Source organism: Sporolactobacillus sp. PKPK-6 (assembly GCF_056678885.1).
The window spans coordinates 1-57671 of sequence record NZ_JBWXPA010000003.1; the positions used below are offsets into that span (position 1 = coordinate 1).

Genomic DNA, 57671 nt, shown 5'->3' on the forward strand with positions numbered 1-57671 from the left:
CTTCTATAATTAGAGTAAAGCAATTGACAATGAGGAGGAAACAAGATGGTCAGTGACTGGATAAATCATTTGCCGCTGGAGGATGTAAGACAGGTAACGCGTGTTGGCGGAGGCGATGTCAATCAAGCCTACCGAATCGATACCGGCAAGGAAAGCTATTTTCTTCTCATCCAGCCGAATCAACCGCAAAGCTTCTACGCAGGTGAAATTGCCGGTTTAAGTGCCTTTAAAGAAGCCGGCATTCAGGCTCCTCGAGTAATTGCCAACAAGCTTAGTATAAAAATTTTTTATTCTATACCTGATTTTATAATTGTATTCTACTAAAATCTAATCGAAATTCAAACGGCTTTTATTGAATATAGCTCACTGGATTAACTGCCCCTTTATGTGGTGGTGGAGTCCAAGGGCCTATATACAATTCAAAATGCAGATGAGACCCAAATGATTCGCCTGTATTACCCATTCCGCCAATCACTTGTCCCTGAGTCACTCGTTCACCTGTAGATACATTATAAGCGTTTAGGTGAGCATAGACCGTCGTATACAATTTTCCATCAATTTGATGGGAAACCATTACCGTATTTCCATAACTTGAAGATTGATACGCTCTGAAAACTACTCCGTCAGCTGCAGCCTTAACTGGTGTTCCCTCACTGTTAGCTATATCAATTCCTGGATGAAAGCTGTTATCAAATGACCGATTACCAAACCCAGATGAGATATAACCCTGAGTAGGATTAATAAAATCTGATTTGTTTAACGATAACTTTTTTAATGATAAAGTCGATGCTCTATTTTCTGCTGAACTCGTTTGAGCCTTTACAATGTCCTTTTCTTCCTTCTTATCCATTGACTTTTCTTTAATTTTGGATGCTTCTTTTCTTAATAACGCTAACTCATTTTTTTGATCTTTCTGTTTCTGAAGTAGATCATTTTCTAATTTTTTTAGATCTGCCAATCCATTTTTCAGATTTATCAGTTCTTGTTTTAGTATCTTTTGTTTTGATACTTGATCCTTCTTATCTTTCTCTTGAGCAGTCAGTATTTTGTTATCTGTTTCAGTAATCAATTTCAAGGCGAATAATCGATCCAGAAAATTTCCAAAACTATCTGCACCAAGAAGAACATCAAGATAACTGATTGCCCCTCCATTTATGTAAATGGAACGTATCCGTTCTTTTAATAATTTATCCCTAATACTGATCTGTTTGGTAAGCCGATCAATCTGATCTTTCATCGATTCGGATATTGCTTCACTTTCAACCAGTTTAGATTGTTTATCTGCTACACTTCTTTTTATCTTCTCAATCTGCTTTTCGGATGATTTAATTCTATTTATCGCTACATCTTGTTGTCTATCATTCTTCGACAACTGTTGCTCAGAAGATAAGCTTTGTTTCGTATTGAATTGACGTTCTGAAGTGGCGTGTGCGTAGCTCTCCGTATAACTCGTTATCAACAAAAACGCTGTACCCAAGATCATTGTTGTGCGTAAATATTTTCTTTTCACTACTATCTTTCCCCTTTAGCTTCTTTTCTTTTCTTTGGAGTTTTAAGGTGAAAGACCCCCGCTAGAGCCATTAATCATATCGTAACAGTTCAATATGACAAATTTCGACATGTTTCGATCTCAATATTATTTCGTTTAATTAATTAATCGCGATTTATTTTTTTATCTGAAACCTCCTCAATTTCTCTATAATGTGGTTTAGTTATTAAAATAATGATAATCAATAAATGTGTGGATTTTGTGTGGAAACTATGTAGAAACAAATTATGTTGTAAGATTTAGAACATGTTGATGAACATCACTAAATACGATGATTGATAGAAATAAATTGAGGAATAAATATGAAGGAAAGAGCTGTTCATGAATATTCGGAAATGGCAAAAAGTCATGGAAACAGATCAGGTGCTCACCCTGTCGGTGGGTGCTTCTCAGTTGATTTCCGTGATTTGTGAGAAAACCAATTTAATGAAACGATCAATCATCTGCCGGATTGGGATGAGATCCGTTCGAAAGCCTCTCTCGGCGTTCGGTCGAGCGTTGGATCACCTGCACGAGGCCGGCCCCTGGCGTGTGTATTCCACCCCTGTCTCTTTCCGCCTATCAGAAACCGGGTCTCCCGGTGTCCGGTGTCCGCAGCGATACCACATCCTATTTGTTTTAGGGCAGCTACACTTCGCCAGATGGGGCGGACGGGACACCTGCCATTACGTATGGCTACAGTAAACAGCATCATCCTGATTTGAAGCAGATCGTCATCGGGGTTATACTTTTTTAAATTATGAGAAAAAGCCGATTTCCCATTTTTAAGGAAAAATGGGAAATCGGCTTTAATTTGTTTCTTTATTATTAACATTGTTATCCTGCACAACAAGAAAGTGTAGATATATCTTTGTCAAATGTGAGTGCTGCTAACCTTAAGCCTTCGGCCATAGTGAGATAAGGCGTGAGGGTATCTTGAAGATCTTCCACAGTCATCCCAAACTTTACGGCTAATGTCGCAGCATAGATCACGTCTCCCGCATTTTCAGCAACAATATGGACGCCCAAGACCTTGAGTGTCTTTGCTTCTGCCACTAATTTAAAGACACCAGTCGTCTCTCGATTAACGATTGCTCTGGGCACGGTACTTAAAGGCAGAACAGACGTTTTTACCTTAAGGCCTTTTTTTATTGCCTGCTCTTCCGTTAATCCAACCATGGCAGTTGATGGAGTTGTAAACATAACGCTCGGTACAAAGTCTAAGTCGGTTTTTTGACCAAGTCCTCCGACGGCATTGTCTGCAGCAAGACCGCCTTGATAAGCAGCGACATAGACGAATTGCGGGCCGAGCGTGACATCCCCAGCTGCATAAATACGTGGATTGGTCGTTCTGGAAAATTCATCAATGAGGACTTCACCCCGGGTACCGACCTTAACGTTTGCTGAATACAGATTTAAGTTTGCTGTGTTCGGTTTGCGTCCTGTTGCGACAAGCAACTGCTCTGCTTCAATAACTTGTTCCTTACCCTCAGTCTTTATATGGACTTTCTTTATCTGCCCGTCTTGTTCGATACGCTTGAATTTTATTCCGGTAATAAAATGAATACCTTGTTGTGTTAAAGCTCGTGTTATGGTTTCCGATATTTCCGGATCATATTTTTTTAATAATTGATTGCTCTGCTGCATCAATGTTACTTCCGTACCTAAATGATGAAAAAGCTGACCTAATTCAAAACCTACATAACCGGAACCGATGACCGCAAGACGTTTCGGGATCTTTTTCAGTTCAAGTAAAGTTGTGCTGGTTAAGAAATCCACATGATTTAGTCCGGGAATATCGGGTATGAGCGGTGAAGCACCGGTGGCGATTAAAAAACGCTTTCCCGTCAGTTGTCTGCCATTCACTTCGATCGTTTTTTCATTGACAAACTTTGCCTCTCCTTTAATAAGTTCAAAACCATAAGTTCCAATTAAATTTTCATACTTTTGGATCCGTAATGTTTCAACCAATTCATTTTTTTGCTCAACCAGTTGCGCTAAATCAGCTTCAGCTGCTGAAGTGTGCAATCCCTTGAATGGATGATTTTTTGCCTGGTTATTAATTTCCCCGGCTCTGAGCAAGGTCTTAGAAGGAACACAGCCGATATTAACACAGGTACCGCCAACTATACCTCGTTCAATCATTGCCACTCTGGCGCCATACTCTCTGGCTTTAATGGCTGAAGCAAAAGCCGCACCGCCAGAGCCAATAATAATGTAATCGTAGTCGTCTTCTTTATCAGAATCTCCTTCTGATTGGATCTGCATAAAATTTACAGGTTGATAGTGTGCTTCAACTATTGCCCGTTCCACAGTCTCCTTTTTAATACTAACCGGGAGCCCAAAAAGAGCTTCCCCACGTTGATAATTAACCTTAATGTTTCTTGCACCAATATGTTCCAGAGTACTTGCCACATGGTCTTCACACCCGGCACAAGTCATCCCCTGAACAGTCATTCGATACGTTATCATATGATTTCCTCCTCGTATTCTCACATTAAGGATTCAATAATGGGGCACTCATAAATCTCTTTATTCTCAGGACATCTTTTTTTCAGATCGACAAGCATCTTTTCAAGTTTGTTTAATTCCTCGATTTTATGCTGTATCTCACCAATCTTGTTAACGGTAAAATCATATATATCTCTGCACTTCACTTCATTGCGGTCAACAACGCCTAACAACTTGTCAATTTCATTCAATGTAAATCCTAATCTCTTCAACTTTTTAATAAAATTCACTCGGTCCACTGTTTGAGCCTTATAGATACGGTATCCTTTCGCTGTACGAGAGGGAATTGGAATTAGCCCCAGCCGTTCATAGTACCGGATCGTTTCTTTGTTGACGTAAGTTCGGCTGGCCAGCTGTCCGATTCGTAACCCCATTTGTTTCACCTCATATACAATATAAACCCTGTACCAAAGTACAGGGTCAACCTTTATTCCTAAACATAACTCCGTATCATGACGGTAATATCATTAATTGGTCTTTTAGAATGGACTCAAGTGAAAATAGAGCTTTTCAGATTCAAAAAATGGCCGTACGATTTTACTATATTGAATTTCTTGTACAGTTTGCTATAATCTCTTTTTCCTTCTAATACATCAAAAACTAAGCTTAATAACTTAGGAAAACGAGAAACAATCTTTTGCATCAATTTCGGATTTTTGTAAAATTTCCGGCCAAACTGATCCAATGTACTGAGTTCGGGCATGATTGTCAGATCAACATCTCTTTGATAGGTTAAGAATGCTTCACTATATCTATCCCTGATCGACTTTATTAAATGGTCAGAAAGTAATTCAGCACTCCACAAAGCATAGTAGATGCCCTCTCCGGCAAATGAATCGACCAGTCCGGCTGCGTCTCCGATTAATGCTGTTCGTTGCGTCATGATTGGCTGCCGGGTACCGCCAGCAGACAAAAAAGATCCCTTCGCGCTCAGCAGATCTCCACTCATTTCCTGATGGTCCAGAAATGAAAGCAAATATTTCGACATCAATTTCCGACTTAACGAGTAAGAACCGATGCCTGCCGATAAAATTCCATTTTTCGGAAATATCCATATATATCCGTCAGGTACACTGGTATAATCAATGATAAACTTGTTTTTATATTTTGCGTTTGTTGCCTGGTCACATCTGAATTCATATTCCAATGCCAGAGCTTTCCTTCGTTCCGACATTAACCCCACCTGTTTCGCAACGATACTGTTTACGCCATCGGCTCCAACCAAATACCGTCCTGAATATTTCTCATCCCTTGTGAAGACCTCGACCCCTCCACCACACTCGACCACTTTTTTAACGAAGGAATCCTCTTTCAGTTCTACACCACAGTCAACGGCATGTTTCGCCAGTAGTTGATCCAATTCGTCTCTCATAACCATATAAATAAACGGCGTTTTATGTTTAAACTCCTGAATGTCATGATTACCTTCCACCGTGACAAATGAAGTGATCTGATCTCGAATAATCGGTGTGATAGCAGTCGGCATTTTCAGGAGGGCTCTCTTGGTAATCCCGCCTCCACATACTTTATAACGCGGAAAACTTTGCTTCTCTAAAATTAAAACATGAAGCCCTGCTTCAGCAAGCTTTGCTGCCAGTGAACTGCCACCAGGACCTGCTCCGACAATAATCACATCATAAATTTTTGAATCCATTTTGTTTCCCAACCTTTTAGCATTCAATCTTTTAGAGACTGATGCAATTCTCACATTGTGAAAATACGGACATTCCTCATAAAAATAGAAAATCACCCCATGTCTATCTGTCATTTGCTAAAAATCATTTCACCACTATTTATTCATATCACTATGATTATGGTCATGCGTGTTTATACTGCCAGGATTCTGTGTATTTGAAGGTGGCTGAATGATTGCGTTGATTGTCTGCGGTACAGCAGACAATACAATCACGATCGATAGAATTGAAGAGATGGCATAAACCCATGCGACCGGGCGTTCATGTCTCCATTTGTGTTTCGCTACGAAAATAAACCGGATTGAAATGATCAGAGAAATGATCAACAGGATGACTTTTAAAAGGGGAGGCATATTAAATAAAACTGCCCCAATCGACGTTAAGCCGACAGAAATCAATAGTATATGCAGCCAGTGATGAGATGTAGCAATAATGGCGAAAAGGACTGAACCTATGGTTTTTAGTAAGGTTTTCCCTCGATTTGACTTTTTATTTGTTGAAACTGATCCAGATTTTCTGTTCCTCATGCCGCTTCTCCTTTTCTTTATTTTCTAATTTTCTTTGTTACTCTCGATGAGCGGCTTTCATTTGTCTATAGCGTCCGATCATAAAACCGATTGCTAAGATAATCGTTGCCAAAGCCGTCAATTGAGCGACTTTTAGATTAAGTAATGTCCTTAGGCTGTCTCCTCTCCAGAACTCTAAAGTAAATCTCAATGTTGAGTAAAGTGCTAACATCTGAAGGAATAGAAACCCTTGGAATGGTTTTCTATATTTAATCAATAGCAAAAAGCCAAAGATGATCAAATCACCGATGGCCTCAAATAAGGGCATCGGCAGGACCGGCGTGCTACCAAAGATGTTGTAGACAAATGTTCCCGGGGGATAGGAAACAGCTAAGATGGAATCGCTTGGAATACCATAAGCGTCACCGGTAAGAAAATCTGAGATCCGACCAATCGCCATTCCGAGTATTAACGCTGGTGCCACGATATCGGCTACCTGCCAAACTGGCAATTTATGCTTCTTAGCGAGCCAGATTCCTACTAAAGTACCGCCGAGAATGCCACCTTGTATTGCCAGTCCCCCCATCCAAACCATAAAAATTTCTGCTGGATGAGCAGCGTAATACGGCCATTTGAAGAGAACAAACCACAATCTTGCTCCAAGAACACCACCCAATACACAATAAATAGCGAATTCCACCATGTAATCCGCTTGAATACCTTGCCTCTTGGCCTCACGATTTATCAACCATAAACCAAAGAGCGTTGCCAGAGCTACCGAAGCACCCAACGTATTAATTGGAATCGGTCCGATTCTAAATAAAACAGGTCCTGGAAACCACATGAACCTTCCTCCCTTTTAATAAAAATAATCACTTTATAAGTTGAATCCTATTGCAAAAATGTGTGGAAACGATGTGGAAACGATAAACTTCGGTTATGATTATAGAAAAATTTTTGGTGATGCATATCAATGAAGAAGGTCATGGAGATTGACCAAAGGAAAAAAAGTCATCTATCTTTTATCATCTTATTTTTCTGTAGTTAATGGCACATAATTGACATCTCTAGCACACTAAAAAAATTTATTCAAATGTACATTTGAATAAAATAAGAAATGATGTATAATATAATCAAATGAATATTTGAATGATAAGGAGGTCGCTATTAGTGGTCGAAAAAGATACATGTGAAATTTATTGCTATGACGAAGAAAAGGTCAATCGCATACAAGGCCTTTTAAAAAATGAAAATGATGGGCTATCTCGCGTTGTTCGATTGTTCAAAGCGCTTGCTGATGAAAATAGGTCAAAAATAGTCTTTGCCTTATGTCAAGATAAGGAGCTATGTGTTTGTGACGTTGCAAACATTATTGGTTCTTCCATAGCAACGGCTTCACATCACCTACGCACTCTCCGTAAGCAAGGTCTTGTAAAATATCGAAAGGACGGAAAAATGGCATTTTATTCGCTTGATGATGAACACATCAAACAATTAATTTCTATTGCAATGACGCACAGAAAAGAGGAGAAAACTCATGTCTGAACAACAAGTCAAGTCATATCGAGTTCAAGGGTTTGACTGCATGGAATGCGCGAACAAGTTTGAAAAAAATGTAAAGCGGTTAGATGGAGTGATTGAAGCTAAAGTGAATTTTGGCGCTTCTAAGATTATGGTTACTGGAAACACAACCATTGAAGCGTTAGAAAAAGCAGGAGCGTTTGAAAAATTAAAAGTCAGGGATGAAGCAGAACAAACTGTTGAACATGTACCATTTTGGAAGCAAAAAGAAAATTTTAAAGTCTACATTTCAGCCTTTCTATTGATAATCAGTTGGATTATTGGGACTCAATACGGAGAGCTGAGTCTGATTCCTACCATCGGATTTTTAGCGGCTATTATCATCGGTGGCTACTCGTTATTCATTGAAGGTTTTAAAAATCTGATTCGGCTTGACTTTGATATGGACACTCTTATGACGATTGCTATTATAGGAGCGGCCGCGATAGGTAAATGGGAAGAAGGAGCAACGGTTGTTATTCTCTTTGCGATTAGTGAAGCGTTAGAAAGTTATTCAGCAGATAAAGCGAGACAATCTATTCAATCGTTAATGAAAATTGCACCAAAAGAAACATTGATTCGTCGGAACGGTCAAGAATTGATGGTCCCTGTTGTAGATGTTCAGGTTGGTGACACAATGATTGTGAAACCAGGGCAAAAATTGGCTATGGACGGAGTTGTGACTAATGGAACATCGACTCTAAATCAAGCCGCTATTACTGGCGAGTCAGTACCAGTAACAAAAACCATTAATGACGAAGTCTTTGCTGGGACATTAAATGAAGAAGGTTTGTTGGAGGTCAAAGTTACAAAAAGAGTTGAAGATACAACTCTTTCTAAAATTATTCATTTAGTTGAAGAATCTCAAGCAGAAAAAGCACCTTCTCAGACGTTTGTTGATCGTTTTGCAAAAGTCTATACGCCAGCGATTATTATTTTCGCTGTCCTGTTGTCCGTGATTCCTCCTTTATTCATGGGAGATTCTTGGGGAGATTGGATCTATCGAGGGTTAGCCTTGCTGGTTGTCGGTTGCCCGTGTGCTCTGATCATTTCTACACCCGTAGCTATTGTCACATCGATAGGAAATGCTGCCAAAAACGGTGTAATTATCAAAGGAGGAGTTCACCTAGAAGAAGCTGGCTCCCTCAAGGTTATTGCCTTTGATAAAACCGGTACATTAACAAGAGGGATTCCAGAGGTTACAGACGTTGTAACTTTTAATAAAAACGAACAAGATATCATAACCTTAACAGCGGCTCTTGAAAAAGGATCTCAGCACCCACTCGCCTCAGCCATTGTTAGGAAGGCTGAGGAAGAAAGGCTGAAATTTAACGATATTGAGATTGAGGACTTTCAATCCATTACTGGTAAAGGTGTCAAGGCTAGAATTAACCAGAACATGTACTATGTGGGAAGCCCGAACCTTTTTGAAGAAACACTTTCTAATGGGATTAAAAAAGCTATTCATAATCAGATTGTAACCCTTCAAAAGCAAGGGAAAACAGTAATGGTTTTTGGAACGGACGGAGATATTCTTGCCCTTATCGCTGTGGCTGATAAGCTAAGAGATTCAGCGAAGAATGTTATCCAAAAACTTCATCAGTCCGGTATTGAACAAACTGTAATGTTAACAGGGGACAACAAAAGTACAGCCGAGACAATAGGAAAAGAAGTCGGTGTTTCTGATATTCAAGCAGAATTGCTACCGGAAGAAAAGCTAAATTATATTAAGTCCTATCGTGGGAAGCAAAAGGTTGCAATGGTTGGTGATGGGGTGAACGATGCCCCAGCATTGGCAGAAGCCACTGTGGGTATTGCTATGGGGGGTGCTGGAACAGATACAGCTTTAGAGACAGCCGACATTGCCCTTATGTCTGATGATTTAACAAAATTGCCCTACACAATAAAATTGAGCCGTAAAGCTTTGGCGATTATTAAACAAAACGTCACGTTCTCACTAGCTATTAAAGCTATTTCTATATTGCTTATTTTCCCAGGGTGGCTAACACTATGGATTGCTATTTTAGCTGATGTGGGAGCTACAATAATTGTCACATTGAACAGTTTACGACTCGCGAAAGTTAAAGAGTAAAAATCAAAGACAAAACCTTCGCTTGATTGGCGAAGGTTTTAGTGCTGATTATGGAAGATGGGGGGATGTGTAAGTTAGTACGTTTTGGAACAGCATTGATACACAGATAAGTTTGGTCGATTATGTGAAGCGGTCCGGTTACCATCATTGTTTGTTCAATGTTTTAATGTTTTCTCAAATTAATCACGGAGGAACACAGAGAGTGAGTAATCTACCACACTAAAATTAATGATTAAAAGAATCCATGTATAAATAGTAAAAGGATCATCTGTCAGTTTCTTTTAATTTGTTTCCTTCTTTGTGAAATTAGTTAAATGTATCTTTGGAACGAATCTAGGTACCTTTTTCATATACTCGAGATATTCCTCACCAAACTCTTGAATCATGTTCTGTTCTTCTCTTTTTGCCAGTTTCCTGTACATAATCAGTAAAGTAGGCGCCATAATGAGTGTAATTAACGTTGGCCATTGAATCAGAAAACCGATAATTGCCACTCCGAAACCGGTGTATTGAGGATGGCGAATAAATCGGTAGATCCCATCCGTGACTAATTTTCCTTCCCCTGAATGTATTTTTCTCCAACCAATCCCGATAATAATCAATCCGCCAAAAATAAACACATTGCTTAAAGGGTGAAGAATATCAAATAAAATCGGAGATCCTCCTGCTACTGCCACCCATAGATGACCATTAATATGATTGAACGGATCAAGAACTGGATAATTCTTCCCAAGGATAGATGTCAGGATATAGATGGTCAGGGGATAACCAAACATTTCGCTGAACAAAGCGACCATAAACCCTGTAAATGCCCCCAAAGTTCTCCAGTCCCGTTTTGTCGTCGGTTTAAACACGGAGTAAGCAAACAGTCCGAAGAAAACGATGTTGAATAGGACAGCACCCCATAGACCGTACGCGTATTTTCCATCAGGCATGAGCAAATCTCCTCTTCATAAATAATCTATAAACCAGCTCATTGTTTCTTGTTTTATTTTTTTAGTTTTTCACAATAATCTTTCCTCTGAACATCCCCATCTGGCAGGTAAAGTCATAGGATCCTGTTTTCATGGGAGGGAGATCAACAATAACCTTTTCTCCAGCCGGCAGCGTCGCGCTTTTCTCAAATCCAGGAAAAATAACCATTCCGTCACAGGCTCCTGTCTCTATACGGGTAAACTCAAATCGAACCGGTTTCCCGCTCTGGACAACAATACGGGACGGATTATAGCCGTTTTTAACCAGGATCTTAGCCTCCTGAAAACCGGAAGCATTCGTTTCCGCAAGGCTTCCTCCTTTTTTCGGTCCCCAGAAGTACCAGGCGATCACACCAATTAATAACAGTCCAACAACTGTAACAAACCAATTCATTTGAATCATTCTCCCCTCTTTAATTAAATTTAAGTTTCAATTGTTTCAAACGGTTCGCGTTCAGGACAACAGTTAAAGAACTGAACGCCATGGCTGCTGCGGCAACCAGCGGCGATAACAGGATGCCCGTGAAGGGATAGAGCACACCCAAGGCAATGGGAATACCGATTGCATTGTAAATAAAGGCGCCGAATAAACCTTCGTAGATGTTTTTCATCGTGGCTCGGCTGACTCTAATAGCCCTAACAACCCCCTCCAGGCTCCCGGAAATGAGTGTGATATCACTTGCTTCAATGGCGACATCCGTTCCGGTTCCAATGGCAATACCGACATCGGCCTGTGTGAGTGCCGGTGCATCGTTAATGCCGTCGCCGACCATCGCCACTTTCTTCCCTTCTTCCTGAAGCCTGCGGACATTTTCCGCCTTATGCTGAGGAAGGACCTCCGCCAGGACCTGATCAATGCCCACCTGTTTGGCGATCGCGCGGGCCGTTCGCTCGTTGTCCCCGGTAATCATCACGACTTCCAGGCCCATTGATTTCAATTCATGAATAACGGAAAGCGAGTCCTTCTTGACGATATCGGCAACCGCAACGATGCCACCGGCTTCCCCATTGATCGCCAGGAACATCGGCGTCTTTCCCTGATCGGCCATCGAGGCAGCATAAGAGTTAAAGCCGTCCAGAGGAATCCCTTTTTCCTTCATCAGTTTTAAATTACCGAAATAGATCATTTTTCCATCGACCGTTCCTTCAACTCCATGTCCCGGAATCGCATTGAAGCCCTCACTCTTAACAGGCGTCAACCCTTTCTCCTTAGCCTTTTCCACAATAGCGGATGCCAGCGGATGTTCGGATCCCTGCTCAACCGAAGCGCTGATGAGAAGGAGTTCTTCCTCAGTAAATTTTCCAAGGGGAACGATATCCGTCAGTGAAGGCTTTCCTTCCGTTATCGTGCCGGTTTTATCCATGACGATCGTCCTTAGTTTCTGTGCGATTTGCAGCGCTTCTCCGGAGCGGATTAATATCCCGTTTTCCGCTCCTTTTCCAATACCGGTCGTCAGGGACATCGGTGTTGCCATTCCCAGCGCGCATGGGCAGGCAATAATTAAGGTCGTCACTGCAACAATCAACGCATATACCCATCCCGGCTGCGGCCCGAAATCATACCAGACGATATAGCCGAGTATGGCCGCAATAATGACACCCGGAGTGAAGATTGACGAAATCTGATCGACAACTTTCTGAACGGGAATACGCGATCCCTGGGCCTGCTTCACCATTTCCACAATATTGGCTAATGCCGAGTCCTTTTGTTCTTTGGTTACTTTGAATGTAAAACTTCCTGTTTTATTCAGCGTCCCTCCGAAAACTTCATCGCCTTCATTCTTTTCCACAGGTATAGATTCTCCGGTCAGCATCGACTCATCAATAGCTGAACTTCCTGAGACAACGGTTCCGTCTATGGCGACCTTTTCACCGGGACGGACAATAATTTGATCACCGATATTTATTTCCTCTAACGGTACCTTGACTTCTTTTCCATCCCTGACAACGTTGGCTGTCTGAGGCTGAAGGGCAACCAGTTTATTAATGGCTTCGGATGAACGTCCTTTAGCTTTTACTTCCAGCGCCGATCCAAGAACAACAAGCGCCGTGACAACTGTAGTGACATCATAGTAGACATCAGCCATTTCAGGTCTCGGAAAAATTTGCGGCCAGAACAGGGCGACCAGAGAATAGAGCCACGCCGCCGAAACACCGGTTGCGATCAGCGTGTTCATATTGGCGGAGCGCTGTTTCAAGCCTTCCCAGGTGCCAACGAAGAATTGACCACCGCTTCGGATCACGACGAACAAGGCGAGTATTCCCATGATTAACCTGGCCCACCACAGTTGCTGGCTTCCCATCGGAAGCAGCTCACGTAACCCAGGAAATAAATTAGGGTAAGAAACTAAAATAACAGGAACAGATACAGTAGCTGCCAGCCACCATTTCTTCATTAGCGACCGATATTCTAATTCCTCAGTTGATTCTCCTTGCTGACCTTGTTCTGGCTTGATGTGACCGGTCATCATCCCATGCTCATGATCTTGATGTTCATGCATGTGCTGTATTTTTTCAGCTTCCATTTTCAATTCTCCCCTCCAAAGTATTTAATAAATGAAAATCTAATGCTCAGTTTGTTTTCTATACTGTTGTTTCTTAGTAAGAGATATCCCTTATGCTATACCATCATTCATGGTGTCTATTTTAAGTATTTTATATCCAATGGGACTTCCTCTTGCATAAAGTAATGTTAAATGATAATCATGTAGATTCTGAGTTGAAAACGTGTAGAAACTGTTAATATCTAAAAAAAGGTTAAATTGAGCAATTGACATCTGCCCAATTTAACCTTTTTCATTTATAACCTCATCAAAAATATTGACTTTTCGTTGGGATCACTATGTTTCTCACGAAGCGTCCATCTTAATGTAATTTTCTTAAAGAACTTTTAAAATACATACTATTTTAATACATTTTCTCGCCTTAACGATTATTTCTGGGTTCGATATATTCTCCACGTTCATACAATGCCTTAATTTGTTCGGCTTCCAGTGTTTCAACTTTCAGCAAGGTTTGCGCGATCAGTTCCAGTTTATCACCGTGTTCCACTAGCAATTCCTTACAACGTGCATATTGTCTTTTAATGATTTGCTGCACCTCGGTGTCAATTTCGTAAGCAACCTGGTCACTAATATTTTGTTCATTTTGCATCATTCCAAGAAAGGGCTGACTACCTTTATTTCCAAACTGCAAAGGACCGAGCTTCTCACTCATCCCCCACTCAGTCACCATGCGTCTTGCGATATTTGTAGCCCTCTGAAAATCATTGCTAGCGCCTGTAGATACTTCACCAAATGTGATCTCTTCAGCCACACGACCACCAAGCAAGCCGGTGATCTGTTCCAACAGTTCCGGTTTGGTCATTAGATGGCGATCTTCTTTAGGCAAAGAAATAGTGTACCCACCTGCCTGTCCACGTGGAATAATCGTCACTTTATGCACTTCATCGGCACCATCCAGAGCTAAACCAATGATTGTATGCCCTGATTCATGATAGGCAACAATATTTTGTTCTTTTTTGGAAATGACACGTGATTTCTTTGCGACCCCTGCTATGACACGTTCAACTGCTTCATCAATATCCTCCATATCAATGACGATCTTGTTGGCGCGTGCAGCAACCAGTGCCGCTTCATTTAACAAGTTCTCTAAATCTGCTCCGGAAAATCCTGGTGTCAACTTAGCTACCGTATTCAAATCAATATCTTTCGATAGCGGTTTGTTTCGTGCATGAACTCGAAGTACAGCCTCACGTCCATTCAGATCTGGACGGCCAACTGGAATTTGGCGATCAAAACGGCCTGGTCTCATCAAAGCGGGATCCAGTATATCCGGCCTGTTCGTCGCCGCAATGATAATGATTCCTTCATCGGCCGCAAAACCATCCATTTCAACAAGCAGCTGATTCAAAGTCTGTTCCCGTTCATCGTTTCCTCCGCCCAGACCGGCTCCTCGCTGGCGTCCGACAGCATCAATTTCGTCAATAAAGATAATACAAGGTGAATTTTTTTTTGCCTGTTCAAATAAATCACGAACCCTTGAAGCACCGACACCCACGAACATTTCAACAAAGTCAGAGCCGCTGATTGAAAAGAAGGGAACACCCGCTTCTCCGGCAACCGCACGAGCCAGCAATGTTTTCCCTGTTCCCGGTGGTCCTTCAAGTAAAACCCCTTTTGGTATTCTTGCACCCAAAGCAATAAATTTTCTCGGTTCTTTTAGAAAATCGACAATCTCAACTAATTCCTGCTTTTCTTCATCCGCACCCGCCACATCTTTAAACGTGACTTTATGATTATCCTCTTTATAAAGTTTAGCCTTACTTTTACCAACGCTCATCATTTGGCCGCCACCACGTGTACGATTCATGAGAAAGAAAACCAGCAAGAACATGAGAACAAATGGGATCAGTGAAGTAAGAAATACGACCCAACCAGGTGTACTTGCTTCTGGTTGAATAGTCAAATTGGATTGTTCAGCCAATGAAGTAATTTGATTGATTTCCTTTTCACTTGCCGGGACATAGGCTCTAAATGTCGTATTCTTTTTTCCATTATTCAAGCGGCCTGTTGCTGTATAGACACTCCCATCCGGCTGAAGCGTCAGTTCTCTGACATCCCCTTTGGCAAGATGTTGTTGAAAGGTACTGAAAGACATCGGTTCAACAATGTTGTTTGGACTGGTCAGCCATTTGGTCACGCCTGCAACAACCAGAACGATAAAGACATAAATGATCATATTTCTATAGACGCGTTTCATCCGTCTCCTCCACTCACGCATAAGGAACCCTGTATTTCAAAAGTGAAAGTCACTCTAATTTTCACCGTTCATCATTTAATTATCTGATGGAGATGTGAATTCTTTATGTAAAGCCACATCGGTGGCAACTCTAAGTCACAGCGATAAGAGTATTCCCTTCACTCTTATCTGCAGAGTTCAGCTTAACAACACCTGATTAAAATTCAGTTCTAACGGTTCTTTTGTTAAAAAGATTCCGTTTAGATCCTCTCCGTGTTCTCATTGATTCATTTTCCTTTTCTAAAATGGGACAAACATATTCTTCTCTTATTTTTTGCTTTTGCCAAGCTAAAGTCCCCGGTTGTGCTTTTTCATCTTTTGATTTTGTCAATCTACATTTCACCTCTTTTTACATACTGGTTTTATTATCTGCACTGATTAATGAGATCCTTATTAAATAGAGACGAAAAACCCGATAGAGTTTTCGTCCCTATAAAGAAAAGTCGAATTGAAACTTTTTTCAAGTCAATGATGATGTCCATTACCTTTCTTCATCATAGCCGGCATCATGAACAGATGCATCAACGGGCAAATAAGTACAGCCGCGAGTATGAGCAAACTATTTGATCCTGAAAATCCGCCTGTGAAAAACAGACCAATGATCACAGCTATTGGAATAATGAGGCAGACTGCCATCATAAGGTTATGATTGTGTTGATGAGTTCCATGAGCACTATGATTTTCATTTCCCTGATTTTGATTTTCGTGACCCTGACTGTTATGATCATGATTCCCGCAACAATTCATCAAAAATCCCTCCTCAATCTCGTTATGCTTGTTTACTTTTCAGCTGCTGAAGTTCTTTCCGCAACTGATCATTCTGTTCTTTTAACGCGTCAAATTCATTCTGTTTCTCATGAATATGCTGATGTGTGCTGTGTTGATGGTTTTCAGACTGATGACCTTCATGATTGTGATTTCCGCAACAAGACATAAAAAATTCCTCCTCGTAAACTTTGATTATTAATCCTTGTTTTTAAGCTGTTGAAGCTGTTCCCGCAAAAGATTATTCTGTTCTTTCAGGTCGTTCAATTCATTCGAGCTTTTTTGATGTTCAGAATGATCCGTTTCTGAATGATTTCCCTTCATCATCATAAACATCATCGGGAGCATCATAAGGGGACAAGCGAGTAATAGTAGCCAAGACCAGTCCATTGATTTCTTCCTCCTCTCATTCTTCAATAATGATTATAGGAAAGAAATGTGTGGAATCTGTGTGGAAAACATGTAGAAGGCGAGTAATTGTTGAAAAAATAAAAAAAGATTTACATATTACTCTTTGTTCCTGTAATGGAACCATAAATACAGGCTGCCAAAGAGGATCACAGGGCAGGCGACCCACATGCAGACTTTGAAAAAAATCCTCCCAAATGCAAGAAAACTCTCATGACCAAAAGCATTGGCTGAGAAGAGAAGGCAGGTTAGTCCAACGATAATTAAAAAAAGTGAAAAGAACCAATCAATTTTCTTCATTATTTCATCCCGTCCCTTCTCTGCTTTTTTTCATGAGTAAAGATCAATGTGAAAGTAGTCCCGACGCCCATTTGGCTATCAACTCGAACCGTTCCGTCCTGCATTTCAACGTATTTTTTGACGATAGACAGGCCTAATCCAGTCCCCCCGTATTCACGCGCACGTGATTTCTCCACTCGATAAAATCGTTCAAAGATATAAGGCAACTCTTCTTTAGAAATACCAATGCCTGTGTCTGATACGGAAAGGACAGTTGCTTCTTTCTTCCCGGTCAGTCGTACAAGAACGCTGCCCTTCTCCGTATAACGGATGGCATTCTCAAGTAAATTTAACAGCACCTGTTCCATCCGTTTACGATCTCCTCGAATAAGAGGAACCTGATCTTGTAAATCCAGCTGTAAGCTTAGTCGTTTACTTTCTGCTTTAAGTTTAACTTTCTGAACAGCTGTTTTTATGGTTATCTTCAGATCCATCCATTCCATATTAAGTTTGATCTGTCCTTCCTCCATTTTCGAGAGGTCAAACAGGTCATTAATCAAATGTTCGAGACGAACGGATTCTTGATATATAATGGAAAGGTACTGTTTTTTTTCTTTATCAGAATCAACTAATCCATCTGTCAGAACTTTAGCATAACCCTGAAGATAAGTGACTGGGGTTCGAAGTTCATGTGAAATGTTTGAGAAAAACGCTCGCCGCGTATCTCGATATCTTTGCAAACTTGCAGCCAGATCATTAATGGAGTGCCCGAGCATACCGATTTCATCTCGACTCCCGACCTGAAGTCTTGTATCCCAGTTTCCTTTTGCCATTTTATCGGTCATTTGCTGCATTCGAAGCAGTGGACGAGAAAGCAGTTTACTCATGATAAGAATCATACCTAAAGCGAGAAAAAACGCGCCAAGTCCAGAAAGCACCAACAAATTTCGAAGTCTCTGCAAAGAATCGTCTATTTTTTTCATGGAAGAGACAATATAAATCGCAGACCCAGTCGTTTCCCCTATTTGTATGGGTTTACCTACAACATAAAATCGGTTTCCATGAACATCATGGTTTTGAAAAGCTACAGAATGACCGGATAGCAGGCGCCGGGTATCGCGTGACCGTATAAAAGACAGATTCGGCTGTTTCTCCCGTGGAAGCGTCAAAATCCTTCCTTCATCATTCAACCAGAAGACCTTTACATCTGAAAATTTAGCAAAAGCTCGAATCATTGATTGTGAAGAAGTATCATTGGATTCTGCCATGGTTGCAAAGTGTGCAGCAATTTCCTGTGTATTGTCCTTCATTTGAGCATCATAGAAATTTGTGAACAATCGATCAACAGCAAGACCGGAGGATACGAGAATCACAATCATCAGTACGATAACAGCCGCGCCCAATTTCAGCCCGATTCGATTGATACTCATGATTTTCCGACCTCTGCCTCAAATTTATAACCGACTCCCCAACTTGTCTGAATCGGGTTATAGACTAATCCGGATCTCTTTAATTTCTCTCTGATATTTTTAACGTGGATATCGACAACCCGCGCATCCCCTTCAAAATCATAACCCCATATTTGTTCGATCAACTGTTCACGAGACAGAACACGTCCTTTATTTTTGGCCAGCGTAGCAAAAAGGTCAAATTCTTTATGGGTTAAATCCACCGATTGATCATGAACAAAAACCTGGCGTCCGTCTCTATCAATCGTTAGTGCTGGAAAATTCAGCACATCGTTATTTGTTTTTTCGGTAGAGGTCGAGGATGCGCGGCGAATCAGCGCATGAACGCGGGCAATTAATTCCTCTGGATCAAAGGGTTTTGTCAGATAATCATCAGCCCCGAGTTCCAGCCCCTGGACCTTTTCTTTTGTCTCACCTAGAGCCGTTAACATCAGAATAGGAACGGATTGTGTCTTCCGAATCGACTGGCACACCTCCCAACCATCCATATTGGGCATCATCACGTCAAGGATGACCAAGTCAAAGGAGTGATTTTTAATTTTCAGCATCGCTTCATTGCCATCCGCTGCCTCAACGGTATTGAAACCTTCTTTAGATAAGTAGATGCGTAGCAAATTGCGCAACTTCCAGTCATCATCCACCATTAAGACTTGTAATTTCTTCATACTCATCACCTTCTCTCATCATACAGCAAATTTTCCATATTACATATATTAACAAATTGAAATCATGCGTAGCATACATCCTAGTTTCTTTTTTAAATCCAGTGATACTTAAAAAAAAAAACTGGATCTCTTCCTATGGATTGTTTGATTAGAAAACGGACTTATTTTTCCACTTTTTTAATAACTTCCTATGACATACACTTAATAAAATCATGCCTATAACAATCCACATCAAAATAAATAAAGCGGCATGTAGAAAAAAGGCTTCCGGGAGGATCGTGATCACAGGATCTGTAACCGGATCGAACAGCCAGTAATTATTTCTAAAAAAAGCCTTGTGAAACAAAGTGAAGGATGCATCAAAGTTTAAAGTGAAAGCAGTTAAAGTAACGATAATGAAGAACAGAAGAATGAAAGACGCTTTTTTCAGAACACTGATCATTCCATGCTTAATACCGCAATACAGGCCAGCCACACTAACTAAACCTGTGATGATAAAGAGCAGCTCAATTGAAGTGAAGATCCTTTTGACATCCCCAAAATGAATTTGTCCGCGAACTGAGTAAGGCAGGGATGGAAGCTTAAAGGATTGAGGCCTTGGATCGAAAAGATATTGAATCATGTAATTATAGTTTTCCACAATTCTAGCTGTGTTGATACCCGCGATCTTGTCAATACCAAGATACCAAATATCGAAATAGTACAGAGGTTTAAAGAGCAGAGCAAGCTCTATTGACAGGAAAATAATAAACAACGCAAGATTGATGGCAAGCAGGGACTGAAATACACTGGATTTTTTGAAATGCATCCGCACACACACCCATATGAAATATTTTGATCTGAACCACATAAGCCTAAAGAAGTGTAAAAATAGTGGATTCGTATTTCTGTCAGGAAAAGGACTAAGCCTCTCTTTTACGGCTTAGTCCTGAACAGAATTTCATAGACGACCATTAAATTGAAAGCGAACCGTAGTTTTGTAATCAATTTATTGACAATCGAATTTATCTGCTTCTTCTCATGATCCTTCCAAAACTTTTGAATTTGACTTTTGGTGGAGAATTATTTTTTGGGATTGAAATTCTTGAATTTTTTGGAAAAACTTTACTCGTTCCTTGACCCGTATCCGATTTCAAGATTTTCCCCGTATTTCTCTCAACCGAATTAATCGCCTGTCCTACATCTTTTGTAACGCTATTCCTTATTCTTGAGAATGTACTTGAAAACGAGTTCGAGTTATTCCCGGAGCTGCTACGCTTAATAATCGAACCGGTTGTCTGCTTCGTTATTGGAGGGATCGTTTTCTTTTCGCTGGCGGTAGGGGGCTGATACTTTACCGTTGGCCGAATTGTATTACCATCCGTATAGCCACGATAATTACCTAGAGCGCCTTTTCCCAATTGATACAATCGATCCAAGAGAACGGCAGACAGATAGCCCTTCAAAAACGACGAACTGTAATTGTTGCGAACAAATTCTTTATTACTTACTTCAATCAGGGTATTATCGGGGTTCTTTTTGTCTCTTTGAAGATCATATAATTCATCAGAATAGACAAGGAACATTTGCTGGTTGTCGTTTCTTGAGATCTGATCCGGCTTCTTTTGGTCGCTTAGTTTCTTGGCTACTTCTGGAACCGACTGTTTGTCAGCCTGATAAATATAAGACTCCTGATTTCCGTTTTTGGATACGGAGGTCAGCGGATAGCCACCGGTAACGGCTGGCTGTCCGGAGCCGGATGCGGAGCATCCGGTTAAAAGGGAAGCCCCGAGTACAATAGCCAATACAATTTTTATGCTGTTTGACAATCGCTTAATCATATTTAACGCTTCCTTTTTTTCATGACTGAATGATCCTGACGTCCATTGGTAGGACATCCTCTCCCTCATACAACATCATCTGGCCAGCCTGCCATTCGATTCGCAGTAGTTTCCAGTTATCTGATTGAAAGTCCCAAAGATAACGTTCACTAGAGGATGCAAAAGGCGTATCACCTGAAGAATGGGCTGCGCCTACCGCTTGATCTTCCATATGATACAATGTCCCTTCCATTTCAATGGTCGTTGGAATCTCATTAATATCTTCCAGACGTCCATCAATCGCTTCATAAAGAGACAGCTCCAGTTTTTCCCTCTTAGCAACCCGTAAATATTTGATCGTACTCCCATCCTTTATCGTAAAAAAAGCTTCCTGGCGTTGCGGGAATAACACTCGACCCGCAACGGTATAACTATTAAGTGAAAGATCAACAATATCACCAATAGATAAAGTGTAAGGAGTTTTTTCTTCAATCGGTGGTTCTGGCTTCTTTACTAAATTGATGATTCGATGAAATAGGGACATTTTTTATCTCCTTTCAACTTGCAAAAATAAAACCGACAGCCGTCTTTTGTAATTTTCTCGGCGTGCCGGCTCATTGATTTGCCTATTGTTATCCCTTATTTTTTATGCTGTTCGATGAGCTGTGCCAGTTCATCTTCGACCTTCTTGTCCTTCCCCAAATTTTCAAACTCTTCATCGATGGATTTTTCTTTTTTATAGACTTCCCCGCTTGCTTCCGCCTCGGCTTCTAGCTGCAATGTTTTTTCTTCCATACGTTTCAGTCCGGCCATCGCTGTATTGGAATCAAAGCCAGACATGGTGTCATTAATCTTTTTCTGCGCCTCGGCGGCGTTAACCCGTGCGACCAACGTTTCCCGCTTATCTTTCAGTTCTGCAACTTGTTTTCGCATCTCGTCTAGTTTTTGACGAAGATTTTCTGCCGCGACCTGATTTTGTTCATAACGTTTCTTGTATTCAGTCACTTTTTGTTCAGCGTTTTGTTTATCCTCGATGACTCTTCGTGCCAGATCCATATCACCGGTTTCAACCGCCAGATGTGACTGTTCTTCACGCTTGGCCACAAGAGCTTTTTGTTCCTCGTAAAGAGCCTTGAATTTTTTTTCAAGAGCAATTTGTGCAGCGACTCCCCGTTCAGCTTCTTGTAAGTCCTCCTGCATATCACGCAGGTACTGGTCGGTCATCTTAATCGGATCTTCCGCTTTTTCAATCACAGCATAAATATTTGAAACGGTAAGGTCACGCAGTCTTTTAAATAGTGACATTCAATAAAACCTCCTGATTGTTTTTCATACCGATATCGGACCCCCTTAAAGGGCGACCAACACTTTTTTACCTTATTTACGAGTACATTCGTCATTTGTTGTTTTGTATCAACTCCCCCCTTCTCTACTGCAATAAGATTACACGTTAAATGTGTAGAATCCATGTAAAAGTGATATTTCTCTAAAAAGAGAATTGAACATGATTTTGAAACATCAAAGCTACCCGTTTTTTTACTTTAATTCATTGTCTTGTTTCTTTTATGATATTAAAAAAGTGCCTCTAACCCATTTCGGGCGAGGCACTTCTTAACAATTAATTCTGTCCGACAACATCGTATCCTTGTTCTTCAACTGCTTCCTTCATCTTACTGAACTGAATCCTTGCATCATCATATTCAACTGACGCTTTACCTTTTTCAAGATCCACAGAAACGTCAGATACACCATCTAATCCCTTTAAAGCATTTGTAACCGAGGCTTTACAATGTCCGCAATGCATACCTTTTACATCAAGTGTGGTCTTTGCCATCGTTTCAATCTCCTTTTTTATACTGAAAATTTTTTATTTAAAGATGAATGGACAGATTTAAACGTCAGTGCTGTCCAACAACATCGTATCCTTGTTCTTCGACAGCTTCTTTCATTTTGTCGTATTGTACTTTCGTTTCATCATAGTCGACAGCAGCTTCACCAGTTTTAAGATCAACAGAGACAGCAGATACCCCATCAAGACCCTTCAGTGTTTGAGTCACCAGATTCTTGCAGTGGTCTCCCATCATACCCTTAACATCAAGCTTTGTTTTTGCCATAAGTCGTCAATCTCCTTTTCATCTTTTTTGATGCTCTACAGCTTCTCAGTCAAAAAACCTTTCAATTTCAGACTTTGACCCGTTTCAGACGTAAACTGTTCGTCACGACGGATACGGAACTAAAGGCCATGGCAGCGCCGGCTACCCAAGGCGCAAGCAGGCCGAGTGCGGCCACTGGAATGCCAACCGTATTATAGAACAGTGCCCAGAACAAGTTCTGACGAATGTTCCGCATCGTTTTCCGACTCAAATCAATCGCTTTTGGAATATGAAGCAGATCGCCACCGACCAATGTGATATCAGCTGCCTCAATTGCCACGTCTGTTCCAGTGCCAATTGCCATGCCGATATCTGCTGTAGCCAATGCCGGAGCGTCATTTATTCCATCACCAACCATGGCTACCTTCAGTCCCTTTTCTTGAAGAATTTTCACTTTAGCTGCTTTTTCCTCGGGAAGGACCTCGGAAAACACATGGTCAATGCCTGCCTGTCTGGCAATCGCCTGAGCCGTCCGCTCATTATCGCCCGTAATCATATACACCGAAAGACCACGTGTCTTTAATTCTTCAATGGCTTGCTTCGAAGATTTCTTGATCGTGTCTGCAACGGCAATGATCCCCTGAAGTTTGCCATCGTAGGCAACAAACATTGCCGTTTTCCCTTCAGATTCAAGCTTCTTCATCCGTTCCTCAGTCTCAGAATAAGAAATGTCTCCCTCTTTCATCAGCCGCCGTGTGCCGATTGCTATTTCCTTCCCGGAAACAGTTGCTTTAATACCATAACCGGCAAGAGCTTTGAACTGATCCGGTGATGGGAGATCCGGGCTGCTTTGCTTTCCATAGGTAACAATCGCCTGCGCCAGCGGATGTTCACTGGCTGATTCTGCTGAAGCAGCAAGCGTTAAGAGTTCTTCTTTTGCTGCGCCATTCAGTGCAATAATGTCAGTAACTTCAGGTTTACCATTAGTAATTGTCCCCGTCTTATCGAACAGAATAGCCTGCAGACTTTGGGTTGTTTCGAGATATTCACCTCCTTTAAAAAGAATGCCGTTCTCAGCCCCCTTGCCGGTTCCAACCATGATGGATGTCGGCGTTGCCAAGCCTAAAGCGCAAGGGCAGGCAATCACAAGGACACTAATAGCCGCAATCAGTGCTGGGGCAAACTGACCGGGAGTGACAAACAGAATCCAGACAAGAAATGCCAGCACCGAAATACCGATCACAATCGGGACAAAGATACCCGAGATACTGTCAGCGAGCCGCTGGATCGGTGCTTTTGATCCCTGGGCTTCCTCAACAATCTTGACAATCCCGGCAAGTGCCGTATCTTTCCCTACTTTTTCAGCCTTCATGGTCAGCGTTCCATTTGCATTCACCGTTGCGCCGATTACTTTGTCATCTTTTCCTTTTTCGACAGGGATGGATTCACCAGTAATCATTGATTCGTCAACAGAAGAACGGCCGTTGACAACGATACCATCTACAGGTATTTTTTCTCCAGGTTTGACACGTAACAAATCACCGACAGCAACCTGATCGATCGGTACTTTTCGTTCCTTCCCGTCCTCAATGATTGTCGCCTCTTTGGCCTGCAGTCCCATCAGTTCAGTAATCGCCGCAGTCGTCCGCCTTTTTGCACGTGATTCAAAATATTTACCCAACAGGACAAGCGTAATTAAAATCGCACTCGTTTCAAAATACAGCTCAGGACTGGTGAGTCCGCCAAACTGATAACGGAGTGTCTCGAACGCGCTATAAAAGTAAGCAGCACTCGTACCCAGTGCAACCAGAACATCCATATTGGCACTCTTATTTAATAGAGCCTTTGTACCACTGATATAAAACTGGCCGCCAATGTAGAACTGCACAATACCAGCCAAGATGAGCTGGAACCATGGATTCATCAGCAACTGAGGGATCGGTAGGCCTGTGTTAAAGGGCAAGTGTGCAATCATGGTGTAAAGCAACGGCAGCGAAAGAACAGCGGACAAGACCAGTTTCTGCAGCTTTCTTTTAAGTTCCTTCTCTTTTTCGTCCGTCGCCTGTTCTTGTTTCGGGACAGCCTTGTAACCGAGTTTCTTGACTTGATCATAAATCGCAGTAGGTTCGGTGATCCCGGGCTGAAAGATCACAGTTCCAGACTCAGTCGCTAGATTAACCTGGGCTGATACTACACCTGCCATACGGCTCAATCCCTTTTCAATACGCGCGGCACAAGAGGCACAGGTCATACCAAGAATATCCGTATCCAACCTTTGCGTTCGCACGCCGTAACCCAGCTTTTCAATCTTTTGTACAATGTCCGTGGGTTTTGCTTTTTCCTCATGGATGGTCACCTTCGCTTTTTCCAATGCGAGGTTGACATTCGCTTCGACGCCATCCATCTTATTGAGCGATTTTTCAATCCTTGTCGAGCAGGAAGCACAGGTCATCCCTGTAATCCCAATCTGCATTGCCTTTGAACTCATCCATTTCATCCCCTTATATCCGTTCATCCAGAAGTCAATGTGAACCCCCAGAATAAATGATTTGTATTTATTCCAACTAAAGATTCAGGTTAGCAGCTCCTGCCATCTTCTTTCAGCTTTATTATACCCATGGGGGGTATACGTGTCAAATGATAAATTGTGCGATCTGTTATACCTAGTCGTGGGGCTTTTCGTAATTAAATGAAGGCACTGCTTATCCCTTGGTCTCATTTATTCTAATAAACAGATGTGTAGTTTTTGTTAGGATATGAAAAATATCATATCTTTTTTGAAATCATTTGCGAACAAGCACGAATAGAAATGGAAAATCAGAGAAACATCAGGTTTCCTTATTCCCTCAGTTCTAAGGAATGATACGATCTCTGCCTTTTATATTTAACATTTAATAGCTATAGATTTCTTGATCATTACGATCTCTAGATACATTGATTTAAACTTTATTTTTATTGAGTATTTATAAATCTTCACAGTTTCTCCACATTTGTTCGATACACTTGTGGAAACGAGATAAGGAGAGTGTACCCATGAAAAAGTTTCTTTTCGTCGCACTGGCAATTTTCACACTACTCATCATTACTGCGTGCTCTGCGACTACAGAAAATAGCAACAAAACAGCCAACAAGCAGGCTGCGAGCAGCGAATCAGCTGCTTCAGAATCACCCAAAATATTGAGAGGGCCAAATATTACGCTTGTTGCCGAAAAAGGGACACAAAAATTGAGCAACGGCGTTACTGTCCCAGTTTGGACGTTTAACGGATCAGCACCCGGACCGGAAATTCATGTACAAAAAGGCCAGAAAGTGCGTGTCACCTTAAAGAATGAGCTTTCTGCACCCGTTTCGATTCACTGGCACGGTTATCCAGTTCCTAATAAAATGGATGGTATCCCAGGTGTCACACAAAACGCGGTAGCCCCAGGAAAGAGCTTCACTTATGAGTTCGTTGCTGACAAAGCAGGCACTTATTGGTATCACTCTCACCAGGATTCAGTGAATCAGGTGGACCGAGGGTTATATGGAGCCTTCATTGTTGAAGATCCTAAAGAAAAATATGATAAGGATTACACCCTAATGCTGGACGAATGGATGACCGATAAAAATCAGATCAACAGTCAGATTAAAGCGATGACACCTGCGGGTCAAAGCAATAAAAACAACGGAGATTCCGGAATGGGCAGCATGCCCGGCATGGATATGGGCGGTTCAGATCAAGGCAGCTCAAATAGTGGTGGCAGTAGTGGAATGAATATGGATAATATGGACAACAGCAGTTCAGATAGCGGAAACAGCAACGGCATGAATATGCCCGGGAATATGATGGCCGATAATATGAGCATGTACGACTTGTACACGATTAATGGAAAAAGCGGCAGTCTGGTTAAACCTCTGACGGTCAAGAAAGGGGATAATGTTCGGCTGCGTTTCATTAATGCCGGCTACCTCCCGCATAACATTCATATCCATGGTCACAACATTAAAGTAATTGCAACTGATGGTCAACCTATAAACAATCCGCTGGCCGTTAAAAACCAGGTCATTTCCATCGCACCAGGTGAACGATATGATGTAGCCTTTACTGCGGACAATCCGGGAAAATGGTATATCGAAGATCATGGAACAGCAAAGGGTACGAACGGGATGAAGGCCTTAATTGACTACGAAGGTAGCAAGGCTACAACCGATCAACCTAATGCAAGCACACAATTGCCGGCTATAAACTTTGCTGACTACGGGTCTAAAACAAAACCTGAGTTTACGCTGAATCAAAAATACGACGTCACCTATACCATGAACCTTAATGCAGGTATGAACAATAATGGGATGATCTATACGATCAATGGGAAAACCTTCCCAAATACAGATCCGATTAAGGTTAAAACGGGTGATCGCGTGAAGGTCAAGCTGGTCAATCGTGATCATATGAATAACCATCCAATGCATCTCCATGGCCACTTTTTCCAGGTTTTGAGCAAAAATGGCAAACCGGTCAGCGGTTCCCCCATTTACAAAGATACGTTGAATGTAAAACCGGGTGAAACTTATGAGGTTGCCTTCCTGGCCGATAATCCGGGTAACTGGCTGTTTCACTGCCACGATCTGCATCACGCGAACGCAGGGATGATAACCGAGGTCCAGTATACAGATTTCCATTCAAGTTATGTTCCAAGTTCTTCGAGTAACAATAAACCAGAGTAAGTATTCTTAAAATAGAGGCTAAACGATCATGTTACAATAGTCTCAGAGGTGGTGGTAGATATGATGGGATGGAATGGTGGTATGATGAATGGTTTTGGTTTAGGTATGGGTTTTATCGGATGGCTTGTGCAACTATCACTGTTTATTGCCGTGATCTATCTAGTAGTTACCCTAATTAAAAAATTGAATCACCATTCAGACACCAATAAACAAGGGTACGTGATTTTAAAAGAACGATTTGCCCAAGGTGAAATCACAGAGGATGAATACAAAAAAATGAAAAAGATTTTGGATGACTGAACATGTGATAGGTCTTAAATAAGTGTAAGGGGGAAAGTCAATATGACTTTCCCCCTCACTTTATTGCATGAGTAGCTACTAATTCATAGAAAAATTAAAATCTGCAAAATGAGCATCGGTATACCTTGAATAAAAGGAGAGGAAAGAACGAATAATGATCAAAATATAGATGAATTATCGAGATATCAATTCATCTTCAGTCACCCATTTATGGTTTTTTATCACTTTTCCAGTCTTAGTATCGGTATAATTGACCATATAAATATTCGTTTGCTTAGCACTGTCAATTGTTGCTTCTGCGCCCATCATCCCTGGCATATGGCTGGCATTTAGCTTAACCTTTGTCCCCGTTTTGAGAAGTCCTTTGTTGTGAGTCTGTAACTCTTGCTGGATAACCCACTTATGATTTCTAACCACCTTCCCACCATTAGTTGGATGATAAGTAACAGTATACACATTAGTAGTATAAACTCCGGCAACCGTTCCTTTAGCATTCATCATACCGGACATATGATCTGTTTTCAGCGTCACTTTACTCCCCTTTTTAAATTCAGGATTCATTGTTGCCACAAGGCCCTGTGGAACATCGCGATCCGACATAGCGTGCTGATCATGATCTCTATTCATATCATGGCTCATGGAGCTTGAACTGTCATTTGTTCCCTGGTTTGTGCTACACCCAGTTAACGCTACAACAAGAACTAATAAAAAAAAGGATACGCAAAATTTTTTTATTGCCAAAGCTGATCACTCCTGACACAATAAAAATTAATCACATCAGGTAATATACCCTATAAGATGAAAATAAATCGTATGCCCTGTCAGATTTGGGAACTGCGATGTCCCCCCTTCCAGGGCTTGTACTTACGTTATAATAAGGTTATTGAGTTCCTACGGAGGTATGCCAGTTGGCTAGTAAAGAGCAGATAAAATCATTGAGGGATACAAATACATACGAGATGCGGAATCAGTTTATCAATGATGAACGCCTTAAAGCATTTCGTACCATAAAAAAAGCATTACTAAGGTGGTTACTGAAATTGAAAACAGTACCTTTGGCAATGATTTTAAGAGATACTTTAGTCCACCTAATAAAAGAAAAAAAGCCCGAAAGAAAAATGCATTCTCTCGTTTCCCCTCATATTTTTCCTGTCAAGACAAAAAGACAGCCCGAATAAACTCTTCTTTTATAATGCTACGAAGTTGAACCATTAAGACTGTATGAGAATATTTCACCGAGTCCTGAAAAAACCTACTGGCAGCCGGTGGGTTAATATTAGGCACTTATTGAAAAAAGTAATCAAGAAGCTAAACTTCTTTTTTTCATCCAATACTTCTACTGATATTTTTAGCTTTTCTGAGATAAATGGCTTAACTTCTTTGAACTAACCGAAATATTTTTTATTTAACAATCATCCAATTTTTATCTTTTTGCAGAGTCAAATCAAGCTGTGAAATCTGCGTCGCCTTTGTTTGCTGATCGAGATACTTCACGGATACTGAAACCTGCACTTGATTGCCCACTTTCCGATACACCGGATTGATCATCTCTGAAAAGACATAGTCCTTGCCAATCGGTTTCAGCACATTGTCTTTGACATAGTAGGACAGTTCTTCTTTACTTGCAGTAGGATATAGTTTAAAGAACGTTTTTAAAAATACGTTGATTTCTTCTGTCGTACCTCCATTCACCGTACCATCATTTTCTACTGCTTTTGGCTCATAACCTGACTTCACAGGAATCTCGCAAATGGTGGGATTTCTGACGATGACCATGTTTCCGGCTTTATCCATATAGACTCCCACCTCATAAGAGGCATTCACCGCCTTTTTTGTGTCGCCCTCCGTTATCAGCTGATCAACGGAAAAAATGACGGCATACTCGTGTTCATCGATTTGCCTTACCTTCCAGATTTCCACGTCGTTAACTGAAGAAGAGGTAGGAATGTCCCTGCGAATGGTGTCGATGTTTAAATCCTGTAATTCTTTAGTCAGATACCCTTTGAGAGCTTCTGTCCGTTGGTCGATTACATTCTGGTTGTTTTTCCATGAATAATAGACTTTGGCAAAGTTTTTGATGAAATTTTCGATCGGGTTGATATCTATCACTTGTTTTTCAATCACTTTTGTTTCATGAACCGTGTGCCTATTGATGGCGGTAAAATTTTTGTAGATGCCAAAAGCAACACTGCTTATCAGCAGAATCCACAGAAAAATGACCCATTTTCTGTGGATTCCGACTTTCATCACGTGGATCTTTGGGGACTTGAGCTGCTTTTCTTTTTTTCTTATTTTCATAGCTTAAATCTTCCTTTCTATTTGTTTTTGATCCGACCGGCGCTGACTAGGTGTTTCTGCCAGTATGAGGTTGTAAGATCGGCATACCCAATCGGATCACCAGCTTGATACATGCGATTGTTACCGACATAAATACCGACGTGTGTGATATAAGTAGCTGCATTATAGGTATCGTGAAAAAAAACCAAATCTCCCGGTTTCGCTTCCGATAGCGGAAGATGCTGCGTGACGTCATACTGTTCCTGAGCTGTCCGAGGCAGTCTAATGCCCGCTTTTCCAAAGCTCCATTGCGTCAATCCACTACAATCAAAGGACGTGTTGGGATTGTCTCCCCCAAACACATAGCGCCAGCCTTTATATTTCAAGGCTTCGTTCATGATTGCCTGAACGGTGGCATTGTCGAAATGTGCCACGGTCAAATATTGCGAAACCAAAGCGACATAGAACATATTCCCGTAACGGTATCGCCAGCCACTATTTTTCTTCAATGCAATCGGGTTTGTGTAAGAAACTTTTTCCCCATCGGATTTTTCTTTCGCAAAGTTCTCCGCAAGTTCAAAGGTGTATTTTTTACCGTGACTCGCCACGTAATCGATGAAATTCCCTCCATAGTTGTAAGACTGAATCACGGTATTGATGTCGCCTCCTTTTTTCCTAGAAGACTGTAGTAAAGCCGCAAAATATTTGCACCCTTGCTGAATCGACTTCTCCACAGTAAAGGAATGCTGAGGTTGTCCGGTCGAGGCCATCGACTGCATGACATCTGTGCCACGACCTCCGCTTTCCACCTGCATGATGGCAAGCAAATCACCGACATAGCGCTCGATTTGATATTTCTTGGCATACTTTTCCACCATTGGCTGGTGGGCCAGTACTTCCTGTGACAGATTAGCGCCTGCAAGATCGATCCCATTGCTGCTGCCATCTCCATCCTCTTCATTTGAAATGAAAACAGCGACAAAAATTAGTAGGGAAATCAGCATAGCGAAGACGGCACCGAAGATTAGCCAAACGTTTAATCTCATTTTTGGCTTCCTCTCTGCCTACGAGTCACGCGTTGCCTTGTCTGTTGACCCGTTTCTGTCCGATTATGCCTGAGGGTTGCCTCTTGTTTTTTGATCATCGGGGCCAGTTGTCGGCTCTTTTTTGGTGTAAACGGTTGTCGCGTTGCGTTTGGATGAGTCGGTGCGTGCTCTTTCTGCGTCGCAACTGGGCTTCTCCTGTTAAGATCCTGCTTGGTGAGATCTTGGCGTACTGTAGAATCTGGCATCTGGACGACCGGACGATTGAGCTCGGTATTTTTTGCTTGGCTTTTTTTCGCCTGATCCTTGAATGAGTGGATTGAGTTTATCGTCCTTTTGTTTGTCTTCAGCGTGGAATCAGGCATTACAGACCGTGCAGGTGCCGAATGAGGCCTTGCCGTTTTTTGCTTCTTGGCTGGTTTATCTTTTGTTAATTTGGTTTTAGGCCGTTCAACGAAATCCTGTTCGGTTGCCTTTTGTTGACGGGTCCGGTTAAATTCCAGTCGGCGTTGCGCAATCGTCGGACGCTGCTGCATTTGGTTCTTTTCACGGTTCTGTTTTTTGTCCGCGATTTTTTGCACTGTACGACTTTTGGCGTCCTCTGTCTTTTTTGTCATCGTGTCGTGCTTTTCTGTCTTCCCATGAATCAAGACTTGGCGGGTATTCAAAGGTAAAGCCGCTGTTTGCTTCTTTCTTGGATTTGGGTTGTCCGTGCTTCGCTTTATTGTCTCTTTGCCCGCACCCGCTGACCGACCCGTACGAGGCTCAAGCTGGGATTTCTTTGATCCTTGTGTTGGACGTTGGCTGCGGGTTTGCGTCTGTTGGGAAGCTCCGGACCTCGAAGCTTTTGCCCTTGCCCCAGGGCCAGCTGCCGCACCGGTTGCTCCGGCCGTAAAAAAGCGACCCATTTTCCGCTTCCATCGCCGCGTCTCGCGATGTAAGAACCGATAAGGCCGTTGCAGGATTGGGCTTCCCATCTGCTGAGAATCACTCGCCTGCAAGTGGAATAGACCCATAAGGTCACCCAGTTTGGCGTAAATACCCGCAAAAGTCACAATCTGTAAAAAGGCAATCAGGAAAAACGGGAATTCTCCGGATAGGGCGTAAAGCATGGTGGAAATGGAAAAGGCAATCGTGACAATTAGCGTAATGCCTGCCCGTGTCATGATGACATTGAAAAGCTTCATGATGGCCTGTTTGCCCATGCCATTAAAGCCCGGGATCATGGAAAGCAGAAAACTGATGGGCAGGAAGAGGGCATAGATGATGAACAAGATCTGCGAGAAAATCATGATCCCCGAAAGTAGAAACACGAAGATGGAAATCCCGATATTGAATAGAAACAGGAAGAACACCATCCCCAAACGTGGGGTCGTCTTGGTGAGTGTCAGGTTCTTATTGCCTTCTTTTTCAATTTCCTCTTTAACAACCGCTTCCCGGTCTGCGCCGTTGTTTGCGTCCGGATCTGCGGACAGCAGCTTTTCCACCCGTTTCTGTCCGATTTTAGTCATATCAGAATTGCCATACTGTAGAAGCAGCCAGGGCTGCTGCACTTGTATCGAAAACAAGTTATCCCGGATGAGGGCTGCGCTGTCCTGGCCATGACTTCCCGAGTGTGGCATCACCATTTTTGTCCCCAGCGACAGACTAGCCTTGCTGATGTCCGCCGAAAATCCATTGATTTTGCCGATATAGTCTGGGGCATAGGCAATAAAGGAAGCGGACAGAAGAAAAACCACCAAAAAGTTCATCACGGCGTGAATCACTTTGGTGGTCTCTCGCTTGATCAGCCCCACATAGGCCACATAGATCCCGAGGATTAAAATAAAAATCAGCAGGAACCCTGGATAAAAGCCAGAACTATGAAAGCCGCTGGGCGAAATTCCTGCCAATGTTTGCATGTTTTTTCCAATCGCGTTTGCAGTCTTGGAAACGAAATCTAAGGAATAGGCTTCCTGTACGAGATACCCTGTCGCATTGGACAGGTAGAGGGAGAGCGTCCAGATAAAATTCGTGATGGCGTAGAGTCCATACATGACCTGTTTGCCAATACCATCGGTCCAATTCCACGGCAGCCAGTCCCATGAATTATCCACATAGAAATCGAGCTGGTAATTGCCCAAAGGATATTTAGAGTAAGCATTCTGAGCACTGACCGTATCATCGACAAGACCGGCCGCATGGGCAATCGTTCCAAGCAGTGCGAAGAAAAGCAGCGATCCAACCGTGACCAAAAGAACAGCCATGAAAATTTTACGTCTCTTTTTCAGGTGCATTTAGGTCACCTCTTTTCTGACCGGTGGACGGGTGTCAAAGGCATGGAGCAGTTCCTCAAAGACCGGATGAATCTGGATGACACCTACACGGCCATACAAGTCAGAGATAAGGCACTGGCCATTTTCAAGTTCACGTAATCGTTTCTGGTTTTGTTCATCCTCCTTGTCCACGCCGAAGAATTCCAGTGTCTTCTTGATTTCGTGTATATCCGTCGAACGAAATGCAAATTTCAGACCGATATTGTTTTTCATCTTCTCATCCAGTAAATCATCTGCGTTCTGGGTTACGAAATAAACACCGGCATTCATGGCGCGACCAGCCCGCACCAGCTTGTTGGAAAGGGTCTTCCCCTGTGCCACCTGCAAAAAGCTCCAGGCTTCATCCAAGTCCACCATTTTAAACACGCTGCGGTTGGAGTGAATGAAATCAAGGGCAAAGGTGCTGATGACAATTAAAATCGCCACACTTAAAAGTTCCACAGTCGTGTATTCCTTAAATTCGGTTTCAGCATCTGGAAGCACCAAGTCCGCCACTTGGATGATGTTCAGCTGCTTATCCAGGCTAATCGACTGAACGGTCATGCCATCAGAGAACAACAAGTGTCCCAGGTTACTGTCCTTAATGCTGTCGATATGGTCAGCCATGCTGCTCGCAACGGAGGTGCCCTCCTTGTATAGCTCGTCAATGACGCACAAAAGCCCTTGTCGGTCGCTTTGCGTCACCCGACGGATCGCCTTACGAAGCGTTGGGAACTTCTCACCATCCCGACTGGAAATGCCTGTGAGAAAGGTAAGGATGTCGATGGCGAGGCTCTCTGCGTCCTTCGTCTGTTTCATAATCACATAAGGGTCAAGTAAGCCCTTGTTGCGTTCCTCTCTGGTCAGATTGATGATGTTAATTTCCTCGGCAATTTCCGGTAGCGTTTCCTTCCACCCACCACGCTCGGATTTGGGATCTAAGATCACCGCCTGTCCCCCGTAGAGGACGGCATAATAGACGAGTAAGTTGTTCGAGAAGGATTTTCCGCCGCCAAGGGAACCAAGAAAAGCCGCTGCAAGTGCATTAGTGACAGACCCTTTCACGCCTTGTGCTGCAAGGCTCGGCTTTAAGTAAACGTTACGCCCGGTGTCCAGATTATAGCCGATATAGATCCCCTCTGGTTCCCCAAGCATCTGCGCGGCCCCAAAGCCCAAGCTTGCAAGAAAGTCACTGGTCACATACTGGATATAATCATTCATATACCGCTTGCTGGCAGGAAGGAACTCACCGTGCAGCCCGATCATGTCTCCGAACGGTCGCACCAGTTTAATGCTTAAATCGTCGTAGAAGTCCATGACTTCGTTACATCGACGCTTCAATTCGTCCAGATCCGGCGCTGCTACCCGTATCACGTAACTGAGCTTATACATCGCTTCTTTGGTCTGGTCGAGATTCGCTTCCAGCTCGCTGACACTATCCAGGGCTTCCATCACGTCGTTACCTGACTCATTATTAGACTGCCAGGCATGGTTATCTAAGTCTTTCAATTCTTTTTTCTTGTTTCGAACCGTCGTTAAGGCTTTCTTATTCGTGACAATGTCCACATTCATCGATGTATCAATTGGAAACGTAAATTGTTGTTGCTGATAGTAAAAAATTTCTGAGGAGGGGAAGTCCAGCTCTCGTACAATCGAATTGATCGTGAAATAGGAAACATAAGTCGTCTGGTCTTCCTGCTCGATTTTCAAATATCTCTGGTTTTCCTCGACAAGGCAGCGAGTCGGCTTGATGAGGTCATACCGCTTCACCAGCATTTCCTGCTTCAGTTTCTTTGCCGGTAAATGGTAGGCATATTCCTCATAGGGCGAACCCGTCTTCCCATAAAGATGTTCAATCAGATAGCCAAAGTCATCTTTATCCAGCCTGCGAACTTTGAATCTGCGGGAAATCTTGCTTTCCAGCAGGTGTTCCATTTTCATAAACCGGTTAATCTCTTTCGTACTCATGCTGACGAAATCGCCCATCAGTTTGTGATTGACCTCGTAAAGGAAATCAGAAAAGGTCATCAGAATGGATTCACTGATCACCTTAAGGCTGACTTCCTGTTCGTTTAAAAGCAGTTTGAAGCCAATAAAAAAGCGATAGTCGATTTGGTTTTCACCAATCATTCCGACTAACGCTTCAGTCTGTTCATCAATTTTCCGGCAAGCAATGTCTCTCAATCTTCCAGAGATTTCTTTCTTGCTTCGCTCCTGCGTGGCCCGAATACTTGATTCTGTAGCAATCTGCAAGGCATGAATTTTCCCGTCACGGCTCTGGGCGACCAACTGACGAAAATGCTCATGCACCTGGTATTTTTCTTCTGGACTCAGAAAGGAGTAGTTGTAGGGAATCAGTTCATAATAGGCGAAACATTCCCCGTCGTGATTAAAAACGAGGTTATTTTCGATGTACTTGATCGGATACAGCATAACGTTCCCTCCTCACGGCGGTAATCGCTCCACCGACGGTCTCTTTTTTCAGCTTCACAGACTTTCCAGCATAGGTGACTTTGGGACGGAGCATATAGGAAAATACGGATTTCAGAAAGCCATAGGGCTTTTTCCCATCAAAGGTCTTCTGTGACATGAACCACGTGAAGCCAACCGGAAGACCCACATATTTCAGCAGGACGCCATGAATGAAAGACAACGGTGGCACGTTCGCAAAGAGCACCACCAGCAAGAGCGAGCAGACAAACCAAGCCATTTGCGTAAAAGTGACCGGAAAGGGTAGTTGGAAGTCATTGATGGCGTAGATCACCTTCTCCACGTTCCAGATGCTAGTATAGCTTCTGATTTTTTTCATCTGTCACTATTCCTTTCTGTTTAAGAGACTTTTTAGTTAACTGACGTATTCAAAAACACCGTGGGAAGTGACGAGAAAATTTCCTTCCAACTCCAAATCCCGTCCATAAGCTTCATAGTCAATATAGTTTTGCAAATGAGAAGGGACTTCACCAAGGGTACCTGACTCTTCCAATAGGTAACGGGCCACATTCTCCATATCATCACAATCGGGATAACAGATGATGTCATCCTTATGCTCCACCATTTCTTCAAAACTGCCAAAAAAGGCGTTCTGGATTTCTCTCATTTCCTCCTCAATCGGTGTTCCTTCTAATTCCTTCGCTAGAGAACACAGACGGTTGATTTCCTCAATGGGCGTGTATTCATCAATATCAAAGGGCAATTCGTAATCGTGGATGGCATATTCTTCATATTCATGATTCAATCCGATACGCTCCTTGACCTCCTCAAAGTCAACGGGTGGAGTGAACCATGCACCGACTAATTCGCCCTCATTGTACTTGCCAAGATTGGCTATATAGACTTTCATTTCCATCTATATATCACTTCCTTTTCCTAAAAATAGATACAAAAAAAGCAGTGGTTTTCGACTGCGCAATGGCTACCCATTAAATTTATTTAGATAAAAGTGCATTTCCCTGTCGCACTACCGTTTGACGTACCTGTTTTTTGGCATGCATAAGAAAAGCCCTTATACATGCCAAAAGAACAGGTGTTAAAGTTACGCACCCACGACTCTGTTAAACAGATTCAGTAAGACATCTTTGACACCTGCCGCATTGAAGACTAATCCCACGGCAATCAAAGCAATCACTAGAAAACCAATCAGCTTGGAAAATTCCCGTTTAAAACCGAGATAAAGCCCGATGACCACAATCGCCATCAAGACGAGAGACTGAGCATTATTTAAAAACCAAGTGTATAAATTCCGTCCAAAATTCATGAGCGATTTCTCCTTTTATACATCCAATTTGTGATTAAAATTTCGTTGATGCATTGTTTAAAGATCATTTTTGCCGATGATGATTCGTGACCATCTGTTCGGCAGCATCGGCCTGCTGCTGGACTATTTTTTCGTGGCGTTTCGTGAGCTTGGCATGCCGGATCATGTCATCAATGACGGTAGTATCTTTGATCTGGTCGAGCCAAAGCGCCACTTTTAATGTCGGGGCCACCTGTCGCTGTAACCAGCCTAAGGTCCGGTCAAAAGAATACGGCTCCGGTTGGGTGGTTAATTTCAATTTCTCCCGGTTTTTTCCGATAAACCAGGCCCAGTTTTCGTTCATTTTCCATGTGCTGCGTCGCTTATTTTCCACTTTGTCCACAAAACGCAGGTAACGGTTGATGATGGAAAAAGCCGTACGCTCCGCATCGTGGTAAGCCATCAGGTCAAGGATGGCGTGATCGGCACGTTCGTTTTTCAGGCGGATTTCAAATCGGTTTTTGACTTCGGCTTCGTCGATAGGGATGTCACTCTTTGCATACTGCTCGTAGTCCTTTTCATAAAGGCAGAAATAGATTTCACTTTTTAGAGAACCGATATAGAGCGTGTGCCCCATGGCTTCCTTTTCCTCTCGGCGGATGAGCTCGCCGCTACGGTAACTTTTAAAGCTGCGAAACACAGAAATACATTCTTCATGTCGGCATTTTTCCGTCAGCTGCGGAATATCCAAAATGTCTGCCTTGTCATTGATCGCTAAGTCCAGCCTCTTGAATACACCGCCCTCGCAGATGGCATCCATGAAAAAGTCGGTCCAGCTTCGGTGTTGGGCTAAAAGGAATCCCTCAAACTGGCGGCAGCCTCGTCCTTTCAGTTCCAGCAGCACACCTTTTTGTTCATCAGGAGAGACCATCACAAAAATATCTCCCAAAGCGTAATGTTCCGTGTAGGAATAGAAGCCATAGTCTTCATGAAGCATGTAGTTCATTTTCAAAAGCAGAATGTCTTCAATGACATGCTTCACATCCGTGGTTGGGAATCGTATCCGCACATAGTCAAACAGCATCTCAAGTGGTGCATCGGGATTGAGCCGTTCCAATGCTTTTAGTAACGCCGTTTTGATGTCATCCGATGGGGAAGCCCTGCTGTTTTCAATATCGTTGAGATACTGTCTGGTCATTCCGGCAACAACCGCCAGGCGATTTTGTGAAAGGCCGTATGAAAGCCGCTTTTCCTTCAGATGTTGTACCCATAAATCATTTTCGCTCAATGATTACCCTCCAATCAAAAAGAGGATGTCAACTGAAAGGGGCATAGTTGACATCCTCCAAAAATTCCAGAAACCTAGACAGAATAGGGTGTTTACTGGATTTTGAAACTGTTTTTTATTGTATTTGTGCCCCCCTGTTAGATACGGGGGGCTAAATCGCTGGCGTGGCTGACGCCACACCAGCAGCAGGCTAGTCCGTCCCTTCGGCTTTCGCTTCGCACGCCGCCTGTCCGTCCTGCCTGCTTCTTATCAGTGTTCCAATCTCTTTTATAAAATTGTGTCCTTTAGGGACTAAAGGGGTATAAAACTCTGAGATGACACTTGTCCCTGTATCCACATAACCTCGCCCTTTGATTTGTTTTAGGAAAAAATCCTTTTCCACCTCACCAAACATCATGCTGTAGCCCATTTCCGACATGCGTCCCAAGGCCACACGGAAGTTGAATTGGTCACGAATCCCATCGCCTAAAAATTTAGCGTCTGGACGCTGGCAGGCAAGGATCAGGAAGTACCCGGCCTGTCTCCCAAGCATGACGATCCGTTTCAACTTGGTTAAAACAACAGAACTCTCTTTCCCAAGCATTTCCATGAACGCCACGTATTCATCAAAGATGAGGAAGTGAGCGGGCAATCCCAGATAAGCATAGTTCTCTCCGGTCTTGTAGCCAGTCATCTGTTTCATGGCTTCACTGCGTTCCATCATACTGTCATAAAACTGGTTCAGACAGGCCATCATGTCTTCTTTCTGATGATGGACATTCGGCATGACTTCAGAAAGATCAGCAAGATCCGAATTTTTTGGGTCAAGGACATAAAGCATGGCGTTTGTGCGCGCTAAGGCTTCAATGAGTGAGAAGATGAAGTAGGTTTTTCCTCCGCCTGTTCCCCCAGCAATGAGCATATGAGGTAACTTATCATACTCCCAATAAACAGACTTCATCAGCTTTAAGCGCCCGTCTTTAGCAGTGACTTCTTCAATGGAAATACGATTCGTAATCGTATCATAGAGCAGGGTATATTCTAGATAAGAATCCTTGAGCTCTTTGTCCACCAGTTCACAGTACAAGCCACTTTCCAGCTTCTTTTCCAAGTGCAGGAGCTGATCCTGATATTTACCCAACGTAATTTCTACGTGGATGTGAATCAGTCCATCTTTGAGCCGGTAATACATCTTTGGGAAATGGCGGATTCTCTCCTTTGGCCTGCCGGATGGTAGGTCTTTAAAGAGCCCGTCATGTTGCACCTGTTCGGATTCATACCATTTATTTTCTAGGATCATTTTGGCTAGCTTTTGGCGGTGCACGAGCTGTTTCACTCTATCTCGATGAAAGTGGTAATAAAGGCCGGCCACAAGCATGCTTATTCCTGCAGCTACACTGACACTGAACATGAGATAGGGCGTGATAGCAAACTGCAAGCTGCCTTCATGCAAAAGTCGTACCTTCTTCCAGTCCATTAGCATGAGCCGCTTCCCATGAAAGGCCAGCAACACGAATAGGAAAACAAGAACGAGTGAGGTAGCAGCAAATCGAAAGACAAGATGTTGATCACCCGCTCGAATCCTTTTTCCTTTATAGATGAAATGTTTCATAAATGATCCTTTCCGGAAAATGAAATGGCATTACTTTCCTTTAGTTTGTGGCTGCGGATGGGGGACGGCTTGTTTATTTTTCAGCGCTATGTCCTCGGCCTTGATATACCAGTCCACATCCGCTCCCAAAAATGTGGCAGTCGCTACTGTATCCGCTACCGGGTTGATCAGTTCCACTTCGGCATTATAGTCAAACTCTTTTAACGGGACGGCAGCCGGAATACTGACCTGTATCATGCGTCCTTGTCCACGGGATTTAAGGTCATAAGTCCGTTCTTTAATTTCATCACTAACCGTCCCGTCCTCATTATTCACGCGCACTTCACGGCGGAGTGCGGAGAATTTCAGCGCTGTTTATGGCAGAATAAAAGTACAGAGTTTTGCAGGGAATTTATGCAGAACTTAACCGCATAAAAATAGGCTTGCCAGCCCCCAAAATAACCTCTACTGTTTGGATTGAGCGATCTTAACAGTAGGAGGAAATGAAAGGATGCTAGCAATGCCTGAAATCAATTATATCAAGCACTTAAGAGAAAGCGAAGATTTATCGATTAATGAAATATCAAAAAAGACCGGCTGTAATTGGCGAACCGTCAAAAAATATGCAGATGGAGAGTCGTCGGATACCCAGCTTCAGTTTAAAAAGCGAGGAATGATGTATGAAGAAAGCTATGGTGAAATTGTGGATGACTGGATTGAGGAGGATCTGAAGCTTAAGAAAAAAGAGCGAAGAACGAACAAAAAAATATATGAACAGCTTAGGGATGAATGGAATTTCCCAGGATCTTATCGAACAGTATGTGACTATATTCAAAGTCGGAAACCACAAATCAAAGAGGAAAAAAACCGAAGATATGAACATCTTGAGCACCCGCCGGGTGAAGCGCAAGTTGATTTTGGGACAATGACGGTGGTCAAAGACAGCGCCTTTAAGGATATAAAATTGCTCATTCTAAGTTTCCCATACAGTAATGCGGGGCTGGGTTATCCTCTGCCCAGTGAAAATACCGAATGTTTTTTGGAAGGCTTAAAACAGCTCTTTAAGCAAGCCGGAGGCGTGCCTACTTATTTGAGAATGGATAATTTGGCTGCGGCAGTCGTTTCCATGGGTAAGGGTGCGAAACGAACGTACACAGAGGCTTTCAGCCGATTTAGAAATCACTATGGCTTTGAAGTGCAGCCCTGTAATCCTGCCAGTGGTCATGAAAAAGGGAATGTCGAGAAGAAAGTGGGATACACAAGAAATAATCTTTTCACAACTGCCCCATTAATGCAAGACTTCCCGCAATTGGCTACCTGGATTCAACAAGCCATGAGCAAGGATCGTGAGCGGCTTCATTACGAAAAAAAAGAGCGGATCAATGTGTTGTGGAAAGAGGATCAAAAGCATTTGAAACCGTTACCTCTAAAGGATCTGCCCATCTTCTCGATAAAATCTGCAAAACTCAATAAGTATGGAGAGATCCTGATGGATGGAGAACGATTTGTCATCCATCATGCACGGATGAAACAAACACTAATCATCAAAGCCGAATGGAATCAGTTTATTTGTTTCACGAATGATGGCGAGATTGTGTATCAATCGGATCGTCCTTACATGAATACGACGCGAGTGATTCCGTGGGAGGATATTCTGAATGATTGGGAACAGAAACCGCGTTCGGTTCGTTATTCACGATTTTTCAAGTACCTGCCCAACAACGTGCAAGCGTATCTGACGATACGCAAGGAAGAAGTCAAATACCGCGTCAAGGGGTTAAGAAAACTGTTAGAAAAATATGATTTAAAGGAAATCCAGACCATCTTATCTAGTGAAGAACGTTTGGAAAGGACACCCCATGAGCTTGGCATCTTTTTAGAGGCTAGTGCGTTTTCTTATCCTGACAAAATAGAGGAAGAACATACGCCTGGCATTCTGCTCAATTATGAGACCAATTTAGCCACCTATGATCAACGGCTTTGTCCTTCTCTGGAAGGAGGAGTTTCCTAATGACCGATTTAAAAGTGATGTGTAAAACGCTACATCTTGCTCATCTTATCGACAACTATGAAAGCGTCCCATTTGACAACAAAGAACAGTTTTTAAGGGATTGCTTATCCATTGAAGTGCGTTCGAGACAAACGACAAAGATTGCCCGGTTAATCAAAAAAGCCAAATTTAGGGAACTGAAATGGTTAAAAGACTATGAGTGGACGGAACAAATCAATTTACCAGCTACCACAACAAAGAAAGATCTTTACGATCTTCGGTTTATCAAGCAAAAACAGAATTTACTGCTTCTGGGAACACCGGGTACGGGAAAAACCCATTTAGGGACTGCTTTAGGAATCAAAGCGTGTGAAATGGGGTATGACGTTCGTTTTTTCCGCGTCGCCGATTTGGTCGGTCAATTAGAGGAAGCGCTCAAAGCAGGAACACTCAGTCGACTGAAGCGCCAAATCGAGAAATCAGATTTACTCATTCTCGATGAATTAGGCTACGTTCCATTCCAAAAACAAGGTTCCGAATTATTGTTTCATATCATCGCAGATTGTTATGAACGCAAAAGTGTCATCGTGACCTCGAATCTGGAATTTGGTCAATGGAATCGAGTGTTTGGGGATAATCGGCTCACTTCAGCTTTGGTGGACCGTTTGGTCCACCATGCTCATGTCATCGCGTTTACAGGAGAAAGTTACCGATTGAAAAATGCCCTCTCTTCAATAAAAACAGATACTGAAATTTAACGCTATTTAGGATCGCAAGCCTATGTATTTTTCGCTGCAATTCTCTGCACTTTTTGCTTGCATAAAACATTTCAGCGCACCAAATGTCTTGTCCTTATCAATCACAATGCCTTCAGCTAATCTCATTTTTTGCCCTCCTTATGCTTTCACCATATCGTCTGCATGGAGAATATAATTTGTAAAACCACGAGCACCAATTTTATAACCCTCTGCGGTAATTCGAGGATTGATCAATTTCACCTTGTCTTCTACTTCAAAATGCTTTTCACCCGCTTCCGGTGGTAACACCAAAACGATATCGTCCGCTCGCTGGATGTCGGAATACAAATTGTAGCTGCGGGAAAGGATCATCGTGCGACCATTAACCCGGCGCTGTTCTACATTGCCTTCTCCAGCATATTCGAGGTTTCCAAATGTCTTTTCAACGTTTGGAATAATGTGTTTCAGTTCCATAAATCATTTTCCTTTCTGTAAATAATTTTGTTTTGATTAATACGCTGATTCAAGCTTAAATTTTGTCGGGAAAAGAGCGAGATGCTCTGGTGAAAGCACATCCCTTCCAACACCAAAAACTTGAAATAAAAAGGCTGAAATGATTTCTCATCTCAGCACAGGATTGATTAAAATTTGTGACACAGTGATGGTACCTTTCGAAACAGAATGACTTGGCGGAAAAATAAAATAAAAAAGAAGGCATATTCTTCAAAATATACCTTCTGAACCTCGAACTGATACGGTTCTCTGACTCCGGTCCTTGGCGGAATTTTGGCGGAGATCCTTATCAATTTAAGTGTTATTATCCATTTTACCTTTGCCAAAAATGCTGTTAAATCAACGTTTTGACACCAAACGAGGTATCTACTTTATTCCCACTCAATCGTTGCCGGTGGTTTGGAGGTAATGTCATACACAATGCGGTTGACGTGTTCGACTTCGTTAACGATTCGGGTTGAGATCTTCTCGAGCACATCCCATGGGATGCGTGCCCAGTCGGAGGTCATGCCGTCGATCGACGTTACGGCACGGATCGCGATGCAATGGTCGTAGGTACGGCCGTCGCCCATGACGCCGACGCTTTGGATGTTCGGCAGCACGGTGAAGTATTGCCAGATGTCGCGGTCGAGACCGGCTTTCTTAACCTCTTCACGTAAGATTGCATCGGATTCGCGAACGATCTCAAGCTTGTCTTCACTGATTGCTCCGAGAACGCGGATGCCAAGACCAGGACCTGGGAACGGTTGGCGCCAAACGATGTCATCAGCAAGGCCGAGCTCAGTGCCAAGCGCGCGGACTTCGTCTTTGAACAGCGTGTTGAGCGGTTCAATTAGCTTGAATTTCATGTCTTCCGGCAGTCCGCCGACGTTATGGTGTGATTTAATGTTCTGAGATGAGCCGCCGGCACCGCTTTCGACAACGTCCGTGTAGAGCGTGCCTTGCACGAGGTAAGCAATATCCTCTAGTTTATTGGCTTCATCTTGGAACAAATAGATAAATTCATTGCCGATGATTTTACGCTTTCGTTCCGGATCACTGACGCCTTCAAGCTTATCCAAGAAGCGTTTTTTTGCATCAACATGAATGAAATTCATATGGAAACGATTTTGGAACGTATCAACAACACCTTCAGCTTCACCTTTACGGAGCAGGCCGTGATCAACGAAGATACAGGTCAGCTGATCGCCGATTGCTTTGTGCACGAGTGCAGCGGCAACCGAAGAATCCACGCCACCGCTTAATGCGCAAATAACTTTTTGATCGCCAACGGTTGCGCGAATCTTTTCCACTTGCTGGTCGATGAAGTGTTCCATTGACCAGCTTTTTTCCGCACCGCAGACGCCGAACACGAAGTTGCTCAGAATCTCATTGCCGTGCACGGAGTGGCGCACTTCCGGATGGAATTGAACCGCGTACACCTTTTTCGCATCGTTTGCCATCGCTGCAACAGGGCAGGATTCACTGCTTGCTTCAATTTTGAAGCCTTCAGGAAGCGTCTTGACGCGATCGCCATGGCTCATCCATACCGTTTGCGTTTCAGGCAGGCTGCTAAAGAGTGCGTTATCTGTGTTCGCCGTGATCTCTGCTTTCCCGTATTCACGGTGTGTCGCACGTTCAACAGTCGAGCCGTAGTGCTTGCTGATCAGTTGCAAGCCATAGCAGATGCCGAGGATCGGAATGTCCAGGTCAAAAATAGCTGAGTCACACAAAGGCGCGCCTTCGTCATAAACACTGTTCGGTCCGCCGGAGAAGATAATCCCCTTTGGATTCTTTTCTTTAATTTGTTCCGCAGTCAGCGTATTCGGGAACAGCTCGCTGTACACGCCTAAATCACGAATTCGCCTTGCAATCAATTGATTGTACTGACCGCCGAAGTCCATAACAATAATCAAGTTATTCGGTTGTCCCATCCTTCTGCCCACCCCATCCGTTTTTAATCAAATTTCCTGTTTCATTCATCTAATAAACCATTTAAAAAGCCGGAGGCCACGTGGCTTCCAGTTTTAATTTACAGTATCCGTTTTCGCCAAGATTCAACAAATTGAACCGCTTTTCCTATTTTAACAATGAATGCAGCGCTCGGCAACCCATCATAATAAATACCTCAGGTAGACATAGATGGTCGAAATAACCATTGAAAGCAGCATCACAGGAACTCCCAATTTCATAAAACGAATAAATGTAATGCGGTGGCCGCCTCGTCCTGAAAGAGCGGCAACAACAAGATTTGCGCTTGCACCAATTAAAAGACCGTTTCCACCAAGACACGCACCCAAGGAAAGACTCCACCAAAGCGGTTCCAGATTCGTGATACCAAGTTCTCCCATATCTTTAATAAGCGGAATCATGGTAGCGACAAATGGAATATTATCAATAACTGAAGAAGCGATTGCGCTCATCCAAAGGATCAGAAAAGTAGTTGGAACAAGTTTACCTCCTGTCAGCGTAAGCGCTCCTTTAGCCACACTTGCAATAACCCCTGTCTCCACAAGTCCTGCTACGAGAACAAAGAGTCCCACAAAAAAGAATAAGGTCGTCCATTCAACACCCGCTAGAGCATCTTCCAAATAACGTTCTCCGGATAGCAAAAGTAAAAAGAACGCCCCGGCAAGTGCGATTGTTGCTGTTTCTGCACCAATAAACTCATGCAAGAAAAATCCAATAATAGTAAGAAACAAAACAACGAGCGCTTTGATCAGCAACGTTTTATCCTTGATTGCTTCACGTGCATTAAGTTTTGCAATTTTCATGCGCGCTTCTTTACTCCCTTTCAGTGAACGACGGTAAATTAATCCAAGCATCAAGAGTGTTGCCCCCACTATTAGCAATACGACCGGTGCCAGATTTGTGATAAAATCTAAGAAGCTGAGCTCCGGTACTGCGCTCCCAATCATAATGTTCGGAGGATCACCGATCATCGTTGCCGTGCCACCAATATTAGACATGAAAATCTCAGACATCAGGAAGGGTGTCGGGGAAATATCTAATTGTTTTGCAATGCTGAGCGTAACGGGTACAACCAGCAACACGGTCGTGACGTTATCAAGGAATGCCGAACCCACTGCAGTAATTAATGAAAAAACGATTAGTAACGCAAATGGCTGTCCGTTCACCATTTGTGCTGAGCGAATAGAGATATATTTAAATAATCCGGTTTGCGCAGTGATGGATACAATGATCATCATGCCGGTCAGAAGACCGATTGTATTGAAATCTATATGCTGAATTGCTGTATTTTGAGAGAGGACACCAAAAAGAAGCAATAAAGAAGCTCCAGTCATAGCCACTATAGTTCGATGAATTTTTTCTGAGATAATCAGTGCGTAGGCAGTGATAAAAATGATTATAGCAATTAATGCTTCACTCCGCATGTCCATCTTCCTTTAATATATTGTTTATTTTGGATTTTTATTTGATGTCTTTGTTTCATTATGTTTGGTCACAAGCTATTACATTGCAAAAGAACCGGATCTGTGCAGCAAACCGGCAGAATCCGGGGATTTTTTTTTATCTTAAATTTAACTTGCGAATTCCAGATTGTTTTGTAAAGAAATGAATTGAGATTTTACCCCATTTGTTTCCTGTTCTCTTGGCAAACTTCATTACGATTCACGATACCATTCGTTCAACTGTTTTTCCAACTGCTATTTATTTGCGCGTGCCGATGCCTCTTCTTTTTCAAACAAAATTTTCAGGAGCGGCGGCGTGATCAGTGTCGTCAGAATAACAACAAGGATGAGTGGTGTAAAATATTTTTGAGCCAAAAGATGTGCCTCTATACCGATAGAGGCGAGTATAAGTGCCACCTCACCTCTTGAAACCATTCCGGAGCCGATCCGAAATGAAGACAACGGTGAAAAACCAGTCATCCATGCTCCAAATCCGGATCCAATAAATTTGGTCAATACGGCAATCAGTGTTAAACCGATAATGAACCATATTTGGTCAAAAATACCATTGAATGTCACTTTTAGTCCAATGCTGACAAAAAAGACAGGAACAAAAATGCCATAAGCCACAGGTTCAATCTTACGCTCAATAGTTGCTTTGAATGATGTCTGGGCAAGCGCTGTGCCGGCAATAAACGAACCAATGATCCCTGCAACGCCAAGAAGATCTGCATACCATGCAAAAACAAGGCAAAGAACCAGTGCGAGAGCGATCACAGGTTCGGAAACCTTTAATCTGCCGAATAATCGAACGATCCAAGGAACACCTTTCCACGCTACAAAGACTGCCGAGGCAAAGAAAAAGATTTTTTCACCGACAACCCACCAAATTGACGTATCGGAGTCTCCAAATATACTCATAGCGAAAGCCAAAAGCACAATCACAATAACATCATCAAGCACAGCTGCGCCAAGTAATGTCATACTTTCCTTTGATTGAAGCTTGCCTAATTCCTTCAGTGTTTGGACGGAAATACTCACCGATGTAGCGGACAAGATCAATCCAAGAAAGATCGCATGACTTGTATCCATACCTAGTAGAGTGCCGGCCAGATAGCCAAATCCAAGCGGCAGAATTACACCACCCAAAGCTACCGCTGATGAAGAGCGGGCACTGTTTCTAAGATCCTCAAGGTTTGTTTCCAGACCGGCTATAAACATAAGCATGAGTACACCGATTTCACTAAAGACATGCATCATTTCAGAATCCGGTATCCACCCAAGAAGTGCCGGGCCAACCAAAATGCCGACGATTAGCTCACCGAGCACAGCCGGCTGCCCCAACCACCGAACACTTGCATGACCGGCTATTTTTGTTGCAACAATAACGACTGCTAACTGAATAATAAATGTCAATTCATGTCCTCCTTCTCCTCCAAAAAAACAAAAAGGGAGCCTATAATGACAGGCTCCTCCAAAAAACATTTCTTATTCACTTATTACATTAAGCTTACTTAATGAGCAGCTGAATTGTCAACCATTTGTTAGAAAAATAAAATCTAATCGTTCGATCTAGGACAAAAAGACTAGGACAAAAAGAAATAGATTGAACTCCACTCTTAGCCGATAAAAATATCTTCGTCCGGGTACCTTATATTTGCTTTCATACGTTTTAAAAAAGAGAATGCGATCGTGAGTGGACCAATTTTCCCCAAAAACATAACGCACATGATCACAAGCTTTCCACAAACAGTCAAATGGGCGGTTAGCCCCATTGACAATCCTACGGTACCGAAAGCAGATACAACTTCAAATAAAATACGCTCAAGTGAAGCTTGTTCAGTGATCGAAAGGGTAAACACGGAGACAAACACAAGAATCAGTGATGTCAGCGCAATGGTCAATGCACGCGCTACAATATGCCGTCCAATGGTTCTTTTACCCACCTCAACCTCAGGCCTTCCTTTGATGAAACTGATCATTTCTGCAGCGAGCACAATAAACGTTGTCAGTTTGATGCCTCCGCCTGTTGATGTACTGCCCGCACCGACAAACATTAAAAAAACCGTTAATAAGATGCCTGGAGTCGTCATGGCGCTATAATCAATGGTATTAAACCCAGCGGTACGAGGCGTAATTCCTTGAAAATAACCCGCCCATAATTTTTCGCCAAGCGGAAGTTTTCCCAATGTCCGGGCATTATGCCATTCGATTAGCAAAATGCCTGCAATTGCAATCACATTCAGTACAATCGTTCCGGTAATCATCATACGTGAATGCAGCGACATTTTTCGAAATTTCCGCTCTGAAAGCAGTTCGGCAAGAACTGTAAAACCAAGTCCTCCTGTGACAATCAAGCCGGAAATGGTTAAATTGATTACCGGATCGCCAACATATCGGATCAAGTTATCCGGGAACAATGCAAATCCTGCGTTATTAAAAGCACTGACTGCGTGAAAAACACTGTAAAAAAGGCCCCTACTCCAACCAAATTCAGGAACCAGTCGTGTTGAAATTAGGAGTGCCGCTACACATTCAATCGTTACAGAAAAGACAAGCAGCCACACCACGAGCCGAATAACACCACCGAATGATGGTTGATTAAGTGCCTCCTGCATCAATTGTCGTTGTCTGATCGAAACTTTTCCACCAAGCAAGATAACAAAAAAAACGGCAAAAGACATGATGCCGAGTCCTCCGATCTGGATCAGAAGCATGATCACCGTCTTACCGAACATCGTAAACGTCGTGCTGGGATCAATTGGTGCGAGTCCGGTAACGGTCGCTGCGGAAGTAGAAATAAAAAACGCATCGATCCACGAAATCGAATGAGTCGTTGCGATCGGAAGCTTAAGCATGAAGCAACCAACAATCACAAATGCAAGAAAAATAAGTACTAACAGCAAAGGAGGGTTAAACGTAATTGGCCTGATATCAAGCTGTGCCATCTTGCTTCTAAACCAAGTCATTCAGTCATACCCCTTCTTTTTCAAACCGTTCAAGATCTTCGCTTTTCCCAATAATCAGCAAAACATCGTTACGGTCAAGCTTTAAATCACCGATGTTACGTACAATGACCGAACGATTGCGACGGATCGCAATCACATTACAGCCGTAATTCGCGCGTACGTCAATTTCCATAATTGATTTTCCGATCAGCCGTTCTGTCACTTCGATTTCAATAATGCTATAGTCCTTTGACAATTCGATGTAATCAAGAATCTTATTTGCGGTCGCCAGATGCGCGATCCGGTACCCGATTTCCACTTCGGGACGAATGATCTTGTCCGCGCCAAGCTTTCTCAGGATCTTTTCGTGATAGTCGTTCTGAGCCTTCGCCCAAATTTCCTTCACACCGGATTCTTTCAGCAGCAGTGTCGTCAGGATGCTCGCCTGAATGTTGCGTCCAATCGCAACAATTACATGATCGAAATTGCGAATACCAAGCGCCAACAATACCTTTTCGTCCGTCGAATCCGCCTGCACAGCCTGCGATACGACATCCGAGTAATCGTTCACTTTATCCAAATCAATATCTATCGCTAAGACTTCGCAACCCATATTGCTCAGCTCGATGCTGACACTTGAGCCCAACTGGCCGAGACCGATGACAGCAAATTGTTTATTCATTAAAATCATTCCAATCTGTGATTGCCCCGTTATAAGAATTTACGGACCTGTTAATATGAGTGGTCATATATTGTTCACTCTATTTAAATGAAAGACCATTGTCAAACCAATCCGAAATATCATCGGGCATATTCGGAGAATTGAATTCAGAAGGTTAATTCATATCCCATTACAAAATAGTCAGAAATCGGCCTAAAAATGTAATTTTTCCCATTGAAGCGTTTTTAAAATAGGTACTCCTCTCCTCATTTTACATAATACAAAGCTGCTGTACGCTGCATTAATTGTTTGAACCGCGCCTTCTAGTGTGCGATAATAAATTGTGAAAATTATTATCGGAAAAATAAAAATTAAAGCTCAAAAAAGGAGTTTCAAGTCTCATGAAAATCGCATCGATTCAGCTTCAAATCAACGATGCACAATTGGCATCCGATCGCATAAAAAAAGCTGATCAATTGCTGGACAAATATGCCGGCTATGACTTTTTTCTTCTTCCGGAAATCTGGATGACCGGCTACAATACATTCGACCATTATCAGGATGAAGCTGAGCCTATAGATGGCCCATTCGTTGAACATTTTGCGCAAAAAGCGCGTGAGTTGAATGCTTATCTCTTTGCCGGAAGCTTCGTGGAAAAATCCAACGATCATTTTTACAACACCAGTATTCTGTTCAATCGTCAAGGGCAACTGATCGCATCGTATCGAAAAATTCATTTATTTACCTATGGATCAGAGGAAGGCGAGCTGCTGACACGCGGGACTGATCCTGTGACGGTCGACACAGAGTTCGGCAAGGTTGGACTCGCAACTTGTTACGACCTGCGTTTTCCGGAACAATTTCGTAAAGAACTTGATCACGGTGCTAAACTGTTTCTGATTACTTCAGCTTGGCCGCTCACGCGTCTGGCGCACTGGGAACTTTTTAATGCCGCTCGCGCCGTTGAGAACCATTGTTTTCTCGCTTCCTGCAATTGTGTGGGGATTAATCGAGGTGTCGTCCTTGGTGGACACAGCCGCATCGTTGATCCCCGGGGTAATGTAGTCGCTGCCGGTGATGAAAATGAATCCGTCGTTACGGCTGAGATTGATCTTGCAGCTGTTGATCAAATCAGAGAAGAATTTCCGCAGCTTAAACACAGGGTTCTATTCGAGTGACCGGCAGCTATGTGAGTCGTTCACGCGAATTATTGTACTTTATTTCTGTGTAAAAAAGTGTCTAACCAAGCCGAATAACGTGCCTGCTCGAATGATTGTTTGGATTAGTCGAAACAATAATCACCACCAATTGAAACATTATGTTCATTTTCTCCCCTTCTTCCTGAAAAAAACAAAGTGGAGCCCTTGTTGACAGGCTCCACCAAATTTCGTTCCCTATTCATTTCTTTAAGATTACTCATTCAACTACTCTGTTGTCAATCCCCATAATCATGAATTCCATTTTATTAAGGCTATGTAAAATTCTTGCAAACTCATTGAAGTCTACCCATACCACCCCGATAATTAGATTACGAGGAAAGTTGTCTCATTTGAACGAAAGGAGGTTCATACTGTCGGCAATTCATAACTAAGGGGAGAAAAAAGTGAATAAAACAGTCAAGATGCTGAGCGTTGCTCTTATCTTTTTCTCATTAACGATTGGAAGCATGATTGCACCATTCGAACAGTCTGCCCATGCAGCAGCAGCGAACTATAAGGCTTATGTTCGCTGCTATTCGCTGAATATCCGCAACAAGCCGAGCAGCAAATATAAAACCGTGCGCACGGTCCACATGAATACACGAATAACCGTGCTTGGTCAGAAAAAGGGCTACGCATATATTTATTCGGGCGGCAAAAGAGGTTATGTTCAGAATAAATGGTTAAAAGGCAATATTGATTCCCGCAGAGCCCATATAACCGTCAGCGCTGTGAACGCACGTGCCGGAGCAGGCAATCAGTACAAATCTGTGAAAAAATTGCACCGCAACGAGAAAATCACCGTTTCCGGATATCACGGCGGCTGGTACGGATTTAAACACGGAAGAGTCACCTACTATATCGCTGCAAAATATGTAAAGATGGGCAATCCCCCAATAGCCAGTGCAGCCCCACCTGAAATCGTCAAATTGAATTATTCACCGGTCAATGCCTATACAGCGTATATCGGATACGACAATCTCAAGGTTTATCAAGATACCAATTCACAATCTGCCGTTGTCACAACACTGAGAGAGAAAACAGCAGTGACTATCATTGGTCAGAATGGGGATTGGAAACGTATTCGAACCAATGATGGAAAAGAAGGCTTCGTATATAAGAACAACCTGACAACAGATTTGAATCGATTTAATCCTCCTGCAGGTGCTAACGGTGTCGATCTTTCTCACTGGCAAAATGATAATAGTGGTGGAACGATCGATTTTAATGCCATTAAAAATTCTGGAAACAGCTTTGTTATTGTTAAAGCAAGTGAAGGAAGCAAAGGGTCGGATAATACGTTCTCAGCAAATGCGCATAATGCACAAAATGTTGGTCTTAAAGTCGATGCCTATCATTTCTTCAGAGCAGCAAATAGCGATCAAGCTATAGCTGAAGCCAATAATTTTGCTAATGTGCTGAATAACTCAGGATTCACTAATGACAATCTCGGCTATTTATTTGTAGACGTTGAAACAACAAATGGTATCCAGGGCAATGTCAAAGAAACCCTAAGCGATAATGTCAATGTGTTCCTCAACCAAATGCGAAACAGAGGCTTTTCTAAGTTAGGCATTTATTCCGGATCGAATTTCTATAAAACCTATATTGACATGAGCCGAATTTCACAACCTCAAAGGATGCTTATTTGGATCGCACGTTACCGCGGTCAAGGGACCAATAGCGGGGTGGGAACAGGTTTTCAAGTTGATATCTGGCAATATACGAGCAATGGTACCGTTTCAGGGATCAGCGGTGCCGTTGATCAAAATGTTTCTTATTATGACCCTAATGCAATGTAATCTATCATTTAGAGGCCTTCCCTTCCGAAGGTCTTTTTTTTAACAAAAAAAGTGACGCCTGTGATCAGGCGCCCAAGAGTTGTTCCTATATTAAAAAGGGGAGGTTAAACAATGCTTCATTGATTTAACATCTCTTATGATACAGCGGAATTATTAAGAACTGATTAACAGAATGCTGAATGATTTTAGAAGTTATGAAAAAGAACTCATAATTCGTTTTAGAGAATAAGCACACGCAAAAAAATAAACCCTCTCGCAAGGGTCCAATAAAAGATTATATAACAGGGGGAAGTCAACAAACACAATTTCATTTGACACCTATAGCATACTGAAATTTTTTATAAATAGGGGAATATCGGCAAATTTTTGAAATAGATGTTACTCTTTTCATATTATTCTCGATCTTCAATGAACACATGATACGGAACCTTCAAATGAATGATGCCATTTGAATAGGGAGCGACCTCGTATTCCTGAAAAACAATGACAATTCCATGATCGTAGAAATAAAACTGTCCGTTCTTCAGATCAACGCTTTTGAACGAATCGAGAAAGAAATCATAGCGTCCCTCATTTTTCAGCTTGATCATTTGCTTTTTCAGATAGGCATTGACTTTCTTAAGTTCCTTCTTGGTGTGGATGATATCGTTTAATTGGTATTGTCTCCCGCTGCGCGTATCGTAATTATAAACTTTTTCATAGTGCATGCCGTGCGCGCCGCCTGTGTAGGATTCATCAATGAATGAAACACTGAGTAGGCAGTTGCTGTTAAAACGTACTGTCGGCTGAGTATGAGCATAATAAGGTCCCGCTGCACTAATCAACTGATCATGTGCGTATTGTTCTTTGTATTTCTTGTCCGTTTTTTGCACATTTTCCGCATGTTTACGAAAAACCCGGTTCATTTGATCCATGATCTGTTGATCTTCAAGCCCTGACGTAATCTGCGGATAGGAAATGCCTTCAGACAACTGCTGAATTTTGTATTTTACCGGCGGGCAGGTATTTGCTTTGGATACGGATGCAAAAATCATACCGGACAACAGACTGAAGCAGACGATAAAAGGTACGATCCATCTTTTGTTCATGTATAACGTACTCCTTTCTTTTTCCTTAGTATGTCCTGACACCTTCAAGCTATGAATACGCCTAAAATAAATCGTTTTCATTTCTGTTTTGCTTTCGTATCGCGTAAAATAAGCAGTGAGGTGATGGAGAATGATCATCATACATGCGCTATTTAAAGTTAAATCGGAACAAAGAGATGCATTTCTTTCCGCGACCAAGCCACTTGTGGCCGGATCTCAGGCTGAAGAAGGAAACATCAGCTACAATTTATTGGAAAATGCTCAAGAACCGAACACATTCATGATGATTGAGGAATGGAAAGATCAGAAAGCAGTGGATGTTCATAATCAAACCGAACATTTTGTTCACTTTGGCTCGATTTCCGTCCCATTCTTTGAGGTGCCGACAAAAGTAACTCTTTTTCAGGCAGAAAAAAAACAGTAAAAGAGAAGCTCACTGCTTCCTATTTTTTCATCGTATCTTTTTCGTGAAACAACGGAAAATACTCATGCACCAAATAATTGAGGGAGATGAAACCAATGGGAAACGGTCATGCCTTCTGGTCTTTTTTAGCAGGATGCGGAGCAACAGCCGCTTTTTTCTGGATGAAAAACAACCAGAAAAATATGCCTAAATGGGCAAAACAGCCGATGGATCAAATGGGGAAAGCCGCTCAGAATATGAGCGGAACGTTCAGTCCGCAAGGTTGAGGCATTACGGCTAATCAAAGGGCTCTCTGCAGAACACATGCAGAGAGCCTTTTGACTTTTTCATTAAAGTGATACGGATATCAGACTGAAGCGCTTGAAGCAGCCGTTGTCGCATCCGTACTGTTATTCGCAGCAGATGAGAGCAAAGTCCACAGCAGGTCTTCCACTGAGTTGGTGCTTTGAGTTGATGTATCCGAAATACCGGAAATACTGCTCGAATCATTAGAATCCGGATCAGTCAACTCACTGCCGGATGAAGACAAAGCGCCGAGCATCTGAGACGATGAATCGTTCATTAATGAAGAAGCAAGCAATTGTGCAAACTCAGAAGATAATTCCTTTGTATCTGTGCTGCTCGTTGATGTTGTTGCGGAATTTGAATTCTCAATTTGCGATAGATAATTGAGTAAATAGTTATTTAACGAAACGGTCATGCTACCTCCCCCTTTCTCATGATTAGAAAAACATTCTACAGTGTAACAAAACAATCTTAAGAAATGATTAATTAGGTTTATCTGTTTTTTTCTGAATTTCTGTTAAAAAGCTCCTTTTTATGAAGGAATTTTACACATTAATAAAGAAAATAACAATGCGTAATTTCCCCAATTTGGTAAAATTAGATGTCCGCAAATGGACATGCGTTTTACGTTTCTTTTAGATATCTGCTATTGGAACAAAAGAGCACAAGAATTTCTGGAGAGAAGACAGAATCCCACAACTTGAAAGCACCTCACCCTATCCTCTCCCCTATTTCAATCGGTATTTTGCCGAAAGGCATGATATAGATGAGCAATTTAGGGGGAGTTTTCATGAACAAGCTTTTAAGATTAATGACGGCTGTCGCCTTGTCACTCGGCATTTTATCAGGCGCAGCTCTGCCGCAGGAAATCATACCTGCAGCTTCGCAAAATGTTGCGTATGCCAAATCTTATCCAATCAAAGTTGTCAGCTCGCATTTGAACCTTCATCGCGGCAACGTCGCTTATGTCACCATTAAAGGTAAGCCGCGTGCACGAGGTACCATTTCCGTCATCTACAAATCCGGTCGAAGTACAGCCAAGGGATTGCAAGCTAAGGTATCCAATAAGAGCGGCATTATTACTTGGTCCTGGCTCGTTGGCGGCAATACCACAAAGAAAACTTATACTATTTATGTATCACTAGACGGACATACAAAGCCACTGAAACTTAATGTTCACTGATTGATTAGCCCAATTTGGGCTTTTGAATTCTAAAAACGGGTGGGTAGCCATGATTTATACAACACGCTGCTTTACAAAAAAAGTCCCCATGGCAACGCATGGGGAAACTGAAGAAGCATCAAACTATTCATTAATCATTGCGGACCAAATTGTGCGTCTATAACATCTCGAAAATCATAATTTTTCTTCATACCATAAGCATCACGGACAATCAGCTGTCTGCTGAATGAATCAAGACAGCTCGGGTAACAAATCGACTGCTTTATGAAACCGCCCTTGTAATAACTTAACTGAACGGGTGCACGCTCGTTAATCGCTGCTTGTAGCGTTCGTCTGATCTGCTCAGTCTCGTCCTCGGCAAGTATCGGCCGGTCTATTTTCGTGTTGTTTCGTACCTCATTTCTCATTCTTGTCTCCAGCATTGCGGACATACCCAAGTCGGACTCCGACTGCATACACGACGATTCTTCGGTTAACTTACTCATAGGTTAATTCCACCCTTGTCATTTGGTAACCGTAATAACTTCTCGATGGTATCCTCAATTTCCTGTCTGCTATGTCCGGTCCGTTGTTCCAACGCGTCCATATCTACCTTTCTGCCGCCGATGCTGTCGTTAAGAATAATTTGCCGCAGTTTTCGCTCGAAGTCAGATAGCATCAAATCACTCCTTTTGTCATCCATTATACACGAACATATGTTCTTTAACATTAAAAATAAAAAGGACTTTCTCAAAAAAATCTTTAGATCAAGAAAAAGGCCCAAAAAACAATTATGGTTCGTTATACGAGATATCTGTTATTCATTCGAAAATCCGATTGATGGTATCGGACTATTCTTCTTTAATAGCCTTCTAAAAATCATTATAGTTAAGAAAACACTAACTGGAGATTATTTTATGAAAATCATTGCTTTTTATGGTTCGATAAGAGACAAAGGGAACTCAGAAACGCTTGCACATTTTGCGCTTCAAGATTTAGATGTTACAAACGTTTTTTTGAGAGATTATCACATTAATCCCATCTCAACTCACAGACATGAAGATGACGATTACAAAAAGCTGATCTGGAAACAAGTGCTCGCAGATATAATTTTATTT

Annotated in this window: 59 protein-coding genes (1 of these 59 running past the window's edge); 14 read left to right on the plus strand and 45 right to left on the minus strand. The window is 42.4% G+C overall.

Translation table 11 applies throughout. The features are described from left to right. The first annotated feature begins 45 nt into the window (after positions 1–45). Positions 46–324 (plus strand): fructosamine kinase family protein, encoded by a 279-nt coding sequence (locus AC1MBV_RS16020; RefSeq protein ID WP_255748373.1) that lies wholly within the window; start codon positions 46–48, stop codon positions 322–324. 25 nt (positions 325–349) lie between these two features. Here the strand turns inward: AC1MBV_RS16020 and AC1MBV_RS16025 are convergent, their stop codons facing one another. From AC1MBV_RS16025 to lgt, 6 genes are all read right to left on the minus strand, one after another. Next, a complete protein-coding gene (locus AC1MBV_RS16025; RefSeq protein WP_010024625.1) occupies positions 350–1510 on the minus strand; it encodes a murein hydrolase activator EnvC family protein in 1161 nt (386 codons plus the stop codon). An 855-nt stretch (positions 1511–2365) separates the two neighbouring features. Continuing rightward, positions 2366–4000 (minus strand): mercury(II) reductase, encoded by a 1635-nt coding sequence (gene merA, locus AC1MBV_RS16030; protein ID WP_010023127.1) that lies wholly within the window; start codon positions 3998–4000, stop codon positions 2366–2368. A gap of 20 nt (positions 4001–4020) precedes the next feature. Beyond that, positions 4021–4413, minus strand: coding sequence for an Hg(II)-responsive transcriptional regulator (gene merR / locus AC1MBV_RS16035; RefSeq protein WP_010023125.1), 393 nt, complete (start codon positions 4411–4413; stop codon positions 4021–4023). A 116-nt stretch (positions 4414–4529) separates the two neighbouring features. Then, positions 4530–5693 carry a geranylgeranyl reductase family protein gene (locus AC1MBV_RS16040; protein ID WP_093672801.1) on the minus strand — a complete coding sequence of 388 codons (1164 nt, stop codon included), beginning with the start codon at positions 5691–5693 and terminating at the stop codon, positions 4530–4532. Between the two features lie 135 nt (positions 5694–5828). Beyond that, positions 5829–6260 carry a hypothetical protein gene (locus AC1MBV_RS16045; RefSeq protein WP_177184748.1) on the minus strand — a complete coding sequence of 144 codons (432 nt, stop codon included), beginning with the start codon at positions 6258–6260 and terminating at the stop codon, positions 5829–5831. Positions 6261–6297: 37 nt separating this feature from the next. After that, positions 6298–7083, minus strand: a complete 786-nt coding sequence (gene lgt / locus AC1MBV_RS16050) for a prolipoprotein diacylglyceryl transferase (RefSeq protein WP_093672799.1) — start codon at positions 7081–7083, stop codon at positions 6298–6300. Between the two features lie 326 nt (positions 7084–7409). Between lgt and AC1MBV_RS16055 the strand changes: the two genes are divergently transcribed. Together AC1MBV_RS16055 and AC1MBV_RS16060 are read left to right on the plus strand one after the other, a co-directional pair. Beyond that, the gene (locus tag AC1MBV_RS16055; RefSeq protein WP_093672797.1) at positions 7410–7784 is read left to right on the plus strand and encodes an ArsR/SmtB family transcription factor; all 375 of its coding nucleotides are present in this window, start codon (positions 7410–7412) and stop codon (positions 7782–7784) included. Beyond that, positions 7777–9891, plus strand: a complete 2115-nt coding sequence (locus AC1MBV_RS16060) for a heavy metal translocating P-type ATPase (RefSeq protein WP_093672795.1) — start codon at positions 7777–7779, stop codon at positions 9889–9891. Before AC1MBV_RS16055 ends, AC1MBV_RS16060 begins: the two co-directional genes overlap by 8 nt. A gap of 281 nt (positions 9892–10172) precedes the next feature. Here AC1MBV_RS16060 and AC1MBV_RS16065 read toward each other — a convergent pair whose 3' ends face one another. The 18 genes from AC1MBV_RS16065 to AC1MBV_RS16150 all read right to left on the minus strand — a co-directional run bounded on the left by AC1MBV_RS16065 (position 10173) and on the right by AC1MBV_RS16150 (position 25631). Continuing rightward, the gene (locus AC1MBV_RS16065; RefSeq protein ID WP_010027497.1) at positions 10173–10826 is read right to left on the minus strand and encodes a methyltransferase family protein; all 654 of its coding nucleotides are present in this window, start codon (positions 10824–10826) and stop codon (positions 10173–10175) included. A 61-nt stretch (positions 10827–10887) separates the two neighbouring features. Then, on the minus strand, positions 10888–11259 hold the full coding sequence (locus AC1MBV_RS16070; protein ID WP_010026851.1) for a cupredoxin domain-containing protein: 372 nt from the start codon (positions 11257–11259) through the stop codon (positions 10888–10890). A 19-nt stretch (positions 11260–11278) separates the two neighbouring features. Beyond that, on the minus strand, positions 11279–13390 hold the full coding sequence (locus tag AC1MBV_RS16075; protein ID WP_093672793.1) for a copper-translocating P-type ATPase: 2112 nt from the start codon (positions 13388–13390) through the stop codon (positions 11279–11281). A gap of 400 nt (positions 13391–13790) precedes the next feature. Further along, positions 13791–15626 carry an ATP-dependent zinc metalloprotease FtsH gene (ftsH, locus tag AC1MBV_RS16080; RefSeq protein ID WP_093672791.1) on the minus strand — a complete coding sequence of 612 codons (1836 nt, stop codon included), beginning with the start codon at positions 15624–15626 and terminating at the stop codon, positions 13791–13793. Positions 15627–15822: 196 nt separating this feature from the next. Further along, positions 15823–15996: a hypothetical protein gene (locus AC1MBV_RS16085; protein WP_155217843.1), complete on the minus strand. Its 174-nt coding sequence runs from the start codon at positions 15994–15996 to the stop codon at positions 15823–15825. A gap of 134 nt (positions 15997–16130) precedes the next feature. Further along, positions 16131–16412 (minus strand): DUF2933 domain-containing protein, encoded by a 282-nt coding sequence (locus AC1MBV_RS16090; RefSeq protein ID WP_010025840.1) that lies wholly within the window; start codon positions 16410–16412, stop codon positions 16131–16133. A gap of 22 nt (positions 16413–16434) precedes the next feature. After that, positions 16435–16599: a hypothetical protein gene (locus AC1MBV_RS16095; RefSeq protein ID WP_176557813.1), complete on the minus strand. Its 165-nt coding sequence runs from the start codon at positions 16597–16599 to the stop codon at positions 16435–16437. A gap of 29 nt (positions 16600–16628) precedes the next feature. Next, positions 16629–16820: a hypothetical protein gene (locus AC1MBV_RS16100; RefSeq protein ID WP_010025838.1), complete on the minus strand. Its 192-nt coding sequence runs from the start codon at positions 16818–16820 to the stop codon at positions 16629–16631. A 117-nt stretch (positions 16821–16937) separates the two neighbouring features. Next, on the minus strand, positions 16938–17138 hold the full coding sequence (locus AC1MBV_RS16105) for a hypothetical protein (RefSeq protein ID WP_010025837.1): 201 nt from the start codon (positions 17136–17138) through the stop codon (positions 16938–16940). Continuing rightward, positions 17138–18547 carry a sensor histidine kinase gene (locus AC1MBV_RS16110; protein WP_093672789.1) on the minus strand — a complete coding sequence of 470 codons (1410 nt, stop codon included), beginning with the start codon at positions 18545–18547 and terminating at the stop codon, positions 17138–17140. Before AC1MBV_RS16110 ends, AC1MBV_RS16105 begins: the two co-directional genes overlap by 1 nt. Further along, complete coding sequence (locus AC1MBV_RS16115; protein WP_370646039.1) at positions 18544–19251, minus strand: response regulator transcription factor; 708 nt, start codon at positions 19249–19251, stop codon at positions 18544–18546. Before AC1MBV_RS16115 ends, AC1MBV_RS16110 begins: the two co-directional genes overlap by 4 nt. Before the next feature lie 148 nt (positions 19252–19399). Then, entirely contained in the window at positions 19400–20059 is a 660-nt protein-coding gene (locus tag AC1MBV_RS16120) for a TIGR01906 family membrane protein (RefSeq protein WP_093672785.1), read from the minus strand. Positions 20060–20255: 196 nt separating this feature from the next. Then, entirely contained in the window at positions 20256–21128 is an 873-nt protein-coding gene (locus AC1MBV_RS16125) for a DUF4247 domain-containing protein (protein ID WP_230459019.1), read from the minus strand. After that, a complete protein-coding gene (locus AC1MBV_RS16130; protein WP_093672783.1) occupies positions 21091–21594 on the minus strand; it encodes a DUF4178 domain-containing protein in 504 nt (167 codons plus the stop codon). The genes AC1MBV_RS16125 and AC1MBV_RS16130 overlap by 38 nt, the downstream gene beginning before the upstream one ends. Positions 21595–21689: 95 nt before the next feature. Then, positions 21690–22355, minus strand: coding sequence for a PspA/IM30 family protein (locus AC1MBV_RS16135; protein WP_139692313.1), 666 nt, complete (start codon positions 22353–22355; stop codon positions 21690–21692). Positions 22356–22668: 313 nt separating this feature from the next. Next, positions 22669–22884: a copper chaperone CopZ gene (gene copZ, locus AC1MBV_RS16140; protein WP_100489390.1), complete on the minus strand. Its 216-nt coding sequence runs from the start codon at positions 22882–22884 to the stop codon at positions 22669–22671. Positions 22885–22948: 64 nt separating this feature from the next. Further along, a complete protein-coding gene (locus AC1MBV_RS16145) occupies positions 22949–23164 on the minus strand; it encodes a cation transporter (protein ID WP_100489391.1) in 216 nt (71 codons plus the stop codon). Positions 23165–23231: 67 nt separating this feature from the next. Next, on the minus strand, positions 23232–25631 hold the full coding sequence (locus AC1MBV_RS16150; protein WP_139692311.1) for a heavy metal translocating P-type ATPase: 2400 nt from the start codon (positions 25629–25631) through the stop codon (positions 23232–23234). A gap of 545 nt (positions 25632–26176) precedes the next feature. On the opposite strand from AC1MBV_RS16150, the gene AC1MBV_RS16155 reads away from it, so the two are divergent. Together AC1MBV_RS16155 and AC1MBV_RS16160 are read left to right on the plus strand one after the other, a co-directional pair. Continuing rightward, positions 26177–27847 (plus strand): multicopper oxidase family protein, encoded by a 1671-nt coding sequence (locus AC1MBV_RS16155; RefSeq protein ID WP_155217833.1) that lies wholly within the window; start codon positions 26177–26179, stop codon positions 27845–27847. A 63-nt stretch (positions 27848–27910) separates the two neighbouring features. Beyond that, entirely contained in the window at positions 27911–28147 is a 237-nt protein-coding gene (locus AC1MBV_RS16160; RefSeq protein WP_480948798.1) for an SHOCT domain-containing protein, read from the plus strand. 174 nt (positions 28148–28321) lie between these two features. On the opposite strand, the gene AC1MBV_RS16165 is transcribed toward AC1MBV_RS16160, so the two are convergent. Further along, complete coding sequence (locus tag AC1MBV_RS16165; RefSeq protein ID WP_480948799.1) at positions 28322–28786, minus strand: YdhK family protein; 465 nt, start codon at positions 28784–28786, stop codon at positions 28322–28324. A gap of 269 nt (positions 28787–29055) precedes the next feature. On the opposite strand from AC1MBV_RS16165, the gene AC1MBV_RS16170 reads away from it, so the two are divergent. Then, positions 29056–29325 carry a hypothetical protein gene (locus tag AC1MBV_RS16170; RefSeq protein WP_155217829.1) on the plus strand — a complete coding sequence of 90 codons (270 nt, stop codon included), beginning with the start codon at positions 29056–29058 and terminating at the stop codon, positions 29323–29325. Between the two features lie 223 nt (positions 29326–29548). Here AC1MBV_RS16170 and AC1MBV_RS16175 read toward each other — a convergent pair whose 3' ends face one another. The 10 genes from AC1MBV_RS16175 to AC1MBV_RS16220 form a co-directional block, all read right to left on the minus strand. Further along, a complete protein-coding gene (locus tag AC1MBV_RS16175) occupies positions 29549–30394 on the minus strand; it encodes a conjugal transfer protein (protein ID WP_480948800.1) in 846 nt (281 codons plus the stop codon). 68 nt (positions 30395–30462) lie between these two features. After that, entirely contained in the window at positions 30463–31470 is a 1008-nt protein-coding gene (locus AC1MBV_RS16180; RefSeq protein WP_093674656.1) for a bifunctional lytic transglycosylase/C40 family peptidase, read from the minus strand. After that, a complete protein-coding gene (locus AC1MBV_RS16185) occupies positions 31467–33743 on the minus strand; it encodes a CD3337/EF1877 family mobilome membrane protein (protein WP_370646042.1) in 2277 nt (758 codons plus the stop codon). The genes AC1MBV_RS16180 and AC1MBV_RS16185 overlap by 4 nt, the downstream gene beginning before the upstream one ends. Then, the gene (tcpF, locus tag AC1MBV_RS16190; RefSeq protein WP_047035263.1) at positions 33744–36194 is read right to left on the minus strand and encodes a conjugal transfer ATPase TcpF; all 2451 of its coding nucleotides are present in this window, start codon (positions 36192–36194) and stop codon (positions 33744–33746) included. After that, positions 36163–36570 (minus strand): conjugal transfer protein, encoded by a 408-nt coding sequence (locus AC1MBV_RS16195; protein ID WP_010023712.1) that lies wholly within the window; start codon positions 36568–36570, stop codon positions 36163–36165. The genes tcpF and AC1MBV_RS16195 overlap by 32 nt, the downstream gene beginning before the upstream one ends. A 36-nt stretch (positions 36571–36606) precedes the next feature. Next, positions 36607–37107, minus strand: coding sequence for an antirestriction protein ArdA (locus tag AC1MBV_RS16200; protein WP_010023710.1), 501 nt, complete (start codon positions 37105–37107; stop codon positions 36607–36609). Positions 37108–37293: 186 nt separating this feature from the next. Then, a complete protein-coding gene (locus AC1MBV_RS16205) occupies positions 37294–37515 on the minus strand; it encodes a hypothetical protein (RefSeq protein ID WP_010023708.1) in 222 nt (73 codons plus the stop codon). Positions 37516–37579: 64 nt separating this feature from the next. Continuing rightward, the gene (gene mobT / locus AC1MBV_RS16210) at positions 37580–38782 is read right to left on the minus strand and encodes a MobT family relaxase (protein WP_010023706.1); all 1203 of its coding nucleotides are present in this window, start codon (positions 38780–38782) and stop codon (positions 37580–37582) included. 190 nt (positions 38783–38972) lie between these two features. Beyond that, on the minus strand, positions 38973–40373 hold the full coding sequence (locus AC1MBV_RS16215; protein ID WP_155217820.1) for an FtsK/SpoIIIE domain-containing protein: 1401 nt from the start codon (positions 40371–40373) through the stop codon (positions 38973–38975). 30 nt (positions 40374–40403) lie between these two features. Next, complete coding sequence (locus AC1MBV_RS16220) at positions 40404–40721, minus strand: YdcP family protein (protein WP_480948851.1); 318 nt, start codon at positions 40719–40721, stop codon at positions 40404–40406. Between the two features lie 142 nt (positions 40722–40863). On the opposite strand from AC1MBV_RS16220, the gene istA reads away from it, so the two are divergent. Both istA and istB read left to right on the plus strand, forming a co-directional pair. Continuing rightward, positions 40864–42363, plus strand: a complete 1500-nt coding sequence (istA, locus tag AC1MBV_RS16225; protein ID WP_480948769.1) for an IS21 family transposase — start codon at positions 40864–40866, stop codon at positions 42361–42363. Next, positions 42363–43100 carry an IS21-like element helper ATPase IstB gene (gene istB, locus AC1MBV_RS16230; RefSeq protein ID WP_480948770.1) on the plus strand — a complete coding sequence of 246 codons (738 nt, stop codon included), beginning with the start codon at positions 42363–42365 and terminating at the stop codon, positions 43098–43100. Before istA ends, istB begins: the two co-directional genes overlap by 1 nt. Positions 43101–43238: 138 nt before the next feature. Here istB and AC1MBV_RS16235 read toward each other — a convergent pair whose 3' ends face one another. The 6 genes from AC1MBV_RS16235 to AC1MBV_RS16260 form a co-directional block, all read right to left on the minus strand. After that, the gene (locus AC1MBV_RS16235; protein ID WP_093674660.1) at positions 43239–43553 is read right to left on the minus strand and encodes a YdcP family protein; all 315 of its coding nucleotides are present in this window, start codon (positions 43551–43553) and stop codon (positions 43239–43241) included. Between the two features lie 410 nt (positions 43554–43963). Then, complete coding sequence (gene guaA, locus AC1MBV_RS16240; RefSeq protein WP_480948801.1) at positions 43964–45505, minus strand: glutamine-hydrolyzing GMP synthase; 1542 nt, start codon at positions 45503–45505, stop codon at positions 43964–43966. A 180-nt stretch (positions 45506–45685) separates the two neighbouring features. Beyond that, the gene (locus AC1MBV_RS16245) at positions 45686–46966 is read right to left on the minus strand and encodes an ArsB/NhaD family transporter (protein ID WP_255748385.1); all 1281 of its coding nucleotides are present in this window, start codon (positions 46964–46966) and stop codon (positions 45686–45688) included. Positions 46967–47239: 273 nt separating this feature from the next. Continuing rightward, positions 47240–48400: a cation:proton antiporter gene (locus AC1MBV_RS16250; RefSeq protein WP_255748386.1), complete on the minus strand. Its 1161-nt coding sequence runs from the start codon at positions 48398–48400 to the stop codon at positions 47240–47242. 203 nt (positions 48401–48603) lie between these two features. Further along, positions 48604–49953 carry a TrkH family potassium uptake protein gene (locus AC1MBV_RS16255; RefSeq protein ID WP_480948802.1) on the minus strand — a complete coding sequence of 450 codons (1350 nt, stop codon included), beginning with the start codon at positions 49951–49953 and terminating at the stop codon, positions 48604–48606. Positions 49954–49957: 4 nt separating this feature from the next. Then, positions 49958–50614 carry a potassium channel family protein gene (locus tag AC1MBV_RS16260; RefSeq protein WP_255748388.1) on the minus strand — a complete coding sequence of 219 codons (657 nt, stop codon included), beginning with the start codon at positions 50612–50614 and terminating at the stop codon, positions 49958–49960. 380 nt (positions 50615–50994) lie between these two features. Here AC1MBV_RS16260 and AC1MBV_RS16265 point away from each other — a divergent pair, with 380 nt between their 5' ends. Next, positions 50995–51771: a carbon-nitrogen family hydrolase gene (locus tag AC1MBV_RS16265; RefSeq protein WP_255748389.1), complete on the plus strand. Its 777-nt coding sequence runs from the start codon at positions 50995–50997 to the stop codon at positions 51769–51771. Positions 51772–52196: 425 nt separating this feature from the next. Continuing rightward, complete coding sequence (locus AC1MBV_RS16270) at positions 52197–53594, plus strand: GH25 family lysozyme (RefSeq protein WP_480948803.1); 1398 nt, start codon at positions 52197–52199, stop codon at positions 53592–53594. A 392-nt stretch (positions 53595–53986) separates the two neighbouring features. Here AC1MBV_RS16270 and AC1MBV_RS16275 read toward each other — a convergent pair whose 3' ends face one another. After that, a complete protein-coding gene (locus tag AC1MBV_RS16275) occupies positions 53987–54682 on the minus strand; it encodes a DUF3298 and DUF4163 domain-containing protein (protein ID WP_480948804.1) in 696 nt (231 codons plus the stop codon). 130 nt (positions 54683–54812) lie between these two features. On the opposite strand from AC1MBV_RS16275, the gene AC1MBV_RS16280 reads away from it, so the two are divergent. Together AC1MBV_RS16280 and AC1MBV_RS16285 are read left to right on the plus strand one after the other, a co-directional pair. Then, on the plus strand, positions 54813–55106 hold the full coding sequence (locus AC1MBV_RS16280) for a putative quinol monooxygenase (RefSeq protein WP_480948805.1): 294 nt from the start codon (positions 54813–54815) through the stop codon (positions 55104–55106). 95 nt (positions 55107–55201) lie between these two features. Further along, a complete protein-coding gene (locus AC1MBV_RS16285; protein ID WP_480948806.1) occupies positions 55202–55372 on the plus strand; it encodes a hypothetical protein in 171 nt (56 codons plus the stop codon). An 80-nt stretch (positions 55373–55452) separates the two neighbouring features. Here AC1MBV_RS16285 and AC1MBV_RS16290 read toward each other — a convergent pair whose 3' ends face one another. After that, positions 55453–55806 carry a hypothetical protein gene (locus AC1MBV_RS16290; RefSeq protein WP_480948807.1) on the minus strand — a complete coding sequence of 118 codons (354 nt, stop codon included), beginning with the start codon at positions 55804–55806 and terminating at the stop codon, positions 55453–55455. Between the two features lie 375 nt (positions 55807–56181). On the opposite strand from AC1MBV_RS16290, the gene AC1MBV_RS16295 reads away from it, so the two are divergent. Further along, positions 56182–56574, plus strand: coding sequence for a hypothetical protein (locus AC1MBV_RS16295; RefSeq protein WP_480948808.1), 393 nt, complete (start codon positions 56182–56184; stop codon positions 56572–56574). Between the two features lie 134 nt (positions 56575–56708). Here AC1MBV_RS16295 and AC1MBV_RS16300 read toward each other — a convergent pair whose 3' ends face one another. Together AC1MBV_RS16300 and AC1MBV_RS16305 are read right to left on the minus strand one after the other, a co-directional pair. After that, positions 56709–57059: a YolD-like family protein gene (locus tag AC1MBV_RS16300; protein ID WP_480948809.1), complete on the minus strand. Its 351-nt coding sequence runs from the start codon at positions 57057–57059 to the stop codon at positions 56709–56711. After that, a complete protein-coding gene (locus tag AC1MBV_RS16305) occupies positions 57056–57232 on the minus strand; it encodes a hypothetical protein (protein WP_255748398.1) in 177 nt (58 codons plus the stop codon). Before AC1MBV_RS16305 ends, AC1MBV_RS16300 begins: the two co-directional genes overlap by 4 nt. A gap of 238 nt (positions 57233–57470) precedes the next feature. On the opposite strand from AC1MBV_RS16305, the gene AC1MBV_RS16310 reads away from it, so the two are divergent. After that, on the plus strand, positions 57471–57671 hold the 5' end (the start) of the coding sequence (locus tag AC1MBV_RS16310) for a flavodoxin family protein (protein ID WP_480948810.1). The gene runs 333 nt beyond the window's last position; the window shows 201 of its 534 coding nt (coding positions 1–201); it begins with the start codon at positions 57471–57473; its stop codon lies off the right edge, out of view.

Coding starts and splice junctions, on each gene's coding strand:
- AC1MBV_RS16020 (WP_255748373.1), top strand. CDS start 46: ATGGTCAGTGACTGGATAAATCATTTGCCGCTGGAGGATGTAAGACAG.
- merA (WP_010023127.1), bottom strand. CDS start 4,000: ATGATAACGTATCGAATGACTGTTCAGGGGATGACTTGTGCCGGGTGT.
- merR (WP_010023125.1), bottom strand. CDS start 4,413: ATGGGGTTACGAATCGGACAGCTGGCCAGCCGAACTTACGTCAACAAA.
- AC1MBV_RS16040 (WP_093672801.1), bottom strand. CDS start 5,693: ATGGATTCAAAAATTTATGATGTGATTATTGTCGGAGCAGGTCCTGGT.
- AC1MBV_RS16045 (WP_177184748.1), bottom strand. CDS start 6,260: ATGAGGAACAGAAAATCTGGATCAGTTTCAACAAATAAAAAGTCAAAT.
- lgt (WP_093672799.1), bottom strand. CDS start 7,083: ATGTGGTTTCCAGGACCTGTTTTATTTAGAATCGGACCGATTCCAATT.
- AC1MBV_RS16060 (WP_093672795.1), top strand. CDS start 7,777: ATGTCTGAACAACAAGTCAAGTCATATCGAGTTCAAGGGTTTGACTGC.
- AC1MBV_RS16065 (WP_010027497.1), bottom strand. CDS start 10,826: ATGCCTGATGGAAAATACGCGTACGGTCTATGGGGTGCTGTCCTATTC.
- AC1MBV_RS16070 (WP_010026851.1), bottom strand. CDS start 11,259: ATGAATTGGTTTGTTACAGTTGTTGGACTGTTATTAATTGGTGTGATC.
- AC1MBV_RS16075 (WP_093672793.1), bottom strand. CDS start 13,390: ATGGAAGCTGAAAAAATACAGCACATGCATGAACATCAAGATCATGAG.
- ftsH (WP_093672791.1), bottom strand. CDS start 15,626: ATGAAACGCGTCTATAGAAATATGATCATTTATGTCTTTATCGTTCTG.
- AC1MBV_RS16090 (WP_010025840.1), bottom strand. CDS start 16,412: ATGAATTGTTGCGGGAATCATGATCATAACAGTCAGGGTCACGAAAAT.
- AC1MBV_RS16095 (WP_176557813.1), bottom strand. CDS start 16,599: ATGTCTTGTTGCGGAAATCACAATCATGAAGGTCATCAGTCTGAAAAC.
- AC1MBV_RS16100 (WP_010025838.1), bottom strand. CDS start 16,820: ATGGACTGGTCTTGGCTACTATTACTCGCTTGTCCCCTTATGATGCTC.
- AC1MBV_RS16105 (WP_010025837.1), bottom strand. CDS start 17,138: ATGAAGAAAATTGATTGGTTCTTTTCACTTTTTTTAATTATCGTTGGA.
- AC1MBV_RS16110 (WP_093672789.1), bottom strand. CDS start 18,547: ATGAGTATCAATCGAATCGGGCTGAAATTGGGCGCGGCTGTTATCGTA.
- AC1MBV_RS16115 (WP_370646039.1), bottom strand. CDS start 19,251: ATGAAGAAATTACAAGTCTTAATGGTGGATGATGACTGGAAGTTGCGC.
- AC1MBV_RS16120 (WP_093672785.1), bottom strand. CDS start 20,059: ATGCATTTCAAAAAATCCAGTGTATTTCAGTCCCTGCTTGCCATCAAT.
- AC1MBV_RS16125 (WP_230459019.1), bottom strand. CDS start 21,128: ATGTCCTACCAATGGACGTCAGGATCATTCAGTCATGAAAAAAAGGAA.
- AC1MBV_RS16130 (WP_093672783.1), bottom strand. CDS start 21,594: ATGTCCCTATTTCATCGAATCATCAATTTAGTAAAGAAGCCAGAACCA.
- AC1MBV_RS16135 (WP_139692313.1), bottom strand. CDS start 22,355: ATGTCACTATTTAAAAGACTGCGTGACCTTACCGTTTCAAATATTTAT.
- copZ (WP_100489390.1), bottom strand. CDS start 22,884: ATGGCAAAGACCACACTTGATGTAAAAGGTATGCATTGCGGACATTGT.
- AC1MBV_RS16145 (WP_100489391.1), bottom strand. CDS start 23,164: ATGGCAAAAACAAAGCTTGATGTTAAGGGTATGATGGGAGACCACTGC.
- AC1MBV_RS16150 (WP_139692311.1), bottom strand. CDS start 25,631: ATGAGTTCAAAGGCAATGCAGATTGGGATTACAGGGATGACCTGTGCT.
- AC1MBV_RS16155 (WP_155217833.1), top strand. CDS start 26,177: ATGAAAAAGTTTCTTTTCGTCGCACTGGCAATTTTCACACTACTCATC.
- AC1MBV_RS16160 (WP_480948798.1), top strand. CDS start 27,911: ATGGGATGGAATGGTGGTATGATGAATGGTTTTGGTTTAGGTATGGGT.
- AC1MBV_RS16165 (WP_480948799.1), bottom strand. CDS start 28,786: ATGAGCCATGATATGAATAGAGATCATGATCAGCACGCTATGTCGGAT.
- AC1MBV_RS16175 (WP_480948800.1), bottom strand. CDS start 30,394: ATGAAAGTCGGAATCCACAGAAAATGGGTCATTTTTCTGTGGATTCTG.
- AC1MBV_RS16180 (WP_093674656.1), bottom strand. CDS start 31,470: ATGAGATTAAACGTTTGGCTAATCTTCGGTGCCGTCTTCGCTATGCTG.
- AC1MBV_RS16185 (WP_370646042.1), bottom strand. CDS start 33,743: ATGCACCTGAAAAAGAGACGTAAAATTTTCATGGCTGTTCTTTTGGTC.
- tcpF (WP_047035263.1), bottom strand. CDS start 36,194: ATGCTGTATCCGATCAAGTACATCGAAAATAACCTCGTTTTTAATCAC.
- AC1MBV_RS16195 (WP_010023712.1), bottom strand. CDS start 36,570: ATGAAAAAAATCAGAAGCTATACTAGCATCTGGAACGTGGAGAAGGTG.
- AC1MBV_RS16200 (WP_010023710.1), bottom strand. CDS start 37,107: ATGGAAATGAAAGTCTATATAGCCAATCTTGGCAAGTACAATGAGGGC.
- AC1MBV_RS16205 (WP_010023708.1), bottom strand. CDS start 37,515: ATGAATTTTGGACGGAATTTATACACTTGGTTTTTAAATAATGCTCAG.
- AC1MBV_RS16215 (WP_155217820.1), bottom strand. CDS start 40,373: ATGAAACATTTCATCTATAAAGGAAAAAGGATTCGAGCGGGTGATCAA.
- istA (WP_480948769.1), top strand. CDS start 40,864: ATGCTAGCAATGCCTGAAATCAATTATATCAAGCACTTAAGAGAAAGC.
- istB (WP_480948770.1), top strand. CDS start 42,363: ATGACCGATTTAAAAGTGATGTGTAAAACGCTACATCTTGCTCATCTT.
- AC1MBV_RS16235 (WP_093674660.1), bottom strand. CDS start 43,553: ATGGAACTGAAACACATTATTCCAAACGTTGAAAAGACATTTGGAAAC.
- guaA (WP_480948801.1), bottom strand. CDS start 45,505: ATGGGACAACCGAATAACTTGATTATTGTTATGGACTTCGGCGGTCAG.
- AC1MBV_RS16245 (WP_255748385.1), bottom strand. CDS start 46,966: ATGCGGAGTGAAGCATTAATTGCTATAATCATTTTTATCACTGCCTAC.
- AC1MBV_RS16255 (WP_480948802.1), bottom strand. CDS start 49,953: ATGACTTGGTTTAGAAGCAAGATGGCACAGCTTGATATCAGGCCAATT.
- AC1MBV_RS16260 (WP_255748388.1), bottom strand. CDS start 50,614: ATGAATAAACAATTTGCTGTCATCGGTCTCGGCCAGTTGGGCTCAAGT.
- AC1MBV_RS16265 (WP_255748389.1), top strand. CDS start 50,995: ATGAAAATCGCATCGATTCAGCTTCAAATCAACGATGCACAATTGGCA.
- AC1MBV_RS16275 (WP_480948804.1), bottom strand. CDS start 54,682: ATGAACAAAAGATGGATCGTACCTTTTATCGTCTGCTTCAGTCTGTTG.
- AC1MBV_RS16280 (WP_480948805.1), top strand. CDS start 54,813: ATGATCATCATACATGCGCTATTTAAAGTTAAATCGGAACAAAGAGAT.
- AC1MBV_RS16285 (WP_480948806.1), top strand. CDS start 55,202: ATGGGAAACGGTCATGCCTTCTGGTCTTTTTTAGCAGGATGCGGAGCA.
- AC1MBV_RS16290 (WP_480948807.1), bottom strand. CDS start 55,806: ATGACCGTTTCGTTAAATAACTATTTACTCAATTATCTATCGCAAATT.
- AC1MBV_RS16295 (WP_480948808.1), top strand. CDS start 56,182: ATGAACAAGCTTTTAAGATTAATGACGGCTGTCGCCTTGTCACTCGGC.
- AC1MBV_RS16300 (WP_480948809.1), bottom strand. CDS start 57,059: ATGAGTAAGTTAACCGAAGAATCGTCGTGTATGCAGTCGGAGTCCGAC.
- AC1MBV_RS16305 (WP_255748398.1), bottom strand. CDS start 57,232: ATGCTATCTGACTTCGAGCGAAAACTGCGGCAAATTATTCTTAACGAC.